This window comes from Gordonia sp. LMA167, from assembly GCF_058130025.1.
Genome location: NZ_CM176708.1, coordinates 4938696 through 4995714 on the forward strand (window position 1 = coordinate 4938696; position 57019 = coordinate 4995714).

At 66.8% G+C, this 57019-nt stretch carries 53 protein-coding genes, 2 tRNA genes and 2 pseudogenes (1 of these 57 running past the window's edge); 20 read left to right on the top strand and 37 right to left on the bottom strand.

The features are described from left to right. Window positions 1–133 precede the first annotated feature (133 nt). Both leuD and leuC read right to left on the bottom strand, forming a co-directional pair. Window positions 134–727 carry a 3-isopropylmalate dehydratase small subunit gene (leuD, locus tag ACVT6V_RS22460; protein ID WP_489896309.1) on the bottom strand — a complete coding sequence of 198 codons (594 nt, stop codon included), beginning with the start codon at window positions 725–727 and terminating at the stop codon, window positions 134–136. Between the two features lie 40 nt (window positions 728–767). Beyond that, window positions 768–2204, bottom strand: a complete 1437-nt coding sequence (leuC, locus tag ACVT6V_RS22465) for a 3-isopropylmalate dehydratase large subunit (RefSeq protein WP_489896310.1) — start codon at window positions 2202–2204, stop codon at window positions 768–770. 92 nt (window positions 2205–2296) lie between these two features. Here leuC and ACVT6V_RS22470 point away from each other — a divergent pair, with 92 nt between their 5' ends. Both ACVT6V_RS22470 and ACVT6V_RS22475 read left to right on the top strand, forming a co-directional pair. Beyond that, window positions 2297–3031 (top strand): IclR family transcriptional regulator, encoded by a 735-nt coding sequence (locus tag ACVT6V_RS22470; RefSeq protein ID WP_489896311.1) that lies wholly within the window; start codon window positions 2297–2299, stop codon window positions 3029–3031. A gap of 68 nt (window positions 3032–3099) precedes the next feature. After that, the gene (locus ACVT6V_RS22475; RefSeq protein WP_489896312.1) at window positions 3100–3603 is read left to right on the top strand and encodes a PPOX class F420-dependent oxidoreductase; all 504 of its coding nucleotides are present in this window, start codon (window positions 3100–3102) and stop codon (window positions 3601–3603) included. A gap of 74 nt (window positions 3604–3677) precedes the next feature. Here the strand turns inward: ACVT6V_RS22475 and ACVT6V_RS22480 are convergent. The 5 genes from ACVT6V_RS22480 to ACVT6V_RS22500 all read right to left on the bottom strand — a co-directional run bounded on the left by ACVT6V_RS22480 (window position 3678) and on the right by ACVT6V_RS22500 (window position 7194). Next, window positions 3678–3750 (bottom strand) — tRNA-Glu (locus tag ACVT6V_RS22480). Between the two features lie 50 nt (window positions 3751–3800). Beyond that, window positions 3801–3872, bottom strand: a tRNA-Gln gene (locus ACVT6V_RS22485). 156 nt (window positions 3873–4028) lie between these two features. After that, window positions 4029–5504, bottom strand: coding sequence for a glutamate--tRNA ligase (gene gltX / locus ACVT6V_RS22490; RefSeq protein WP_489896313.1), 1476 nt, complete (start codon window positions 5502–5504; stop codon window positions 4029–4031). A 62-nt stretch (window positions 5505–5566) separates the two neighbouring features. After that, on the bottom strand, window positions 5567–6388 hold the full coding sequence (locus ACVT6V_RS22495; protein ID WP_489896314.1) for an alpha/beta fold hydrolase: 822 nt from the start codon (window positions 6386–6388) through the stop codon (window positions 5567–5569). Further along, complete coding sequence (locus ACVT6V_RS22500) at window positions 6385–7194, bottom strand: fumarylacetoacetate hydrolase family protein (RefSeq protein ID WP_489896315.1); 810 nt, start codon at window positions 7192–7194, stop codon at window positions 6385–6387. The genes ACVT6V_RS22495 and ACVT6V_RS22500 overlap by 4 nt, the downstream gene beginning before the upstream one ends. Before the next feature lie 78 nt (window positions 7195–7272). Between ACVT6V_RS22500 and ACVT6V_RS22505 the strand changes: the two genes are divergently transcribed. The 5 genes from ACVT6V_RS22505 to ACVT6V_RS22525 all read left to right on the top strand — a co-directional run bounded on the left by ACVT6V_RS22505 (window position 7273) and on the right by ACVT6V_RS22525 (window position 13402). Continuing rightward, window positions 7273–10116 carry an ATP-binding protein gene (locus tag ACVT6V_RS22505; protein ID WP_489896316.1) on the top strand — a complete coding sequence of 948 codons (2844 nt, stop codon included), beginning with the start codon at window positions 7273–7275 and terminating at the stop codon, window positions 10114–10116. Between the two features lie 122 nt (window positions 10117–10238). Next, complete coding sequence (locus tag ACVT6V_RS22510; RefSeq protein ID WP_489896317.1) at window positions 10239–11060, top strand: oxygen-binding di-iron domain-containing protein; 822 nt, start codon at window positions 10239–10241, stop codon at window positions 11058–11060. A 41-nt stretch (window positions 11061–11101) separates the two neighbouring features. Continuing rightward, a complete protein-coding gene (locus tag ACVT6V_RS22515; protein ID WP_489896318.1) occupies window positions 11102–11593 on the top strand; it encodes a DUF3237 domain-containing protein in 492 nt (163 codons plus the stop codon). Window positions 11594–11690: 97 nt separating this feature from the next. Then, complete coding sequence (locus ACVT6V_RS22520) at window positions 11691–12107, top strand: VOC family protein (protein ID WP_489896319.1); 417 nt, start codon at window positions 11691–11693, stop codon at window positions 12105–12107. Window positions 12108–12178: 71 nt separating this feature from the next. Next, window positions 12179–13402 (top strand): MFS transporter, encoded by a 1224-nt coding sequence (locus ACVT6V_RS22525; protein WP_489896320.1) that lies wholly within the window; start codon window positions 12179–12181, stop codon window positions 13400–13402. A 3-nt stretch (window positions 13403–13405) separates the two neighbouring features. On the opposite strand, the gene ACVT6V_RS22530 is transcribed toward ACVT6V_RS22525, so the two are convergent. The 4 genes from ACVT6V_RS22530 to serA all read right to left on the bottom strand — a co-directional run bounded on the left by ACVT6V_RS22530 (window position 13406) and on the right by serA (window position 17526). After that, window positions 13406–14395 carry a DUF1648 domain-containing protein gene (locus tag ACVT6V_RS22530; RefSeq protein WP_489896321.1) on the bottom strand — a complete coding sequence of 330 codons (990 nt, stop codon included), beginning with the start codon at window positions 14393–14395 and terminating at the stop codon, window positions 13406–13408. Between the two features lie 65 nt (window positions 14396–14460). Further along, window positions 14461–14814: a GntR family transcriptional regulator gene (locus ACVT6V_RS22535; protein ID WP_489896322.1), complete on the bottom strand. Its 354-nt coding sequence runs from the start codon at window positions 14812–14814 to the stop codon at window positions 14461–14463. 109 nt (window positions 14815–14923) lie between these two features. Continuing rightward, window positions 14924–15934: a 3-isopropylmalate dehydrogenase gene (locus ACVT6V_RS22540; RefSeq protein ID WP_489896323.1), complete on the bottom strand. Its 1011-nt coding sequence runs from the start codon at window positions 15932–15934 to the stop codon at window positions 14924–14926. Next, window positions 15931–17526: a phosphoglycerate dehydrogenase gene (serA, locus tag ACVT6V_RS22545; protein WP_489896324.1), complete on the bottom strand. Its 1596-nt coding sequence runs from the start codon at window positions 17524–17526 to the stop codon at window positions 15931–15933. The genes ACVT6V_RS22540 and serA overlap by 4 nt, the downstream gene beginning before the upstream one ends. A gap of 314 nt (window positions 17527–17840) precedes the next feature. Here serA and ACVT6V_RS22550 point away from each other — a divergent pair, with 314 nt between their 5' ends. After that, window positions 17841–18506: a chymotrypsin family serine protease gene (locus tag ACVT6V_RS22550; protein WP_489896325.1), complete on the top strand. Its 666-nt coding sequence runs from the start codon at window positions 17841–17843 to the stop codon at window positions 18504–18506. An 82-nt stretch (window positions 18507–18588) separates the two neighbouring features. On the opposite strand, the gene ACVT6V_RS22555 is transcribed toward ACVT6V_RS22550, so the two are convergent. The 3 genes and pseudogenes from ACVT6V_RS22555 to ACVT6V_RS22565 all read right to left on the bottom strand — a co-directional run. Continuing rightward, complete coding sequence (locus tag ACVT6V_RS22555; protein ID WP_489896326.1) at window positions 18589–18921, bottom strand: hypothetical protein; 333 nt, start codon at window positions 18919–18921, stop codon at window positions 18589–18591. A 43-nt stretch (window positions 18922–18964) separates the two neighbouring features. Further along, window positions 18965–19156: a hypothetical protein gene (locus ACVT6V_RS22560; RefSeq protein WP_489896327.1), complete on the bottom strand. Its 192-nt coding sequence runs from the start codon at window positions 19154–19156 to the stop codon at window positions 18965–18967. A gap of 272 nt (window positions 19157–19428) precedes the next feature. Further along, a pseudogene (locus ACVT6V_RS22565) lies at window positions 19429–20511 on the bottom strand (IS1634 family transposase); the annotation flags it as partial. A gap of 217 nt (window positions 20512–20728) precedes the next feature. On the opposite strand from ACVT6V_RS22565, the gene istA reads away from it, so the two are divergent. Together istA and istB are read left to right on the top strand one after the other, a co-directional pair. Beyond that, window positions 20729–22255, top strand: coding sequence for an IS21 family transposase (gene istA, locus ACVT6V_RS22570; RefSeq protein ID WP_308191738.1), 1527 nt, complete (start codon window positions 20729–20731; stop codon window positions 22253–22255). Further along, window positions 22252–23034, top strand: coding sequence for an IS21-like element helper ATPase IstB (gene istB, locus ACVT6V_RS22575; protein WP_489896328.1), 783 nt, complete (start codon window positions 22252–22254; stop codon window positions 23032–23034). The genes istA and istB overlap by 4 nt, the downstream gene beginning before the upstream one ends. Window positions 23035–23151: 117 nt before the next feature. On the opposite strand, the pseudogene ACVT6V_RS22580 reads toward istB, so the two are convergent. The 5 genes and pseudogenes from ACVT6V_RS22580 to ACVT6V_RS22600 all read right to left on the bottom strand — a co-directional run. Then, window positions 23152–23568, bottom strand: a pseudogene (locus ACVT6V_RS22580) (IS1634 family transposase); the annotation flags it as partial. A gap of 602 nt (window positions 23569–24170) precedes the next feature. Then, window positions 24171–25022 (bottom strand): hypothetical protein, encoded by an 852-nt coding sequence (locus ACVT6V_RS22585; protein ID WP_489896329.1) that lies wholly within the window; start codon window positions 25020–25022, stop codon window positions 24171–24173. Window positions 25023–25471: 449 nt separating this feature from the next. Further along, complete coding sequence (ilvC, locus tag ACVT6V_RS22590; RefSeq protein ID WP_489896330.1) at window positions 25472–26485, bottom strand: ketol-acid reductoisomerase; 1014 nt, start codon at window positions 26483–26485, stop codon at window positions 25472–25474. Window positions 26486–26577: 92 nt separating this feature from the next. Beyond that, window positions 26578–27081, bottom strand: a complete 504-nt coding sequence (gene ilvN / locus ACVT6V_RS22595; RefSeq protein WP_489896331.1) for an acetolactate synthase small subunit — start codon at window positions 27079–27081, stop codon at window positions 26578–26580. Next, window positions 27078–29057 (bottom strand): acetolactate synthase large subunit, encoded by a 1980-nt coding sequence (locus ACVT6V_RS22600; RefSeq protein ID WP_489896332.1) that lies wholly within the window; start codon window positions 29055–29057, stop codon window positions 27078–27080. The genes ilvN and ACVT6V_RS22600 overlap by 4 nt, the downstream gene beginning before the upstream one ends. A 273-nt stretch (window positions 29058–29330) precedes the next feature. Here ACVT6V_RS22600 and ACVT6V_RS22605 point away from each other — a divergent pair, with 273 nt between their 5' ends. Together ACVT6V_RS22605 and ilvD are read left to right on the top strand one after the other, a co-directional pair. Then, complete coding sequence (locus ACVT6V_RS22605) at window positions 29331–29765, top strand: PH domain-containing protein (RefSeq protein ID WP_489896333.1); 435 nt, start codon at window positions 29331–29333, stop codon at window positions 29763–29765. Between the two features lie 176 nt (window positions 29766–29941). After that, on the top strand, window positions 29942–31786 hold the full coding sequence (gene ilvD, locus ACVT6V_RS22610) for a dihydroxy-acid dehydratase (RefSeq protein ID WP_489896334.1): 1845 nt from the start codon (window positions 29942–29944) through the stop codon (window positions 31784–31786). Window positions 31787–31964: 178 nt separating this feature from the next. Here ilvD and ACVT6V_RS22615 read toward each other — a convergent pair whose 3' ends face one another. Continuing rightward, on the bottom strand, window positions 31965–33104 hold the full coding sequence (locus ACVT6V_RS22615; RefSeq protein WP_489896335.1) for a DoxX family protein: 1140 nt from the start codon (window positions 33102–33104) through the stop codon (window positions 31965–31967). Window positions 33105–33186: 82 nt separating this feature from the next. On the opposite strand from ACVT6V_RS22615, the gene ACVT6V_RS22620 reads away from it, so the two are divergent. The 3 genes from ACVT6V_RS22620 to ACVT6V_RS22630 all read left to right on the top strand — a co-directional run bounded on the left by ACVT6V_RS22620 (window position 33187) and on the right by ACVT6V_RS22630 (window position 35658). After that, window positions 33187–34368 carry a PQQ-dependent sugar dehydrogenase gene (locus tag ACVT6V_RS22620; RefSeq protein ID WP_489896336.1) on the top strand — a complete coding sequence of 394 codons (1182 nt, stop codon included), beginning with the start codon at window positions 33187–33189 and terminating at the stop codon, window positions 34366–34368. Window positions 34369–34495: 127 nt separating this feature from the next. Continuing rightward, on the top strand, window positions 34496–35230 hold the full coding sequence (locus tag ACVT6V_RS22625; protein ID WP_489896337.1) for a TNT domain-containing protein: 735 nt from the start codon (window positions 34496–34498) through the stop codon (window positions 35228–35230). Next, entirely contained in the window at window positions 35230–35658 is a 429-nt protein-coding gene (locus tag ACVT6V_RS22630; protein WP_489896338.1) for an Imm63 family immunity protein, read from the top strand. The genes ACVT6V_RS22625 and ACVT6V_RS22630 overlap by 1 nt, the downstream gene beginning before the upstream one ends. 52 nt (window positions 35659–35710) lie before the next feature. Here ACVT6V_RS22630 and gatB read toward each other — a convergent pair whose 3' ends face one another. Next, window positions 35711–37213 (bottom strand): Asp-tRNA(Asn)/Glu-tRNA(Gln) amidotransferase subunit GatB, encoded by a 1503-nt coding sequence (gene gatB, locus ACVT6V_RS22635; RefSeq protein ID WP_489896339.1) that lies wholly within the window; start codon window positions 37211–37213, stop codon window positions 35711–35713. Between the two features lie 143 nt (window positions 37214–37356). Here gatB and ACVT6V_RS22640 point away from each other — a divergent pair, with 143 nt between their 5' ends. Continuing rightward, entirely contained in the window at window positions 37357–37611 is a 255-nt protein-coding gene (locus ACVT6V_RS22640) for a PspC domain-containing protein (RefSeq protein WP_489896340.1), read from the top strand. Window position 37612: 1 nt separating this feature from the next. Here ACVT6V_RS22640 and ACVT6V_RS22645 read toward each other — a convergent pair whose 3' ends face one another. From ACVT6V_RS22645 to ACVT6V_RS22655, 3 genes are all read right to left on the bottom strand, one after another. Then, window positions 37613–38647 carry a 6-phosphofructokinase gene (locus ACVT6V_RS22645; protein WP_489896341.1) on the bottom strand — a complete coding sequence of 345 codons (1035 nt, stop codon included), beginning with the start codon at window positions 38645–38647 and terminating at the stop codon, window positions 37613–37615. A 122-nt stretch (window positions 38648–38769) separates the two neighbouring features. Beyond that, entirely contained in the window at window positions 38770–39441 is a 672-nt protein-coding gene (locus ACVT6V_RS22650) for a response regulator (protein WP_489896342.1), read from the bottom strand. Between the two features lie 9 nt (window positions 39442–39450). After that, window positions 39451–40719: a sensor histidine kinase gene (locus tag ACVT6V_RS22655; RefSeq protein WP_489896343.1), complete on the bottom strand. Its 1269-nt coding sequence runs from the start codon at window positions 40717–40719 to the stop codon at window positions 39451–39453. A gap of 179 nt (window positions 40720–40898) precedes the next feature. Between ACVT6V_RS22655 and ACVT6V_RS22660 the strand changes: the two genes are divergently transcribed. After that, the gene (locus tag ACVT6V_RS22660; protein ID WP_489896344.1) at window positions 40899–41558 is read left to right on the top strand and encodes a hypothetical protein; all 660 of its coding nucleotides are present in this window, start codon (window positions 40899–40901) and stop codon (window positions 41556–41558) included. Continuing rightward, window positions 41555–42805: an alpha/beta-hydrolase family protein gene (locus tag ACVT6V_RS22665; RefSeq protein WP_489896345.1), complete on the top strand. Its 1251-nt coding sequence runs from the start codon at window positions 41555–41557 to the stop codon at window positions 42803–42805. Before ACVT6V_RS22660 ends, ACVT6V_RS22665 begins: the two co-directional genes overlap by 4 nt. 10 nt (window positions 42806–42815) lie before the next feature. Here ACVT6V_RS22665 and gatA read toward each other — a convergent pair whose 3' ends face one another. The 4 genes from gatA to ACVT6V_RS22685 form a co-directional block, all read right to left on the bottom strand. Beyond that, window positions 42816–44297: an Asp-tRNA(Asn)/Glu-tRNA(Gln) amidotransferase subunit GatA gene (gene gatA, locus ACVT6V_RS22670; RefSeq protein WP_489896346.1), complete on the bottom strand. Its 1482-nt coding sequence runs from the start codon at window positions 44295–44297 to the stop codon at window positions 42816–42818. Between the two features lie 17 nt (window positions 44298–44314). Further along, a complete protein-coding gene (gene gatC / locus ACVT6V_RS22675; RefSeq protein ID WP_489896347.1) occupies window positions 44315–44629 on the bottom strand; it encodes an Asp-tRNA(Asn)/Glu-tRNA(Gln) amidotransferase subunit GatC in 315 nt (104 codons plus the stop codon). A gap of 78 nt (window positions 44630–44707) precedes the next feature. Further along, window positions 44708–45295, bottom strand: a complete 588-nt coding sequence (locus ACVT6V_RS22680) for an antibiotic biosynthesis monooxygenase (protein WP_489896348.1) — start codon at window positions 45293–45295, stop codon at window positions 44708–44710. A 51-nt stretch (window positions 45296–45346) separates the two neighbouring features. Continuing rightward, the gene (locus ACVT6V_RS22685) at window positions 45347–45748 is read right to left on the bottom strand and encodes a VOC family protein (RefSeq protein WP_489896349.1); all 402 of its coding nucleotides are present in this window, start codon (window positions 45746–45748) and stop codon (window positions 45347–45349) included. 112 nt (window positions 45749–45860) lie between these two features. Here ACVT6V_RS22685 and ACVT6V_RS22690 point away from each other — a divergent pair, with 112 nt between their 5' ends. Next, a complete protein-coding gene (locus tag ACVT6V_RS22690; RefSeq protein WP_489896350.1) occupies window positions 45861–46529 on the top strand; it encodes an ACT domain-containing protein in 669 nt (222 codons plus the stop codon). A 3-nt stretch (window positions 46530–46532) separates the two neighbouring features. Here the strand turns inward: ACVT6V_RS22690 and ligA are convergent, their stop codons facing one another. Then, the gene (gene ligA / locus ACVT6V_RS22695; protein ID WP_489896351.1) at window positions 46533–48611 is read right to left on the bottom strand and encodes an NAD-dependent DNA ligase LigA; all 2079 of its coding nucleotides are present in this window, start codon (window positions 48609–48611) and stop codon (window positions 46533–46535) included. A 79-nt stretch (window positions 48612–48690) separates the two neighbouring features. Between ligA and ACVT6V_RS22700 the strand changes: the two genes are divergently transcribed. Beyond that, window positions 48691–49080: an MmcQ/YjbR family DNA-binding protein gene (locus ACVT6V_RS22700; RefSeq protein ID WP_489896352.1), complete on the top strand. Its 390-nt coding sequence runs from the start codon at window positions 48691–48693 to the stop codon at window positions 49078–49080. A 194-nt stretch (window positions 49081–49274) separates the two neighbouring features. On the opposite strand, the gene ACVT6V_RS22705 is transcribed toward ACVT6V_RS22700, so the two are convergent. The 8 genes from ACVT6V_RS22705 to ACVT6V_RS22740 form a co-directional block, all read right to left on the bottom strand. After that, on the bottom strand, window positions 49275–50297 hold the full coding sequence (locus tag ACVT6V_RS22705; RefSeq protein ID WP_489896353.1) for a uroporphyrinogen decarboxylase/cobalamine-independent methonine synthase family protein: 1023 nt from the start codon (window positions 50295–50297) through the stop codon (window positions 49275–49277). Continuing rightward, window positions 50294–51439 carry a tRNA 2-thiouridine(34) synthase MnmA gene (gene mnmA / locus ACVT6V_RS22710; protein ID WP_489896354.1) on the bottom strand — a complete coding sequence of 382 codons (1146 nt, stop codon included), beginning with the start codon at window positions 51437–51439 and terminating at the stop codon, window positions 50294–50296. Before mnmA ends, ACVT6V_RS22705 begins: the two co-directional genes overlap by 4 nt. Continuing rightward, on the bottom strand, window positions 51439–52647 hold the full coding sequence (locus ACVT6V_RS22715) for a cysteine desulfurase family protein (RefSeq protein ID WP_489896355.1): 1209 nt from the start codon (window positions 52645–52647) through the stop codon (window positions 51439–51441). Before ACVT6V_RS22715 ends, mnmA begins: the two co-directional genes overlap by 1 nt. Window positions 52648–52728: 81 nt before the next feature. Next, on the bottom strand, window positions 52729–53814 hold the full coding sequence (locus tag ACVT6V_RS22720; protein ID WP_489896356.1) for an NAD(P)-dependent alcohol dehydrogenase: 1086 nt from the start codon (window positions 53812–53814) through the stop codon (window positions 52729–52731). A 5-nt stretch (window positions 53815–53819) separates the two neighbouring features. After that, window positions 53820–54305: a DUF4334 domain-containing protein gene (locus tag ACVT6V_RS22725; protein WP_489896357.1), complete on the bottom strand. Its 486-nt coding sequence runs from the start codon at window positions 54303–54305 to the stop codon at window positions 53820–53822. Next, window positions 54223–55290, bottom strand: a complete 1068-nt coding sequence (locus tag ACVT6V_RS22730; protein ID WP_489896358.1) for a lysophospholipid acyltransferase family protein — start codon at window positions 55288–55290, stop codon at window positions 54223–54225. Before ACVT6V_RS22730 ends, ACVT6V_RS22725 begins: the two co-directional genes overlap by 83 nt. A gap of 225 nt (window positions 55291–55515) precedes the next feature. After that, window positions 55516–56472 carry an electron transfer flavoprotein subunit alpha/FixB family protein gene (locus ACVT6V_RS22735; RefSeq protein WP_489896359.1) on the bottom strand — a complete coding sequence of 319 codons (957 nt, stop codon included), beginning with the start codon at window positions 56470–56472 and terminating at the stop codon, window positions 55516–55518. 57 nt (window positions 56473–56529) lie between these two features. Further along, window positions 56530–57019, bottom strand: the 3' portion of a protein-coding gene (locus ACVT6V_RS22740; RefSeq protein WP_489896360.1) for an electron transfer flavoprotein subunit beta/FixA family protein. Its footprint extends 296 nt past the window's final position; only the last 490 of its 786 coding nucleotides appear in the window; its start codon lies off the right edge, out of view — the gene reads right to left on this strand; it ends in the stop codon at window positions 56530–56532.

Genomic DNA, 57019 nt, shown 5'->3' on the forward strand with positions numbered 1-57019 from the left:
CTAACTCCACACGGTAAACGTCCAATTCGAAAACGTCCATCTTCCACGCCAATTAACCAGGCATGTTGCGAAATCGAAAGCAGGAATCGCCTTCCGGCGATGGGCCCGAACAGCCCGCGAAGGGGGCTTCAGATCATCGATTCAGGGTCACCGGCTTGAAGCCGGGACGCGCTCCCTCGAACTCAGAAATCGCCTCTACCTGCCGTAATGTCAGTCCGATGTCGTCGAGACCCTCCATCAGACGCCACCGCGTGTAGTCATCAATTGCCAACGGCACCACAAGGTCTCCGGCGGTGACCGTCCGATCGGCAAGACTGACCGTCAGTTCCAGCCCGGGCTGCTCTTCGAGGCGCTTCCAGAGCAATTCGACGTCGGATTGCTCCACCTGAGCGGCCACCAACCCGGCTTTGCCGGCGTTGCCGCGGAAGATGTCTGCGAAGCGCGACGAGATGACCACCCGAAAGCCGAAGTCCGACAGAGCCCAGACCGCGTGCTCGCGAGACGACCCGGTGCCGAAGTCGGGCCCGGCGACGAGAACCGACCCGCGGTTCCAGGGCTCGTTGTTGAGGATGAAGTCGGGATCGTTGCGCCACGCGGCGAACAATCCGTCCTCAAAGCCCGTGCGGGTCACCCGCTTCAGGTAGACCGCGGGGATGATCTGGTCGGTGTCGACATTGCCGCGCCGCAACGGCACACCGATGCCGGTGTGGGTGATGAAAGGTTCCATGATGTGTCCGATCGTCTGATGGGGGTGTTGTGCTCTGAAGTCAGGCGAGATCCGTAGGTGCGGACAGCGTGCCGCGGATCGCAGTGGCCGCCGCGACCGCCGGCGACACCAGGTGGGTCCGGCCGCCTTTGCCCTGCCGCCCTTCGAAGTTTCGGTTGGAGGTCGAGGCACAGCGCTCGCCGGGCGCGAGTTGATCGGGATTCATTCCCAGGCACATCGAACATCCCGCCTGCCGCCATTCGGCGCCGGCGGCCACGAAGATCTCGCCGAGCCCCTCCTCTTCGGCCTGGGCTCGCACCCGCATCGACCCCGGCACGATGAGCATGCGCATGCCGTCGGCGATCTTGCGGTCCTTGAGAACGTCCGCGACAGCCCGGAGATCCTCGATCCGCCCGTTGGTGCACGAGCCGACGAAAACGGTGTCGACCTTCACATCCCGCAGCGGTGTGCCGGGCACGAGGTCCATGTACTCGAGCGCACGACGCGCGGAACTCGCCGCGTTCTCGTCGCCGATCTCCGCGGGGTCCGGGACGCTGGCGCCCAACGGCGCCCCCTGCCCCGGATTGGTGCCCCACGTGACGAACGGGGTCAGCTCGGTGGCATCGATGTGGACCTCGGCATCGAACTCGGCGCCGGGATCGGTTCGCAGACTGTCCCAGTACTCGACTGCGGCATCCCAATCGGCACCCGTGGGGGCGTGCGGACGACCCTTCAGGAAGTCGTAGGTCACCTGATCCGGAGCGATCATCCCGGCCCGGGCGCCCGCCTCGATCGACATGTTGCAGATCGTCATCCGGCCCTCCATCGAGAGTTTCTCGATGGCCGATCCCCGATACTCGAGGATGTAACCCTGCCCGCCACCCGTGCCGATCTTCGCGATCACGGCCAGGATCAGGTCCTTGCTCGTGACCCCCGGCGGCAATTCGCCGTCCACGGTGATCGCCATCGTCTTGAAGGGACGCAGGGAAAGCGTCTGGGTGGCCAGGACATGCTCGACCTCCGAGGTGCCGATTCCCATCGCGATCGACCCGAAGGCGCCGTGCGTGGAGGTGTGGCTGTCCCCACACACCACGGTCATACCCGGCTGGGTCAGCCCCAGTTGCGGACCGATGATGTGCACGATGCCCTGCTCGAGGTCGCCCATCGGATGCAGACGGATCCCGAACTCTTCGCAGTTGCGGCGCAACGTCTCCACCTGCGTGCGCGAGACCTCGTCCGCGATGGGCTTGAAGATGTCGACCGTCGGCACGTTGTGGTCCTCGGTCGCGATGGTCAGGTCCGGCCGACGCACCGGACGGCCGGCCAGCCGGAGACCATCGAATGCCTGCGGACTCGTCACCTCGTGAACGAGATGGAGATCGATGTAGATCAGATCGGGATTACGATTCCCGGCGGCATCCTCTTCGCCGCGCGCGACGACGTGGTCGTCCCACACCTTTTCGGCGAGAGTACGCGGTGCGTTTGGGCTGGAACTCATGGCAGTACTCGCATCTGTTGGTCGTGTCGCAGCACTCCCGCATCTTCCGCAACGGGGGTGCATCTCATTATCTGGGACGCTAGTATCGTCCTATGGGACAGGATAGCGCATCGACTGCCACCAGCGGAATCGGTGTTCTCGACAAAACGGTGGTGGTTCTGCGGGCGATCGCCGACGCCCCCTGCAATCTCACCGAACTCTGTGAGCGGACGGGACTGCCCCGGGCGACGGCACACCGCCTCGCCGTCGGCCTCCAGACCCATCGACTCCTGGCCCGCAACGCCTCCGGGCGTTGGTATCCCGGCCCGGCCTTGAGCGAACTCGCCGCCTCGGCACACGATCCGGTCCGGGAGGCCGCGCTGATGGTGCTCCCACGGCTGCGCGAGATCACCGGCGAATCTGTCCAGGTCTATCGCCGCGAGGGCGCCGAACGCGTCTGTATCGCCGCGATGGAGCCCCCGACCGGGCTGCGCGACACCGTGCCCGTGGGCACACGCTTTCCCATGAGCGCCGGCTCGGCCGCCAAGGTCCTGCTCGCATGGGCTGAACCGAGCACCCAGCGCGCGCTGTTGCACGACAGCGTCTTCAGTGAACGCGCACTGCACGAGATCCGTCGGCGCGGTTGGGCCCAGAGCGCCGGCGAGCGCGCCGCCGGAGTCGCCAGTGTGTCGGCCCCGGTCCGCGACGGAACCGGCGAGGTGGTGGCCGCGATCTCGGTGTCCGGTCCGATCGACCGCATGGGTCGTCGTCCGGGCGCACGGTGGGCGGCCGATCTCCTTGCCGCGGCCGACGCCATCCACAAACGGCTGCAACCGCCGCGCAGCTGAGACACCCACGAGTTCAGATCTTCACACCTTTCCAAGACCCGAACGCACCGGTCGGCTAGCTTCGGAGAATGGGAGTCAATCAACGCAGCCAGATCGTCATGTCCGAGACCGAGATCGGCGACTTCGTCGCGAACAGTCGAACCGCGACGCTGGCGACGACCGGTCCCGACGGCGGGATTCACCTCGTCGCGATGTGGTACGGGGTCGTCAACGGCGAGATCTGGTTCGAGACCAAGGCCAAGTCACAGAAGGCGGTCAACCTCCGGCGCAACAGCCGATGCTCGGTGATGATCGAGGACGGCGACACCTACGACACGCTCCGCGGCGTGGCGTTCGAGGGCACCGCGGAGATCCTCGAGGACCCCGACTCCTGCCTGATGGTCGGCATCAGCGTCTGGGAGCGGTACACCGGCCCCTACACCGATGAGATGCGGCCGTTCGTGGACCAGATGATGCACAAGCGGGTCGCGGTCCGTCTGGTACCGGATCGGGTGCGTTCGTGGGATCACCGCAAGCTCGGCCTCGACCCGATGCCCGTCGGCGGGAGCACCGCGCCCGGCGTCGGCGACTGACGCGGGCTCCGCTGACCGCGCTCGCCACCGACGACGAACGCCTCCCCCGGAGACCGGAGGAGGCGTTCGCTTTGTAGCCCCGACGGGATTCGAACCCGCGCTACCGCCTTGAGAGGGCGGCGTCCTAGGCCGCTAGACGACGGGGCCATGGACACGCTATTCAGTTGAAACTCCCGGAGTGGGTAACCGGCAGTTCGCTGGGGTACCAGGACTCGAACCTAGAATGGCGGTACCAGAAACCGCTGTGTTGCCAATTACACCATACCCCAAGGGATTCCCTCGCCGACCTGGTGAACCCGTTTGCTCGGCTCCCGCGCCCGAACAATCGGGCCCGTTCGCTTCGCTCCCGGCATCCGGTCGGAATTGAACCGAGAAGAAGACTACCAAAGGGATACCCGGTGACCACAAATCAGCAGGTCAAAGCCCTAAATCGGGACGATTTCACGTGCTGACGCCAGGCGCGCGAGGCTCTTTTCACGCCCGAGCAGTTCCATCGACTCATACAGCGGAGGGCTCACCTGTGAGCCGGTGACCGCAACCCGTACCGGACCGAACGCCTTGCGCGGTTTGAGGCCGAGGTTGTCCACCAGAGCGGACTTGAGAGCCTCCTCGATCGCGGGACCCGTCCACGTGTCCAGGGCGGACACCGCACTGATCGCGGCATCGAGTACCGGCCCGGCGTCGGCACCGAGATTCTTGGCCGCCGACTTCTCGTCGATGACGAACTCCTCGTCGGACACATAGAGGAACGACATGAGCGGCCACGCGTCGGCGAGCACCTGAATGCGCGTCTGCACCAGTTCGGCCAACGCGCTGAATGCGGGCTCGGCCACGGGCTCGGTCAGATGACCGGCGGACACCAGGTAGCCCTTGAGCCGAGCGGCGAAATCCCCGGCATCGAGTCGACGGATGTGCTCGGCATTGATCGCGTCGGCCTTCTTCTGATCGAAGCGCGCAGGATTGGAGTTGACCTGGCGGACATCGAACGCACCGATCATCTCGTCGAGCGTGAACACGTCGGACTCCCCGGAATAGCCCCACCCGAGCAGCGCCAGATAGTTCAGCAGGCCTTCGGGGATGAACCCACGGTCACGATGGTGGAACAGATTCGACTGCGGATCACGCTTGGAGAGCTTCTTGTTGCCCTCCCCCATCACGAACGGGAGATGCCCGAACTCCGGCACCCGCTCGGCGATCCCGAGGCGGATCAGGGCGTCGTACAACGCAATCTGGCGCGGTGTCGATGAGAACAGGTCCTCACCGCGCAGCACATGGGTGATCTTCATCATCGCGTCGTCGACCGGGTTGACCAGGGTGTAGAGCGGCTCACCGTTGGCGCGGGTGAGCGCGAAGTCCGGAACGGTGCCCGCCTTGATCGTCGTCGTACCGCGAACCAGGTCATCCCAGGTGATGTCGTGGTCCGGCATCCGTAGGCGCACAACGGGTTTACGCCCTTGCGCGGCATACTCCGCCCGCTGGGGGTCGGTCAGGCCACGATCGAAGTTGTCGTAGCCGAGCTTGGGGTCACGGCCCGCGGCCCGATGACGGGTCTCGACCTCCTCGGGTGTGGAGTACGCCTCGTAGGCCTCGCCCGCGGCGAGGAGCTTGTCGACGACGTCGAGATGGATCTCACGCCGCTGCGACTGCCGGTAGGGACCGTAGGGTCCGCCGACCTCGGGCCCCTCGTCCCAGTCGAGCCCGAGCCACCGCAGGGCATCGAGAATCGCCGCGTAGGACTCCTCACTGTCACGTGCGGCGTCGGTGTCCTCGATCCGGAAGACGAAGGTGCCCTTGTCGTGGCGTGCCTGGACGAAGTTGAACAACGCGGTCCGGGCCAGGCCGACATGCGGGGTACCGGTCGGGGACGGACAGAATCGGACGCGCACATCGGAGCCACTCATAGAGGTCAGCGTATCGAATCACCGGTCGCGGCCTGCCTGCCGTCCGGCTCCGACATCATGACTCAGCGATGCGCGGCGAGGAACTCGACCAGGAGCCGATTGACCTCGGCCGGCTGTTCGAGGTACCCGAAGTGGCCTGCCTTCGCGATCTCCTCGTACCGCGCTCCGGGGATCGCCTCGGCGACCTCGCGTGCGAGTTTGGGGGGCAGCGTGCGATCGTCGGCGAACCCGATGACCATCGCCGGCCGGCCGATGGCCCGGTAGGCGGCGAGACGGTCCGCCTCGCGATCATGCAGTCCGAGTTGGGCCCGCACCCCCGCCGTGACCGTCTGCGGCGAGAACCCGATGACGTCGAGCCAGTCCTTCGCGGAGCGATCGTCGTCCAGGGTGTGCGGCGAGAGATTGAGATGCGCGGTGATCGCCGCCGCATAGTCCGCGGGCAAGGTGATCTTGTTGTCGTACAACGCACGTTCGCCGGCCGAGATCGCCTGCTGCAGTGGGGTGTTGCGCCCGTAGGTGGCGATCATCACCGCTGCCTTCACCACATCCGGCCGCGACAGCGCCAACTCCTGGGTGATCCGCGCTCCCAGGGAGGTCCCGACGACGAACGCCGGTCCCCCACCGAGATGTTCGATGAGCGCCGCGGTGTCGGCGACCATGTCATCGTGGGTGAAGCCGTCGACACATTCGGACGACGGTGAGATACCGCGATTGTCGAACGTCACGACTCGGTAGCCGGCCTTGGTCAACGCGGGTTGCTGATGGGCCTGCCACACCCGGCCCGGGCTACCCGTGCCCATCACCATCACGACCAGGGGGCCGTCGCCGAACTCCTCATAGGCGAGATCGATCCCGTTGACCCGTGCGATGGTGGGTGCCTTCACGATTTGTCCACCACGGGATTGCCGAGGGTTCCGATGCCTTCCACGGTCACCTCGACCCGTTGCCCGGCGACCATCGGGCCGACACCTTCCGGCGTACCGGTGAGGATGACGTCACCCGGCAGAAGTGTCATGACCCGCGAGATCCATTCCACGATCGCACCGACGTCATGGAGCATCAGCGACGTCCGGGACCGCTGCTTGACCTCTCCGTCGAGTTCGGTGACGACCTCGACGTCGGCCGGATCGAATTCCGTCTCGATCCACGGGCCGAGCGGGCAGAAACTGTCATAGCCCTTGCCGCGGGTCCACTGTCCGTCTGCCTGCTGCTGATCACGGGCGGTCACATCGTTGGCCACCGTGTACCCGAGGATCACATCGTTGGCCTTCGCGGCAGGTACGTCCTTGCACGGTTGCCCGATCACGACGGCGAGCTCGCCCTCGAAGTCGACCCGATCGGAGGACGGTGGCCGCACGATCGGCACCTCGGGTCCGATGATCGAGGTGTTGGGCTTCAAGAAGATCACCGGATCGGCCGGGACGTGGCCCGCTCGCTCCGCTCCCGGCGCCGGCGGCGCTTCCCCACCCATCTCGGCCACGTGGGCGGCGTAGTTCTTGCCGATGCAGATGACCTTCGACGCGAGAATCGGGGCCAGCAACCGCACATCCGGCAGTGCCCACGATCGGCCCGTGAATGTGGGGGTACCGAAAGGATGTTCGGCGATCTCCCGTGCCCGCGGACCGTCCTCGGCCTCCTCGATTGCGACAAAAGCTACCCCGTCGGGGCTGGCGACCCGTCCTAAACGCATGGTCCCGACACTATCGCACCCACGCGGAGCCGCCCGCGTCGTCTTGTGAGGCGCTCGGGTATGCGAGACAGTGATCACATGCCGACGGGCACTGAGCTCCTCGCCGAACGCCTGATCGGACGTGACGACCTTCGTGCGGCATTGCGGGTCGATCCGCCGGCCACGGGCTCGGCGCGACGTCCGGTCCTCGTGACCGGGGTCGCGGGCATCGGCAAGTCGCGTCTGCTCCGTGATCTGGCCGAGGAAGCCCGGGCGCGCCAGGAGTGGGTGCTGCAGGGTCGCGCGATCGACGGTGACGGCGATGCGTTTCGATGTCTGGTCGAGGCACTCTCGCGCTTCGACCTCGCCTCCGGCTGCCGGCCCGGCGACCACCTCTGGGTCGCGTGGCAGACGATGGTCCGCGCCCTCGCCAACGCCGGCGCCCGCCCCATCGTGCAGGCCGAGGAACTGGTCAGGTTCTTCCGTGTCGCCGGTCGCCGCACACCGCTCGTGGTCATCCTCGACGACGTGCACTGGGCGGATCCGCAAACGTTGACCGCGCTGACGTACCTGTGCGACAACCTCGAGGCGCACGGTGCGTTCGTCGTGATGGCCGCGCGGCCGGCGGACCTGCCTGCGGAATTGACCCGGCTGATGCAACGGCGGGTGATCGACCTGCTGGAGGTCGGCCCCCTCTCACCCGGTGCGGTCGAGGAACTGGTGCTGGAGTGCCTGCAGGTGGATGCCGTCGATCCGGCGCTGACGGACTTCATCGTGACCCGTGCCGGCGGCAACCCCTTCGCGGTCGAGGAACTGATCGCCGGACTCGTCCGATCGGCGACCCTCACCCGGGAGGGCACTGTCTGGCGGGTCGACGCCCCGTTGCTGCACACCGTCGCGCCACCCACCGTCGCGTCGTCGGTGGCCAGGCGCATCTCCGACCTGCCGTCCACCACCCGCAGTGCTCTGCATGCCGCCGCAGTGATCGGTCACGACGTGGACTGGACGATGATCCCGGCCATGACCGGGCTCACCGACACTGCCGTCGCCGAGGCGTTCCGGACCGCGCAGGATGCCGGTCTGCTGTCCGTGTCCCCGTCGGGGGTGTCGTTCCGGCACGCGCTCACGCGCGATGAGGTGCGGCGCAACATCCTGCCACCCGAACGGCATCAACTGGCGCGCAAGGCACTTGAATCCATCGTCGGCACCGACGGTGAACCGCGTGACGGACGGGCCGACCTCGCACTCGAACTCGCCGAGGACGCCGGTGACCAAATGTTGTGGCGAAACATCATGTTGCGCACTGGTCTCGACGCGGCCGCGCGCGGCGCTCTGGCACAGGCGATGAACCGACTACGCCCGCTGGTTTCCGAACCCGATTCGGTACACGACGACGTCTGGACCGCGGCAGCCGTGGAGCTCACCGAAATCCTGGGCGCCATGGGTGATCACGTCGCGGCGCGGGATCTGGGCGAACTGGTCCTCACGACGCTGCCCGCACACCGTGCCGAGACGAGGCGTGTCGGCGAGGCGCTCACCCGCGCGGCGCTGGTCGCGGGGGACCACGAGGCCGCCGCTGACCAGATCGCCACGCTGCTGGCCGCCAACGACCCCGGCCCCGGTCTGCGTGGGCTCCAGGCGCAAGTTCTTCTCGAGCAGGGAAGGCTCGACGCGGCGTCTGCTCTCGCGACCGAACTCGCCGACGAACACGGCATCGACCACCGTCTCCGATGCGAGGCGATGGAGACGGCCGGCCGCGCAGAGCGTGTCGCCGACGTGGCCGCGGGCACCGCGTGGTTCGAACGGGAACTGGCCGAGGCGCAGGCGGCCGGCGACCTCCATTGGCAGGCTCGTGCGTTTCATGAGCTGGGCACCATCGACCTGTTCGACAACCTGCGGACCGACCGGCTGGATCACGCGCGCCGACTCTCCATCGAGATCGGCGACCCGCACATCATCGCCCACGCCGACTTCCACCTCGCCGAAGCGCGTGTCGCTCGCGGCGAGACGCTGTCCGGACGGATCGCCGCCGAACGTGCCGCCGACGTGGCGGGCCGGATCGGTTCGCCGGTCCAGAACTGGGCCTGGCTCACCACGGCCCGGTCCTACGCGTACGACCGCGACGACCCGGCGATGGAGACGGCCATCGCCCGCGCCCGCACCGGCGCGGGGGGCGAACTCGACGCTATCGAGGCCGGGGTCAGTGGTCGCGTGCGTGCTCTACGCGCACTCTTCGGCGCCGATATGGCAACCACCGCAGAGCATCTCGACGATGCGGCCGATCGGCTCGAGTCACTTCCCGGGCACCATTTCCCACACTGGGGACTCTGGGCGCTCGTGCGCGCGGCGCAGGGTGTGCTGCGGTCCGGGGATGTCGAGCGGGTCCGCAGGGCGTCCGGCGCGGACACGCGATTCAACCGGGCCCTGCTCGATGCCGCCCTCGCCGTCCGCGCCGGCACGGACGGCGACCGAGAGTCGGCTACGCGGCTCTTCGGCGCAGCCGAGGACGCTTTGCGCGGATACCAGGGTGTCGAATGGGTTGTCCACGTCACCCGGTGGATCTCTGTTCGTGCTGCGCGGCAGTCCGGATGGGGCGAGCCGGCGACGTGGGCAACCGAAGGGGTCCGCTGGTTCTCCTCCCATCATCATGAACCCCTCGCCGCGGACAGCCGGCAGATCCTGCGCGAGATGGGCGTGAGTATCCCGCGCCGGGGCCGTGGGCACAGCCAGGTGCCCCCGGCACTCCTCGAACGCGGCGTGAGCAGCCGCGAGGTCGACGTGCTGTCCCTGATCGCGCTCCGGATTCCCAATGCCGAGATCGCATCGAGGCTCGTTCTCTCGCCCCGCACGGTGGAACGGCATGTGGGTAGCCTGCTCGCCAAGCTCTCGGCGCGCGACCGCGGGGAACTCGCCGAGCTCGCCGAGGAACTTCGCCTGGTCTGAGGTGGTCGATCGCCATCGCGCCTTAAATGGGTACCCACGATCACTAACGACGTGCTCGCACTGCGGAAGTCTCGATGTCGCACCGGGGAAATCCTCCGGGCAGACGACGAAAGCAGACAATCATGCAGACTCCATGGGTGGGCGACACCTTCTCGGTGTCCGCCGACACTCACGTCATCCCGACCTACTGGCCGGTACCCGGACTGGGCACCATCCCGATGAACGCCTTCGTGATCACCGCCGACGAACCCGTCCTCGTCGACGCCGGCGTCGAGATCCTCGACCACGACTTCCTCGACGCACTCGGAGATCTCGTGGATCCGGCCGACCTGCGCTGGATCTGGCTCACCCACGAGGATCGCGACCACACCGGAGCACTTCCGCGGCTACTCGAAATGGCACCGCGGGCAACAGTTCTCGGTACGTTCATGGCGTTCGGTCGTGCGGCGCCGGACGGTCTGATCCCACCAGAGCGCACGCGCATCGTCAACGCGGGCGACGTCGTCGACGTGGGCGACCGAGTGCTCCGTGCCGTACGCCCGCCGTTGTTCGACAGCCCGGGCACGCTGGGCTTCCTCGACGGAAAGACCGGGGCCTACGTGAGTTCCGACTGTTTCGGCGCACCGCTGCCCGACGACCTGGTGACCGTCGAATCCGCCGACGACGTGGCATCCGATGTTCTCCGGGAGGCCCAGGTGACATGGTCGACAGTGGACAGCCCCTGGGTCCTCGACATGGATCGCGGACGGCTCGTCGACCAGGTCGAGGCCGTAGGGCGACTCGCCCCGAGTTCTCTCCTGTCCTCACATCTACCGCCGGTACGCCGCGTGCAGGACAGCCTCGATTCCGTTGTCGCGGCGCAGGCAACGCAGCCCGCCCCGGCGATGACGCAATCCCAACTGGAATCGCTTCTGGCGGGATTCGCACCCGCCGGGGCCGCATGACCCCGACCCATCCGATCGACACGACATCACGGAGAACCATCATGACCACAACCATCGACCGCGGACCGAAGCAGGGCTACGAGGTCCTCTACCGGTTCGAGGGCAACTTCAATCAGATCATCCCGGTCGGCCCCGTCGCCGACGGGTTCCGCCTCGACGGCCACTTCGGTGGCAGCCTCACGTACGGCGACCTGACCGGAGCGGAACTCGTCGGCGTCGACTATTTCCGCATCCGCGGCGACGGCGTCGGCATCGTGACGGCCAACGAGGTGATCCGGCTCGGCGACACGGTGATCACGGCAGAACTCCACGGATACCTGCTCCCACCGACCGGCATCGACGCCCCGGTGCCGTCGGACATCGTCGCGCCCGGATTCACCTGGCCGACACAGCCCTACACGATCCATGTCGCCGCGACGTTCGAGACGGCCGCTCCCGAGCACACCGAGCTCAACCGGACGATCGTCGCGCATACGGGAACCGTGAACTTCGCGAATGGGACACTGTCCGTGGAAGCACGAAGGATCGGCTGAGTCAGATGACCAGCGCCACAGTGGGCCGCGGTGAACACCGCGGCCCACCGCGGCGCCGACACACCGAAACGACGAGAACCCGAGAAGAGGGATGAGCATGACCTCACCGTCGTCACCACCACCGCTGCACAGCATCGCCCATGTCGCACTCACGGTCGTCGACATCGACCGTTCACGCGCCTGGTACCAGCGGGTGCTGGGTTTCGAGCACGTCATCACCGTGGACCACGAGGGGGGCGAGGGCGCAGTTCTCGCGGACCCGGATCGTCGGGTCTGGTGGGCTGTGCACCGCCACGACGGACAGGACGGCGCGACCTTCTCCGAGAAGCGGACCGGCCTCGACCACGTCGGACTTCTCGTGGATTCGACCGACACACTGGACGAATGGGTGACGTGGTTGGACGTCAACGACGTCGAGCACGACCCCGTCCGGGATCTCCCCGACTTCGGGATGCGCGCCCTGGTGTTCCGCGACCCGGACGGCATCCCGCTTGAACTGCTCACCTACCTCTGAACCGATCTCTCGATCGGACCGGCAACGCGTGTCGCCGACCCACGGACGGGCTGGACGGAGGTGCGAGGTCCATGGCCACGATCACCACGGCGCGGCGCTGGAGCATCCTCGGCTGCTCACTCACCGCCGCGCTCGCGACCGCATGCATCGCCGGCGGCGTCGCCTTCCTCATCCCGCAATTGCACACCGCGGGCGGGATGACGTTGCCGCAGGCGTCGCTTCTTGCTGTCGCCGCAGGCGTCGGATTGATGCTCACCACCGTGCCGTGGGGGTGGGCTCTGGACCGACGCGGTGAACGGGAGATCCTGCTGATCTCGTTGAGCGCCACGGCCGTCGTCACCGCGACGGCGGTCCTCGCCGCGGCAACACATCAGGGCTTCCGGGTCATCGGCTTGTTGCTGGTCCTCGCGGGTGCGGCGTCGGCGTCCACAAACGGAGCGAGCGGACGAATCGTGGTGGGGTGGTTCCCTCCGGATCAGCGCGGTACCGCCATGGGTATCCGCCAGATGGCACAGCCGTTGGGCATCGGGGTCTGCGCACTCACCGTGCCGTTGCTCGCCGAGCGATTCGGTGTGGCCGGTGGACTCGCGGTGTTCTTCGTGGTGACCGTCATTGCGCTGGTCGGTACCGCGGTCGGCATCATCGACCCGCCGCCCGCGCCACAAGCCATCCCGGCCACCGACGACGGCGATGCCCCGTCGTCGGTCCTCGTGGAGAATCCGTACCGCCGCAGCTCGTTCCTGACCCGAGTCCACCTGGTGAGTGTGCTACTGGTGATCCCCCAAATGGCACTGTGGACCTTCGTGCCGGTATGGCTGATCAGCGACCACAACTGGGCCGCGGCGACCGCCGGCGTTCTGGTTACCGTCACCCAGATCATCGGCGCCCTAGGGCGTATCGCGGCCGGCCGCTGGTCTGATGTCTGGGGTTCGCGGATGCGTCCGGTGCGGCTGATCGCCGTCGCGGCCGCGGCATTCACCGGCGGGCTGGCGCTCCTGGACTGGATCGACAGCCCGGTGGCGGTGGTCTTCATGGTCGCCGCATCGATTGTCGCCGTGGCCGACAACGGACTCGCGTTCACGTCCATCGCCGAGTACGCCGGACCGAGATGGAGCGGCCGCGGTCTCGCGATCCAGAACACCGGACAATATCTGGCCGCCTCGGCCGCAGTGCCCCTGATCGGGGCCGTCATCGCCTCCACGGGATACCCCGCTGCATTCGGAATCGTCGCCGTGGCACCGCTGATCGCGATCGGGCTGGTCCCGGTCGGGTTGGAAGCACGACCGGGCGGCTGACGCCTACGCGTCGAGGCGAGTGCGGTGCGGACCGCCGGGGTTCGCGAAGCTGTTGATCAGCCCGGCTGCGGTCCGTGCGTCGTCGACGACCACGACCTCACGCCTGCCGTCGCGCCGGGTCACGCTGATCGCCTCGCCGGATCGAAACACGAATCCTTTGGCGCCCTTGAGATCACCTCGCATCGCGATGCGGTAGCCGTAGCCCCCGAAGTCACGAAGCGCGCGGACCCTGACGAGTTCGGCATGGTCGATCTCCGCCACCGTGATGACGGTGCGCGGCCACCCGAGGAATCCGCGCACAGCGATGCCCGAGCGATCGACGGTGATCCGAACACTCCACATCGCCGCGATCACGACGACGAGGACGACCACGACCACGACGGCAGGCCAAGACCGGGTGACGATGGCGACCATCGCCACCGTCAGGAGTGACACGGCCAGGACGGCAGCCGCGGGAGCCGACATCGACACCACGCGGGTCCAGACAATCCGTTCGTTGTCCCCGACGCTGAGCCGGGGACGCTCCCCCGCGTCGTCGCCCGGCTGGTGGGTTCGCCACTTCGGCATGACCGCAGCGGTGGCGCAGCCCACCAGCACTCCGACGAACCACGAGCCGAGAATCTGCCACCCGGGGGTGCCCACTGCCCGCGCATCGTCGGCGCCGCGTTGCATCGCGGCCGTCCACACGATCAGGCTGATGGTCGATACCGCCACGCCCGCAACGAGTCCGACGGCGGTTCTGACCAGCGTGCGATCATGCAGGAGGATGCACAGCGCGCCGATGACGGCACAACCGACGCCCACGACGAGCGGCACGGCGACGATGAAGGTCTGACTCGAGAACCCGTCGGCCCCGTGCGACGACCAGTGTGTCGCAACGGGATCGGGTAACTCGCCACGCCACGAGGCGATCAGGAGAGTGCCGACGATACCGGCGACCAGTGACGGCGCGATGGCCAGCACCAGGACCAGTCGACGTGCGCCTACCGTCATCCCCTGTTCCGTGCCAATGCTTCCAGGGACATTGCTTCCAGGGCCATTCCCTCGAGACCGCTCCGTCATCGGGCCCACCTCTCCAGCATCTGGGTCGTCGTATCCTCGCGCGTCACCCCGAGTCGCCGGGCAACCTGTATCAGTTCGTCGATCGCGCCCACGAGATCGGCACGATCGCGAGCGGCATCGGTGATCAGGGCCCCGCGCCCACGACGCAGTTCCACAAGCCCTTCGTCCCGCAGCATCTGATAGGCACGCAGCACGGTGTGAATGTTGATGTCGAGGGAGTGTGACAATTCACGCGCGGGCGGGAGCCGATCACCGCGGACGAGGTCGCCACGCATGATCTCGCCACGGATCGAGGAGGCCACCTGCTCGAACAGCGGTGTCCGCGAGGTCGGATCGATCCGGATCAACACACAAACACCATATAGTTCTATTTCAAATAGAACAATGGGGGCTCAGATCCGAGATGCAGATGACCCCGCCCGGTATGCGCCGGGCGGGGTCATCTCGTCGCTTCGCGGATCAGACGCGTTCGCGAATTCGCTTTCCGATCTCGGACGTGCTGAGTTCCTCCGAGCCGCGCTCGGCGAGGTCGTCGGCGACGGCCTTCTCGACTCGCTGGGCGGCGTCGGTCTCGCCGAGGTGATCGAGCAGCAGTGCCACCGACAGGATGGCTGCGGTCGGGTCTGCCTTGCCCTGTCCGGCGATGTCGGGGGCACTGCCGTGTACCGGTTCGAACATCGACGGATTCGTACGGGTGGCATCGATATTGCCGGACGCCGCAAGCCCGATGCCGCCGGTAACCGCGGCCGCGATGTCGGTGATGATGTCGCCGAACAGATTGTCGGTGACGATCACGTCGAACCGGCCGGGGTCGGTGACGAGGTAGATCGTCGCCGCGTCCACGTGGCAGTAGTCGGTGGTGACATCCGGGTACTCCGCCCCGACCTCGGCGACGGTTCGGCTCCACATCGAACCGGCGAAGGTGAGCACATTCGTCTTGTGCACCAGGGTGAGCTTCTTGCGACGCGCCTGCGCACGCTCGAACGCGTTGCGCACCACACGCTCCACACCGAAGCGGGTGTTGACGCTGACCTCGGTCGCGACCTCGTGCGGAGTGCCGGTGCGGATCGCGCCGCCGTTGCCGGTGTAGGGACCCTCGGTCCCCTCCCGGACGACCACGAAATCGATGTCCGGGTCACCGGCCAGCGGCGACGTGACGCCGGGGAGCTTGCGGGAGGGCCGGAGATTCACGTGGTGGTCCAGCGCGAACCGCATGTTCAGCAGAAGTCCACGCTCGAGCACACCGGACGGGACCGACGGGTCACCGATCGCGCCCAACAGGATCGCGTCGTGACGACGCAACGAGTCCAGGTCGTCCTCGGTCAGAAGTTCACCGTTGCGGTGGTAACGACGTGCACCGAGATCGAACTCGGTGGTCGAGACATCGGGAACGACGGATTCGAGAACGCCGATGGCCTCACCGATGACCTCGGGACCGATGCCGTCGCCGGCGATGACAGCGAGTTTCATGTCAGATCCACCTGTTCGATCAGGGTCGCACCGACCGCTTCGCCGACCGAGGCGACGAGGTCGTCACCGAGCGGCTCACTCACCCGCAACACGACCGTCGCACCGGGCCCTTCGGCATCCTGGGACAGGCCTGCCGCGCGGATGTCGACCCCTGCGTTGCCGAGCAGGGTGCCGATCTTGCCGAGCGAGCCGGGCTGGTCGGCATAGCTGACGATCAGGTTGTGCCCCTCGGCACGGAGATCGAAGTTGCGGCCGTTGATGTTCACGATCTTCTCGACCAGCCGGGGCTCGGTCAGCGTGCCCGAGACGTTGTGCACCGTGCCGTCGGGGAAGACCGCCTTCACGTCGACGACGCTTCGATGATTCGGGCTGTCCGGCGCCGTGGTGACCTCGCTGGTGACGCCGCGCTCGGCGGCCGCTGCCGGGGCGTTGACGAAGGTGATCGGTTCGTCGAGCACTGCGGAGAACAGCCCGCGCAGTGCCGAGAGCCCGAGCACCTCGACGTTGTTGGACGCGATCTCACCGCGCACATCGACGACCAGCGAGGTGGGCGGCTCATTGCTGATGGCGCCCACCAGGACACCGAGCTTGCGGGCGACCTCGAGCCAGGGCGCGACCTCTTCGTCGACGGCACCGCCGGTGATGTTGACCGCGTCGGGAACGAAATGCCCCGCCAGCGCCAACCGCACGCTCTTGGCGACGTCGGTACCGGCACGATCCTGTGCCTCGCCGGTCGACGCACCGAGGTGCGGGGTGACGACCACCTGCGGCAGATCGAAAAGTGGTGAATCGGTGCACGGCTCGGTGGCGTAGACGTCCAGCCCGGCTCCGCGGACGTGGCCGGAGGTGATCGCATCGGCGAGTGCTTGTTCGTCGACCAGACCGCCGCGGGCCGCGTTGACGATGACGACACCCTTCTTGGTACGGGCCAGCTGATCCTTGCCGATCAGGCCGAGCGTCTCAGGTGTCTTGGGCAGGTGCACCGTGATGAAGTCGGCGCGCTCCAGCAGTTCATCGAGGGTCACGAGTTCGATGCCGAGCTGAGCGGCGCGCGCCGCGGAGACGTACGGGTCGTAGGCGATGATCGACGTCTCGAACGCGGCCATCCGGGCAGCGACCAGCTGACCGATCCGGCCGAGCCCGACGACGCCGACGGTCTTGTCGAAGATCTCGACACCGTTGAACGCCGAGCGCTTCCAGGTGTGCTCCCGCAGCGTCGCGTCGGCGGCGGGGATCTGGCGTGCGGCGGACATCAACAGCGCGACGGCGTGTTCGGCGGCGGTGTGGATGTTGGACGTCGGCGCGTTCACGACCATCACACCGCGCGCCGTGGCGGCGGGGACGTCGACGTTGTCGAGACCGACGCCGGCGCGGGCGATGATCTTCAGCTTGGGGCCTGCATCGAGCACGTCGCCGTCCACCGTCGTCGCGGACCGCACGAGGAGTGCATCCGCGTCGGCGACGGCCTCGAGCAGCTTGGGCCGATCGGGCCCGTCCACCCAGCGCACCTCGACGTCGTCGCCCAGCGCTTCGACGGTCGAGGGTGCCAGTTTGTCGGCGATCAGAACGACCGGACGGCCAGCTGAGGTCACGATAATCTCCATGGTCGGGGGCCTGCGTAGGTGTGGTGGAGATCGTCGCGGCCGGTCGCAATCGACCGCGAGGACTTCCGCGCACAGCTTAGTCGTCGGCATTTGTCCGATTCGCAGGCGGTGTATGCCAGTCAGCTCGGCATACTCCGAAATGCGGGTAGATTGTGATCGGCATTACGGATAGGTTGCAAACCGACCCCGGGACGATTCCGCGCCGCGCCGTATGCGGGCGCAGCCCGGTACCGTGTGCTTGGCCCCGAGCACGCCTCGGGTCCACAGGGGTTTCTTGTGCGCGTCGAATGAGCGGAGTTTGGATGATGAGGAAGCTGACAGCACTGTTGGCTGTTTTGGCGGCAACGGTGCTGGCCGGCTGGGGGGCTGGCTCTGCTGTGGCCGCACCGGCAAAGATCTATCTCGGCGGCGGCTCGGGAATCCTGGTCCTCAAGGGCGGGAACTCTGCGGCCGCGTGCACGCTGACGACGATCGGAAAATCGAAGACCGGCAAGCTGATCGGCATCACCGCCGGCCACTGCGGCGATCCCGGCCAGAAGGTGTATTCCGAGACCTTCCAGGATCGCGGTCAGGCCGGCACGATCAAGTATTCGGCCAGTGACCTCGACATCGCGATCATCGAGTTCAACGCGGCGAAGGTCGTTCCGCTGCGAACTGTTCGCGGCCTGACCATCCGGTCCGTCGACACCAGGCCACTCTCCTTCCCCACCGTCGCGTGTAAGGAGGGCCGCACGACCGGCAGTACGTGCGGCATGAGCTGGTTCTCCGACGGCGACGTGCACTTCAGCCAGATGTGCGTCATCGAAGGCGATTCCGGCAGCCCCGTGGTCGTCGGCGACCGCCTCGTCGGCATGGTGAACGCCTACTACTTCCTGGCCTGCCTCGGCCCCGAGACCGGCACCAACATCGGACCGGTCCTCAAGCGGGTCAGTTCGCTGCCACAATACGGCGGCTTCCGCCCGATCTGATCGACCTGCGCGAACGACAAGGTCCCCCGAGCGCTCGTGGCGCGCGGGGGACCTTGTCGTTCGTCCGCCGGAGTGACCGGGATCAGCGCTCGTAGGTGACAGTCGGATTGACGCGCAGCCAGGCACCCAGCTCTCGCTCGAATTGGTCGCGCGTCCACTCTTCGACGGCGTCGCGATCAGTGTCGCTGACTCCAGACAGACCAGTTCGCAAGCTGTGGTCCATCAATTCGTCAACCGCATGATGGATTTGTCGTGCCAATTCCGCCGCGCGAACCCGACGATCCTCACAGAACAGCCTGTAGTCATCCGAACGCCAGGAACTCGGCATCGGCATCACCAGGTCGGTGAGTGGCGCGAGGTCCAACTCGAGGACGGTTTCGCGAACGGCGGCCCTGGTTGCGGGGTCGAGGGCCATATCGCGGAGCACATCGATGTACTCACCGGGTATACCGCTCAATTCAGACATATCGCGATTCATCCTCGACGATTGAGGCATTTCGCAGCCGTTTGACCGGTGTTGTGGACGACAGTTCCCCTCGGAGTTCCGGGTGGCGGAGGTAGAAGTCAAACAGCCACAATGTTGCGGTCGGGCCGATTGCAGTTTCGTCGACCCGCAATTCATCACGTCGATCAACGGGTTCGAGCGCCACCCAAGCACCTAACCTCTTGTCCCCTGCGATCGCCGCCGGGGCGGCGCGCTGGATCGTCTCCCATAGGCGCGTGACCCCTCTATGACCGTGGCGGATCCCGCTTGGCGAGATCTCGTACTCTCCCGCCCGGGAGCGCGAAACCCGAACTGCACGAACGACGTACAAGCCCCCGAGAACAAGTGCGACAGGTGGGTAGAGGCCCAACTGGCCCATACCGGCCGCCGGTAGTGACCAATTCTCGTTCGAGACACTGTAACCTGACTTGGCTCAAGTTAGTGTCCACCGCGAATGTCGATGATCGCTTTTTGCAGGTCGTCGGGGATCGGGTCGGCGGCGTTGATGGTGTGTTCGCCGGCCTGAATGGTGATCGCGCGGTAACGGCGGGCGGTGGTAACGAACTTCTTGATCGACCAGCCTGAGCGGGCCTCGATGACCCGGGTGATCGCCAGGGTGGCGAACACGATCGACAGGTGCGCATCGATCGAATCGCGCAGGCGGTGGTAGATAGGACGCGCGGCCAGATCATGTTTGGACATCCGGAAGCTCTTCTCGATCTTCCACAGGTTGTGGTAGGTGCCGATCACGAAATCCGCTGTCGGAGAACTGATATTGGTGGCATACGCCTTCCACCCGGCCAACGTGCGGGCGCGGGTCTCCAAATCTCGGTTGACCGTCTTATCGGCGCCCTTGAGGGTGACGAACCGGTTGCGTTTGACCGGAATCTTGCCGGCCACAGCCTTTTCCGCTTTGGCGATCTGTTCGTCGATACCGCGGATCGACCGGCGCGCCCGATCGGCTTTGTACTGGTAGTAGACCACCTGGTTACGGCGATACCTTGTTTTGGAGGTCGCCGGCCACGGCTGGGTCAGCACCAACCCATCCGGTGGCGCCTGATCGGGATTATCGTTGTGCCACTTACTGATGACGTACGGGATCGTGGGGATCTTCTCGCCCAGGATGAACGACAACCCGGCCACCTCGATGGCCTCCTTGTTGGCTGCCGAGATCATCCCGGCATCGGCGACCACGGTGACGTCCTCAAGGCTGTAGGCGGCCATGAACGCCCGCAGGGTGGGCATCATCGTGGCTGTCTCGGCTCTATTGCCCTCGAACGCCTGGATCATCAGCGGGAACCCCGACGCGTCGGTCAACAACCCCACGGTGATCTGCGGCTCGAGCCGGCGTTCTTTCGAGAAGCCGGGCTCGCGAAATCCGTCGGCCTTGTCGGTCTCGAAGTACAAGGTCGTGACGTCGTAGAGGCAGAAGGTTGCCGGTCCCACCCGCGCGTGATCGGCGCACGCCGCGGCCAGATCACGGCGAAACTGCGCGGCCGCGTACATCGGCAGACGACGTTTGTCAGCGGACATGAAAAACTGCCCATGGGCGGTCACGAAAGTGCCCGCTGACGGCCAATAAGGACTGCCCACTGGCGGTCACGAAATTGCCCGTTGGCGGACACGATTTTGCCTGCACCTGTCTCATCCGACGGCGCGTCTGCGCTGTGCGGGCCTCTCCCGTGGTTTCGATGGCGATGCCTAGTCGTATCGAACTCACGCACGGGAGAGACCCTTCTTGAAGTCTGACGGAGAACTCATGGACATACTCAATGCCTACGACCTGACGGGGTCGTATCGGGCTGCTGCGCAGTTGTGCGGGTGCAGCCATCACACGGTCAAGCGGGCGGTGGACGATCGTGCTGCTGGGCTGGCGCCGGCGGTGCGTCGCGCCCGGTTGATCGACGATTTCCTGCCGCATATCGAGGGGTGGGTGCAGGACACGAACGGAAAGATCCGCGCCGACAAGGCGCACGAAAAGCTTGTCACTCTGGGCTATAGCGGCACTGAACGTACCACACGTCGTGCGGTGGCAGAAGTGAAAGCTTCATGGCGACTGGGTAATACGCGGGTACACCGTCCGTGGATCACCGAACCCGGGTTGTGGCTGCAGTACGACTTCGGTGACGGGCCGGTTGTTGATGGCCGCAAGGTCGTGTTGTTGGTGGCGTGGCTGGCGTGGTGCCGCTACCGGGTGGTCATCGCGCTGCGAGACCGCACCGCGCCGAGTGTGTTCGCCGGCCTGGACCGGGCGTTCCGCATCATCGGTGGCGCACCGACCTATGTGTTGACCGACAACGAGAAGACCGTCACCACCGGCCATATCGCCGGGGTCCCGGTCCGCAACCGCGACGCGGTGTCGTTCAGCCGCTACTACGGCACCACCGTGCTCACCTGCGAGCCGGCGGACCCGGCGACCAAGGGCGGGGTGGAAAACGCGGTCAAGCTGGCCAAGGCCGATATCGTGCCGACCGACACCAATCTGCTCGAGGCCTACGACTCGTTCGCGCAGGTCGTGGCGGCGTGTGAGCAGTTCATGGTCGAGGTCAACGACCGCGAGCACCGCACCACCGGTCGGCGGCCGGTGGAGATGCTCGCCGCCGAACGGATGCGGTTGCATCCGATTCCGCAGCTGCCGCATACCGCCGGGTTGGGGGTGACCCGTCAGGTTCCCAAGAACACGCCGATAATCGCCTTCGAACATTGCCAATACTCTGTTCCGGCAACACTGTTGGGTCAATCGGTGTGGGTGCGTCATCATCCGACCACCGACGAGGTGATCGTGTGTGCTCTCGATGCCGGCGGCCCGGTCGAGGTCGCCCGGCATGCCCGCGCCACTCGCGGGACCCCCGCGATCGACGACGCACATTTCCCCGGACATCAGCCGAAAACACCAGGCGACTATCGGATTCGGGCCCGCACCGCCGAAGAACAGGCATTCCTGGCGATCGGCGAGGGCGCCGGGTTGTGGCTGAAAGAAGCCGCCTCCGTCGGTACCGAACGGATGCGGGAGAAGATGCGCCACGCCGTCTCCCTGGCCGCGCTGCACGGGGCGGCAGATGTGGACTGGGCACTGGGCAATGCCGCGGTGCATGGCCGCTTCGCCACCGGTGACCTCGACTCGGTCCTCGCCGCCAAAGGGCTCGACCAGACGCGGCATCACGCCTCAGAAACCACGTCCCTGGCCCAGGGAACGAAGGGATGGAACATGTTGGGCACCAACACTATCGATGAGAATGAGGCCACCGAGGAGGAAACACGATGACCGCCGCCACAACCGCACCCCACACCGTGCTGCCCCCAGAGGTCGAGGCATTGATGCGGCAACTGCGGCTCCCGCACGCCCGCGCCATCGCCGGCGATGTGCTCGCCACCGCCCGCTCTCAGCGCTGGGACCCCGCCGAAGTCGTCAAAGCATTGCTCGCCGAGGAATCGGCCGGCCGGGCCCGCTCCATGCTCGCCTCACGGCGCAAATCGGCGAACTTCCCCACCGGCAAGACCTTCGACGTGTGGGACGAGACCGCCTCATCGATCCCGGTACCCACCCAGCACGCCCTGCAAACCCTCGAATGGGTCCAGCGACGGGAGAACCTCGTCGTCTGCGGGCCCGCCGGCACCGGCAAAACATTCTTCCTCGAAGCGCTCGGGCAGAAAGTGATCGAAGCCGGCATGCCCGTGGCGTGGTTCAGCCTCGAGCAACTCGGCACCCTGGTGCGCGCGCACCGCGCCGACGACACCCTGGGCAAGGCCATCGCCAAGATCGTGCGTGCCGAGCTCGTCGTAATTGATGACGTTGGCCTGCTCCCCGTGGGTAGCGATGCTGCCGAGGGCCTGTATCGGGTCGTAGAAGCCGCCTACGAACGTAAATCCGTCGCGGTGTCCTCCAACCTGCACCCGTCGGGTTTTGACGAGCTGATGCCCAAAACCCTGGCCACCGCCACAGTGGATCGGCTGCTGCACCATGCCCACCTGTGCCAGACCAGTGGTGACTCCGTGCGCCTGGCCCAAGCACTCGCCGGGCAGGGGGTCACCGCCCTGAACTGACCATCCCCGGTGGCCGACCTGTGGGCAGATTCGTGTCCGCCACCGGGCACCCCTTCATGACCGTCTACGGGCAGTTTCCATGTCCACCTATGGGCACTTCCCGCTGTCCCTTGACAGACGTTTGATCGTCGCGTACGACATCGGCTCGACACCGACCTCGCTCAACACTCGCAGGGAGTCGAGTTTGCTGGTGGGTTCGATGATCCTGGCGAACACGAGATCACGAAACACAGTGTCCCCATTGACCTTCTCAGAGAAACCGAGAGTGTCGTAGACCTCGGTGAGGGTGTCCCACAGCACCGCCATGCGCGAGGACGTGATCGGCAAGGCTCCTGGCCCCGCCATCAGCCCGAGATCCAGCTGCTGCTGACCGGCTTGCAGCCGCTCGGTCGCCGCCGCCTTCAATGCCGCCAGTTCCTGGTCGCTGTGTGCCGAACCGATGTGCTCGATCGTGCGCGATCCGCGGCGATTGGAGTGCACGATCTGGACCGCCGTCGCCCCCGACTTGGTCTTCACCGTGCGCACAAATGCCACGCCCGCCAGCCTACGAGGCACCGGTTAGTGTCCACCCCGCGACCCATCACCCCAGATCAGACCCCATCCGAGTCTGAAAATCTGGGAAAATGAGCCAAGTCAGGTCGTACTCTCCCGCCCGGGAGCGCGAAACCCGAACTGCACGAACGACGTACAAGCCCCCGAGAACAAGTGCGACAGGTGGGTAGAGGCCCAACTGGCCCATACCGGCCGCCGGTAGTGACCAATTCTCGTTCGAGACACTGTAAGCGAACATCAGGAATCCCAGCCCGGTCGAACCGGCTGCCACGATCTCATAGCCGCGGATCCTCGTATCGCGATGTAGGACTAGGGCGCCGTTCCGTACGTGCACACCGAACTCGAAGTCGAGATGGTCGTTGTGACACCGACGCCGTACCGATCGAATGATGGCGATTCGCAGGCATAACCAACACATACCAACGCAGCACAAGCAAACCCGAATAGTTGGCTGGAGACGACCACGGCGATGCCAAGCCCTCCGATCACGGCTGACAACACAATGAATACGCAGAGAGTGCCCTTGTCGCCCCTGGAAAAGCCCTTGGCCCAGAGGCTCGGGACCGGGAGCGATGCTTGGGCACTCACTTGCACACCGCCTGCCCGGCCAGGTTCCCGATCATCCCGAAAGCCAAACCGCTCACTGCGCCCGCGCCAAACAGTCTTGCCGCACCTGCGGTTTCGGACACCATCGCGCTGACAGCAAGGTCCCCCATCAGAGTCACCGCCCCCGTCGTTCCCGCGACACATCGGTCGTATCCTGATTTCGCCTCCACAACGGCAACCGCGGTACCAAGGACATTCAACGCCGGACCGGCCGCCTTCGCGCCGACCTGCAGTTTCTCAGCCTGGGCTGCTGAGATAAAAGGGAGGCCATCGGTGACATGAGGTTCGAGGGCTGCCATTCCGCCGCCGGCCAGCGCTTGAGCAACGTGGTCCGAATTCGGGACCTGCACCTGAACGCCATCCACCTCCGCAGAGGCTTTCCCGTCACGACTCTCGGTTACGACGACAGGGCTTTTGCCCCCTCGCATCAACGTTGTCGTCATCGATCCGTCGGGATTCTTCACTCTCGACGAAATGAGCGGCCCTTTCTCGTTATACAGGTCGAACGTATCGCCGATACCTCCGTGATGGGCGTCGGTATAAACCTGTCGACCACCATCGAGCATTCTCAGCGTCGTCACCGTCGTACCGTTCACGGCAACTGTTTCCTTGTCGACAACGGTGCCCAACATGTGCTCTGCGAGCTTCTTCCGCTGATTCTCGCGACCGATGGTCGGGTCCTCGGCTCGACTCTCGTCGGAATACGGATCGGTCGTGAAGTCCTTGGGTGCGTGTACGTCGCTCGGCAGCTCGGGCAATTCGGGTTTCGCTAGCTGAATCTGCCGACGAATGTAATTGCCGAGATCGTAGTCGGCATGTCCCAGATCCATGAGACGAGGATTCAACGTCGGTGCCTTCGAACTCACCGGCCGCGTTTCTGACCGCGGACGACAGCCCGGAGTAGAAATTGGCAAGTTCATCCAGTGCACTGCGGATCGCGGGCGACGCAGTATTCGAGGAGTACGCCGTCGAGGAGCCCGGCATGCACGCAGCAAGATCGTGGAAGCGATCAGGCAAGCGGCAGCCGGACACCTCACCAGATACGTCCTCCACGGCCGCCGAATAGTCGCGCAGCGCGCACGGATCTACGCAAACACCGGTCATCGAAATCCCCCCCGTGTCTTCGGTGCCCAGTTTGCGAGATACTAGCGGACGAGCGCGCCCTCCTCGTCTTCCCAACTGGCGGCAGCCAGTAAAGTACGCCACCCGAACGACAAGGTCCCCCGCGCGCAGCGAGCGCTCGGGGGACCTTGCGGTTCTTCCGCCGGGACGAACGGAATCAGGCGGTCTCGGTGATCGGTCGATCCACCCAGCTCATCAGATCGCGCAGCTTCTTACCGGTGACCTCGATCGGGTGCTCGGCATTCTTCTTACGGAGATCCTCGAGTTCCTTGTTGCCGCCCTCGACGTTGGCGACCAGGCGCTTGACGAAGGTGCCGTCCTGGATGTCGCGCAGGATGCCGCGCATACGCTCCTTGGTGTCGGAGTCGATGACCCGCGGGCCGGAAAGGTAGCCGCCGAACTCCGCGGTGTCACTGACCGAGTAGTTCATGCGGGCGATGCCGCCCTCGTACATGAGGTCGACGATCAGCTTGAGCTCGTGCAGCACCTCGAAGTAGGCCATCTCCGGTGCGTAACCGGCCTCGACCATGACCTCGAAACCGGTCTTGACCAGTTCCTCGGTGCCACCGCAGAGCACGGCCTGCTCACCGAAGAGGTCGGTCTCGGTCTCTTCCTTGAAGGTGGTCTTGATGATGCCGGCGCGGCCACCACCGATCGCGCTGGCGTACGACAGCGCGAGAGCCTGACCCTCGCCCTTGGGGTCCTGGTCGATCGCGATCAGGCAGGGCACGCCCTTGCCGTCGACGAACTGACGACGCACCAGGTGACCCGGTCCCTTCGGCGCGACCATGCCGACGGTGATGTCGGCGGAGGGCTTGATCAGGTCGAAGTGGATGTTGAGGCCGTGACCGAAGAAGATCGCGTCGCCATCCTTGAGGTTCGGCTCGATCTCCTCGCTGAAGATCTTGGCCTGGCTGGTGTCCGGCGCCAGGATCATGATGACGTCGGCCCACGCTGCCGCCTCGGCGGCGGTCATCACCTTCAGACCCTGCTCGGCGGCTTTCTCGCGCGACTTGCTGCCCTCGCGCAGACCGACCGCGACGTCGACCCCGGAGTCACGCAGCGACAGCGAATGCGCATGTCCCTGGCTGCCATAGCCGATGACCGCGACCTTACGACCCTGGATGATCGACAGATCGGCGTCGTCGTCGTAGAACAGTTCGATCGCCACAGTTGGATTCCCTTCGATTTCTGTTGTCCCTCTGGATGTTCGGTTATCCGAAAGGGCTCTGGTACTTCGTGTGTCGGCTGTGCGCCGAGGTGTCAGCGGTTGGCCGACATGCTCTTTGGCCCCCGTCCGAGTGTGACCGCGCCGGACTGTGCGATCTCGCGGATGCCGTATGGGTCGAGCATCCGCAGCAGCGCCTCGAGTTTCTCCGAGGTTCCGGTCGCCTCGACCGTCAGCGACTCGGGTGAGACGTCGATGACCTTCGCGCGGAACAGGTTCACGACCTCGATGACCTCACTGCGCACTGCGGAGTCCGAACGGACCTTGATCATCATCAACTCGCGCGACACCGAGCTCGCCGGGTCCTGCTCGACGATCTTGATCACGTTGATCAGCTTGTTGAGCTGCTTGGTGACCTGCTCAAGCGGGAAGTCGTCGACGGTGACCATGATCGTCATCCGCGAGATCCCCTTGAGCTCGGTGGGTCCCACCGCAAGGGACTCGATGTTGAAGCCGCGACGCGAGAACAGTCCCGAGACGCGCGCGAGAACACCTGGCCGGTCTTCGACGAGGACGCTGAGGGTGTGGGTGGTGCTCACTTCTGGTCCTTCTGTGCAGATGTGGCGGCCAACACGGCCGCGTCCGTCCGATTCATCGTCTCGTGGATCTCCGGTGTGTCCGACGCCGACTCGTCTTCGTCGAACAGCGGCCGGATGTCCCGTGCGGCCATGATCTCGTCGTTGCCGGTTCCGGCAGCGACCATCGGCCACACCTGTGCGTCCGCGCCGACGATGAAGTCGATCACCACCGGACGGTCGTTGATCGCACGGGCCTGCGCGATGACGTCATCGACGTCGGCCTCGTTCTCGACGCGGAACGCCGCGCAGCCCAGCGCTTCTGCGAGCTTCACGAAGTCCGGGATGCGTCGCGAATGGGTGGCGAGGTCGGTGTTGGAGTAGCGCTCCTCATAGAAGAGGGTCTGCCACTGACGCACCATGCCGAGGTTGCCGTTGTTGATCAGCGCGACCTTGATCGGGATCCCTTCGATGGCACACGTCGCCAGTTCCTGATTGGTCATCTGGAAACAGCCGTCACCGTCGATGGCCCAGACCTCGGTGTCCGGGGCCGCCATCTTGGCGCCCATCGCGGCCGGCACCGCATAACCCATCGTGCCGAGTCCGCCTGAGTTGAGCCAGGTTCGCGGCTTCTCATAGGAGATGAACTGAGCGGCCCACATCTGGTGCTGACCGACACCGGCGCAGTACACCGCATCCGGACCGGCAGCCTTGCCGATGGACGAGATGACGAACTCCGGCGACATCGAGCCGTCGGCCTGGCGGTCGTAGCTCAGGGGGTAGGTCCGGCGCACACCGTCGAGGTAGCTCCACCATTCCGACAGATCCGGCGCCGCCGTGGTGGTCGCACGCTCGTTGCGGATGGTCTCGATGAGGTCGGCGATGACCGCCTTGCAGTCTCCGACGATCGGCACGTCGGCATGACGATTCTTGCCGATCTCGGCCGGATCGATGTCCGCGTGGATGACCTTCGCGTTGGTGGCGAACGACGACAGCTGACCCGTGACGCGGTCGTCGAACCGTGCGCCGAGGGTGATCAGCAGGTCGCTGCGCTGCAGGGCCGCGACGGCGGCGACGGTGCCGTGCATCCCGGGCATGCCGAGGTGCTGCTGGTGGCTGTCCGGGAATGCGCCGCGCGCCATCAGGGTGGTGACCACGGGGATGCCGGTCAGCTCGGCGAGTTCCCTCAGTTCTGCGGACGCGTTCGCCTTGATCACGCCACCGCCGACATAGAGGACAGGTGCCTTCGCGGCCTGGATGAGCCGCGCGGCCTCGCGGACCTGCTTGCCGTGCGGTTTGGTCACCGGGCGGTAGCCGGGCAGATCGAACTGCGGTGGCCAGCTGAACGTGGTCTGCGACTGGAGGATGTCCTTCGGGATGTCGACGAGGACAGCACCCGGCCGTCCGCTCTCGGCGATGTGGAAGGCCTCGGCGATGACGCGCGGGATGTCGGCGGCGTTGCTCACCAGGAAGTTGTGCTTGGTGACGGGCATCGTGATGCCCGAGATGTCGGCCTCCTGGAACCCGTCGGTACCGATGAGCGCGCGACCGACCTGGCCGGTGATCGCGACGACCGGCACGGAGTCCATCTGAGCGTCGGCCAACGGGGTGACCAGGTTGGTCGCACCCGGACCCGACGTCGCCATGCAGACCCCGGCGCGGCCGGTCACCTGCGCGTAGCCGGTGGCCGCGTGCCCTGCACCCTGCTCGTGTCGGACCAGGACGTGACGGACCTTCTCCGAGTCCAGCAGCGGATCGTAAACAGGCAGCACTGCACCACCGGGAATGCCGAATACCACCTCGACGCCGAGTTCTTCGAGCGACCGGACGACGGACTTCGCTCCGCTGACCCGCTCCGGTGCAACAGTGTGTTGTCCTACCGCCCGCAGGTTCCCGCCGGCCGGTGACTCTTGGCGCGGCGCCGATTCATGCGAGGTGGCCGTCAAACTCGGCCCACTCGCTCCGCTGCCGGCGCCGGTACGTGCTGTTGGTGCGCTCACTGCACGGTCCTTCATGCTCTGGTGTTCGTTTAGTTGACAAGAAAAAACCCCCGACAGCTGAGCTGTGCGAGGGTGGCGCGTCGATGCCGAGGGTCTACGATGTGACCGGTCAGGCGACGACGCGCCGGCCGATTACTACGAGATTCTCGTGCTGCTTCACGCCTTCACGGTAGGACCGGCGCGTGTCAAGAGTCAAACCACATCCGACCCCGTCTCACATCGTGGGAAAACACTGGTGGACCAGCGGGATGACGGAGGTGAGACAATGGAGTGGTGTCAACGTCAACACCCGCCTCCTCTGATGCACCCGCCGTCGAACTGCCGCAGACGTTCCGGATCGCGAAGATCGCATACTTCGCGATCCCGATGATGTTCGTGGTCGCGGTGATCCTCGCGGGCGCCTCGCTGGTGTGGTTGGGATGGACCCTGATCGTCCCGGTGCTGCTCGGCTGGTGGATCGTCCGGATTCGCACGGTGGTCACCGATGAAGGACTGTGTGCGGTACACACCTTCTCCTCCCGGGAGATCGCCTGGAACGAGATCGACGGGTTGCAGTTCCCCCGCTGGGGTTCGGTGCGCGCAGTCCTCGTCAACGGTGCGCGCGTGAGGCTGCCCGCGATCACCTTTGCCGATCTGCCACGATTGTCGGCCGCGAGCCGCGGACGCATCCCCGATCCGTACGCCGCTGCCGCGCAAGACGAGAGCTGACCACTCCCGGTCCCTGGTCTACGCACCGACCGTCCACACCGACCATCCAAACCGCTTTGTTGTGCCAGATCACAGCGGAGTAACCTCGGCAGGCGGTGACGCGCATGAGGTGTCGCGGTCGCCTGCCACACCCTGATCCGCCTCTTCAGGCGCAACGACCACCGAGGATTGATTCGATGCCAGCTCTGAGGTCCCGCACCACCACCGTCGGACGCGAAGCCGCGGGCGCCCGCTCGCTGTGGCGCGCCACCGGCATGACCGACGACGACTTCGGCAAACCGATTGTGGCAATCGCCAATTCGTACACCCAGTTCGTTCCCGGGCATGTACACCTCAAGGATGTCGGCGAGATCGTCGCCGACGCGGTTCGGGCCGCCGGCGGCGTGCCGCGCGAGTTCCACACGATCGCCGTCGACGACGGCATCGCGATGGGCCACGGCGGCATGCTCTATTCGCTCCCGAGCCGGGAGATCATCGCCGATTCGGTCGAGTACATGGTCAACGCCCACACCGCCGACGCCTTGGTCTGTATCTCCAACTGCGACAAGATCACTCCGGGCATGCTCAATGCCGCGATGCGCCTGAACATCCCGACGGTGTTCGTGTCGGGCGGCCCGATGGAGGCCGGTAAGGCAGTCGTCGTCGGCGATGTCGCCCACCCGTCGTCGGACCTCATCACCACGATCTCGGCGTCGGCGAACAGCGACGTCGACGACGAGGGCCTGTCGGCGGTCGAGCGTTCGGCGTGCCCGACCTGTGGTTCGTGCTCGGGCATGTTCACCGCCAACTCGATGAACTGTCTCACCGAGGCGCTCGGTCTGGCCCTGCCCGGCAACGGTTCCACCCTCGCCACGCACGAGGCCCGCCGCGCTCTGTTCGAGCGTGCCGGACGCGTCGTCGTCGACGCGGCGACCCGCTGGTACCGCGATGACGACGATTCGGTGCTGCCTCGTAACGTCGCCACGCCCACGGCGTTCCGCAACGCGATGGCGCTCGACGTCGCGATGGGCGGGTCCACCAACACCGTCCTGCACATCCTCGCCGCCGCTCAGGAAGGTGAGGTCGCCGACTTCGACCTGTCGGTGATCGACCAGATCAGCCGCAATGTGCCCTGCCTGTCGAAGGTGTCACCCAACTCCGACTACCACATGGAAGACGTCCATCGGGCCGGCGGCATCCCCGCCATCCTCGGCGAGCTGCGTCGTGCCGGGCTCATCGACGACACCGCTTCGACCGTGCACAGCCCGACCATCGCGAGCTTCCTCGACGACTGGGACATCCGTGGCGGCTCCGCAATCGACGAGGCACTCGAGCTGTTCCATGCCGCGCCGGGCGGGGTCCGCACCACCACCCCGTTCTCGACCGCCAACCGGTGGAGTTCGCTGGACACCGATGCCGCCGGCGGATGTATTCGCGACCTCGCCCACGCCTACACCGTCGAGGGCGGACTATGCGTGCTGCGCGGCAACCTCGCCCCCGACGGCGCGGTCCTCAAGACCGCCGGTATCGACGAAGACCTCTGGCACTTCGAGGGCCCGGCCCGCGTCGTCGAGAGCCAGGAGGAAGCCGTCCAGGTCATCCTGTCCAAGACGATCCAGGCCGGCGAGGTCCTCGTCGTCCGATATGAAGGACCCGCCGGGGGGCCCGGCATGCAGGAGATGCTGCACCCGACCGCCTTCATGAAGGGCACCGGCATGGGCAAGAAATGCGCGTTGATCACCGACGGACGGTTCTCCGGCGGATCGTCGGGGCTGTCGGTCGGTCACATGTCCCCCGAGGCCGCATCCGGCGGCGCGATCGGCCTGGTCGAGAACGGCGACCCGATCCTCATCGACGTCGCGACCCGGCGCCTCGAGGTGCTGGTCGACGACGATGTCCTGGCCGAGCGCCGCGCGAAGATGGAGGCATCCGAACGCCCCTGGCAACCGAAGGATCGTCAGCGCACGGTCACCACGGCGCTGCGGGCCTACGCGAAACTGGCGACATCGGCTGACCGCGGAGCAGTGCGCCAGGTCGACTGAGGTCGGCAGCATCCGTCGGCCGCGAAAAGCGCCCCAGAGAAGCGCCCGGCAGAGCGGCGCCATCGACATCATGTCGATGAGCGCTCTCGACCGGGTGCTTGTGTGGGGCGCTCTTCGTGGAGGTGGCCGCTGCAAACGACCCTCCTGCGAGCGACCCTCCCGTCAGGCGACGCTCCCCTCAGGTGGGGTTACCCGGAGAGTGGAACGGGTTGGTCCCGTTGAACAACAGCCAGATGGCGACCGCAGCACCGATCCCCACGACGAGTAGTGCCAGCGAACCCCACGCGGGGCGCCGTGCCCAGCCCCGGGGCGCATCGATCGAGAGGCGGCCGGGTCCGGTGAGAATGATCACCGCTGCGCATACCACCAGCAGCAACTCGTATTCGATGCCCGCTCCGCCGCCCCCGCTCACGAAGAACCAGACGCCCCCGGCCAGGGTGGCCTTGTAGGCTGCGGCGATCAACATCACGCCGAGTACTGCGGACGCAGCCAGGGGCGTGAACAGACCGACGACCAACATCAGTCCGCCGAGCGTCTCGGAGAGCGCGCCGACGATCGCGAGTGGCCGGGCGGCGTCGGGCTGGAAACCGATCGCCGTGTTCGGCGCGTTGATGAGCATGTCCTCGAACCCCGACAGTCGCGGACCGTTCCACCACCCGAAGAGCTTCTGCGCGCCGTGCGCCATGGCGATGACGCCCACCGCACATCGGAGTAACAACAGCCCCAGATCAAGGGTGCCCCGACGCGCGTGACGTTCCATGTCCGCGAGGTCCGCCTCGGTGGCACGAAGTCGGTCGTCGGCGGTCGGCGATACGTCGTGATCATCGGCCATGTCCGGGTCGATCGCGGGGGCCGGGACCGCCGGCGTGTGCACCTCGGTGTAGGCAGCCCGGGTCGAGGGGACGTCGGACGGGTCGGCGGCGTCGAATGCCGTGGTCGGCGCCGACCGAGCGGATGCACTCGACGCGGTGAACGGTTCGGTCGCCGCCTCACCGGTGTCGGAAGCCCCCTCACGGGTGTCGGGTTTTTCACCAGTATGGGACACCTTCTCCTGCGGTGGGATCGCCTGCGTCGCCGGCGTCCGATCAGGCGCACGCATCGACGTCGTCTCCAACTCGTCCGGCTCGATGTCGTCGAGGTCGTCGACCCGCGACATCGGCGGCCGGGGCGGCATCGCGTGCTTCGCGTAGAACGAATCCCGCTCCTCGCTCGGAACCCGACGCCGACGCATCGGCGCACCCTGCCCGAGATCGATCTCACCGGTCGGCTCGTCGTACGGACTGGACCCGCCTCCAGCGGGCATGTCACGTTCGCTCACACGTCCGACTGTAAGCGCAGTTGCCGATGTGTGCGCCCAGCAGCACGCGGTGAGTCGGAATCGATCGCCTACTCTGGGTGGCATGCGCAAGGGGTGGCCGTCGGCAACGCGCAACCGTGAGCGGTTGGCATCGGGGAGTCATCGGTCACACTCGGTCCGATTCGTCGCCGTGACCGTCCTCGGCGCGCTTCTCCTGGTGCTGAGCGGCTGCGCCGACTTCACCGACCAGGATCGGGCCAAGGACGCCGGGGCGTTCAGCGCCAACAACCAGTCCGCGGCGCAGAAGCCACCGCCGCGCCCCTCCCCCACCGAACCGCCGATACCCCCGCCGCCCGGACCCTGCGTCGACCCTGATCCCGCGGTCATCGCGACGTGCCTACAGTCGACTGCCGCGGTGATGCCCGGTGATGACAAGGGTGATGTCACCGTGGTGGCCGAACGCACCACCGGCAAGATCATCACAACCAAACGCTATGGGCCACAACGAATTCTGGCCGAGACTCCCGTGGACGCGTCCGGCGACGGCGGTCTGATCGACTTCGCCTTCTCGCCAACCTATGCACAGGATCGTCTGATCTACGCGCTGGTCACCACCGCGTCCGACAATCGGATCGTGCGCCTCGCGCCGGGAGACGTGCCCAAACCCATCCTGGTCGGTATCCCCAAGGGTGCCACCGGGAACATGGGTGCGATGTACTTCCGCTCGCCGACGGAACTGGTGGTGGCGACCGGCAACGCCGGCGACCCCTCCGCTGCCGCGAATCCGTCGTCGCTGGCCGGAAAGATCCTGCTGGTGACCTCGTTCCGGTCGGGAACAAACCCACCGCCACGCATCCTGGCGTCAGGTCTCGGTTCCAATGTCTCACTGTGTCCCAGCGTCGCCTCCGGCACTCTGTACCTCGCCGATCAGACGGCGAGCGAGGACCGGCTGCAGGTGCTCGAGGCCTCGGGTCCGAAGGTGTTGTGGACATGGCCGGACCGGCCGCAGATCGCCGGATGCGCCGTCGCCTCAGGCGCAATCTTCGTCTCCACCACCCGAACCCAGCACATCGAGGCACTCAACGAACCGACTCGGGAGAAGCCCGCGATCACCCCTCCGGTGGTGGTGCTGGACAAGCGATACGGCGCCCTCGGGCGAATGGTGGCCCTGCAGAACGGAATACTGCAGTTCGCCACCGTCAACCGCACTTCGGGCAAACCGGTCAGCACCGACGACCGGGTGATCCGGTGGTTGCCACCGTCGTCGACGGAGGACCGCACCTGACCTGCGGTGATCCGCACCTGTTCACCGCCCTTTCCGGGTTTGTCGAACTCGCAGCCGACGATCGGCGTCGTCCATTACAGTTCGGTCAAACTCATCCCGCGATCACCGAACGCGAAAGGCGCGGCACATGAACCGTCGCAGTCTCCTCGTCGTCCTTGCCTCCGTCTTCTTCCTCTGCCTGTCGTCCGGCGCCGTCGCGACGGCCGCGCCGAATCCGCTCGGGTCCCTCGATCTCGGCTCCCTCGGCGGCCCCGCCACGCACGGTTGCTCGGTGGCGTCCTACGAGCAGAAGAGCGAGCTCGGGCCGCAGACCCTGTCGAACGAGCCCCCGACGGGGCCACAGTTGGCCGGCTACCAACGGTTCGGCTCTCTGCCGGGTAGTACCGAATTCCTTGCAAAGTACTGGGACACCGAGAAGAAGTGGTGGAAGTACCCCGATGGGCAGGGCTACGTCCTCGATCGCAACCACCAACCGATCAAGCACAAGGCGACGATGAAGGTCGGGCGCCGGTTGGATCGCTACGGCGGCGAGCGCGGCAACTTCCTCGCGCCCGCGGGAACGAAATACGCCGCGCGTTCACTGCCCCCGTCGAATCTCAGTGGCCCGCAGGGCCAGGAAGAATACTGCAACTATCACGTGTACGAGGTGATCAAGGATCTCCCCGTCGACACCGGTCGTATCGCGCCCTGGTTCGAACAGCGTGGCGGCGGAATCCAATACGAGGTGGTGCGCAGCTATCTGACGACGGAGGTCACCAAGAACCCGCAGTGCGACAGCTTCATCAACGACGACGACACGCTCGGCGTCGCCTGGCTGCGGTGTGCAGGGTATGTGCAACAGGTCTTCCCCGCCGTGCACTGATGCCGGGAGACCAGCTCGATGACGAGATGCGTACCCGGATCATGGATCTGGGTACGCGGATGCGGGCGAATCCGGAAGATCTGCCGGTGCTCGGCGAGATCCGCGGAGACGCGACACCGTTCTGCGTGAACGATTCGGACGGCTGGCATATCACCAGTCGCGAACGCGACCGCATCCTGTCGGACCGGAGTTCCACGGACCCGGACAAATACCTGTCGCTCGTCGCCGAAGTGATTGCCGAACGCATCGCGTGGCGCCTGCATCCACCCGAATCCGGCGACTTCCCCCGGGCCGCGTGGCAGGCACAGTACGACGCGCTGGCCTGCGCCGATCAGTCGTGGGCCGAGACCTGGCTCGCGACGCTGCGGGCACGGATGATCGATGCCGGTGCGGACGAGGGCATCATCGACTCACTGCCGTCGCCGTGACCTCGGCGGCCCGCGCTCCCGGTGGCGGGGCGAGGGCGCCCGATGTGACAACTCACTGACAGGCTGCGAGCACCAATTCCTTGACTCGTGCCGGATCTGCCTGGCCACGCGTGGCCTTCATGACGTCACCGACGATCTTGCCTGCGGCCGCGACCTTGCCGCCGCGAATCTTGTCGGCGATGTCGGGGTTGTTGGCGAGGGCGTCGTCGACCGCCTTCTGCAGCGCGGAGTCGTCACGGACGACCTCGAGGCCACGGTCGGCGACGACCTGCTCCGGCTCGCCCTCGCCGTCGAGAACCGCCACAGCCACCTGCTGCGCGAGCTTGGTGGTGAGTTTGCCCTCGTCGACGAGACCGATGATGGTCGCCACCTGGGTGGGAGTGATCGGCAGGTCGGCCAGGTCGGTGCCCCGACTGTTCGCCTGTTGGGCCAGGAACGACACCCACCACCCGCGGGCGGCCTCCACCCCGGCGCCGGCATCCACCGTGGCGATCACGAGGTCCACGGCACCCACGTTGACCAGGTCACGCATCACCTCGTCGGAGACGCCCCACTCGTCCTGGATACGCGCGCGACGCACCCACGGCATCTCCGGCAGGGTCGTGGACAGCTCGTCGATCCACGACGGATCGGGTTGCACGGGCGGCAGGTCGGGTTCCGGGAAGTACCGGTAGTCCTCCGCCGTCTCCTTGCGGCGTCCCGGCGAGGTGGTGCCGTCGCTCTCGTGGAAGTGACGGGTCTCCTGCACGATCTCGCCACCGGCCTCCAGGATGGCGGCCTGCCGGCGCATCTCGTAACGCACGGCGATCTCGACGCTCTTCAGCGAGTTGACGTTCTTGGTCTCGGTCCGCGTGCCGAATTCCGTTGCGCCCTTACGCATCAACGACACGTTGGCATCGCACCGCAACGAACCCTGGTCCATCCGCACGTCCGACACGTCAAGGGCCTTGAGTAGGTCTCGCAGTGCGGTGACGTAGGCGCGGGCCACCTCGGGGGCACGCTCGCCCGCCCCTTCGATCGGCTTGGTCACGATCTCCACCAACGGAACCCCGGCCCGGTTGTAGTCCAGCAACGAGTGACTCGCACCGTGGATGCGACCCGAACCGCCGATGTGCAGCGACTTGCCGGTGTCCTCCTCCATGTGGGCACGTTCGATCTCGACCCGCCAGGGGGTGCCGTCGGGCAGGAGCACCTCGAGGTAGCCGTCGTAGGCGATCGGCTCGTCGTACTGCGAGATCTGATAGTTCTTCGGCTGATCGGGATAGAAATAGTTCTTGCGTGCGAACACGCTCGACGGACGGATCGAGCAGTTCAGCGCCAGTCCGATCCGGATCGCGGACTCGATCGCCTTCACGTTGGCCACCGGCAGCGATCCCGGCAGGCCGATGCACACCGGACACACCTGGGTGTTGGGCTCGGCCCCGAATGCGGTCGGGCAGCCGCAGAACATCTTCGTCTCGGTGCCGAGTTCGACGTGGACCTCGAGCCCGAGCACCGGATCGAAGTTCGCGATGACCTGGTCGTAGTCGAGCAGTTCCGTGGTGGCGGCAGTCATGGGTGACATCTTATTGCTCGCCGGATCATCGGGGCGCGTGGCCCGGTCACCCGGACATCGAAACCCGGGTCGGGGTCAGGGTCATCCCCGATGCCGACGCGGTTCGTCGTGCGTAGCGTCGAAGACATCAGAAAGGAAACATGATGACCACACCAGTTCCGACCACTCCCCGATTGATGCGCTCGCGCGACGATGCCTGGCTCGGCGGCGTCTGCGGCGGCATCGCCAAGCGCTTCGGCTGGGACCCGACGCTCATACGGGTGCTGTTCGTCGCGTCCGTGCTGCTGCCGGGACCTCAGGTGCTGCTGTACCTGGTGCTGTGGATCGTCATCCCACGGGAACCGGTTGCCGCGCCGCCGATCGTGGCCGCACCGCCCTATCCGCCGTACGCGAGTTGACTCACCCGAAGATGACGCGGACCTCCTGATACTGGTCCGCCGGCACCGACTTCTGGTTCGCGAGGGCGTCGGCGAAGTCGACGCGCACGATGTCCGTGCCGCTCAGCGCGACCATCTTGCCCCAGCCCTTGTCCGCGCAGAGGTCGGTGACCGCCATGCCGAGTCGGGTGGCGAGAACGCGGTCGAAGGCGGTGGGTACGCCGCCGCGCTGGATGTGCCCGAGCACAGTGGCGCGGGTCTCGATACCGGTCCGTTCCTCGATCAGCGGGGCGAGCACCTCGGCGATCCCGCCCAGACGCGGCCGATTGAAGCCGTCGAGACCCTTGTCCGAGTAGGCCTCCTCCATCTCGGGAAGCTTGAAGCCCTCGGCCACGACCACCATCGGCGCACGGCCGCGGTTCTTGACGCTGGTCGCCCAGGCACAGATCTGGTTGAGGCTCTCCGGCTGCTCCGGGATGAGGATCGCGTGCGCACCCCCGGCGATGCCCGAATACAGCGCGATCCAGCCCGCGTGTCGGCCCATGACCTCCAGGACCATGCAGCGCTTGTGCGAGTTGCCGGTCGTGCGGAGTCGGTCGATGGCCTCGGTGGCGATCTCCACCGCGGTGTTGAAACCGAAGGTGTAGTCGGTGGCGTCCAGGTCGTTGTCGATCGTCTTCGGCACCCCGACGATGTTGATGCCGTCCTCGTAGAGGCGCTTGGATGCCGACGCCGTGCCCTCGCCGCCGATCGCGATGACACCGTCGATGCCGAGGTTCTTGAGCACCTTCTTGATGTTCTCGGCGCCGCCGTCCGGTTCGTGATAGGGCCCGAATCGGCTGGTCCCGAGAATGGTTCCACCCTCGTGGGACAGACCACGAACCCGGGTGCGGTCGAGTTCGATGATGTCTCCGTAGACAAGGCCGTACCAACCGTCCTTGAAGCCGACGAACTCGTGTCCGTAGACGGTTTCACCCTTGAGCACCGCGCCACGGATCACCGCGTTCAGTCCAGGGCAGTCACCGCCGCTGGTGAGAATGCCGAACCTCTTGGCCATTACCGTGAGACCTCTCTGCCGACCACCGCTGACACGTTCCCCACACAATCTAGTGGGCGACGGCCTCCGCCGCCGGATGTCACCCAGAGAGAATCATCCGGTGGTGAGGACGCCGTCTCCGGTCACTTGAGTCCGTTCTCGTAGGCGAAGACGACAGCCTGCGCGCGGTCACGGAGTCCGAGTTTGGACAACACACTGCTGACATGCGTCTTCACCGTCTGCTCGGACACGAACAGTTCGGTTGCGATCTCGCCGTTGGACTTGCCGTCCGCGACGTGGTCGAGCACTTCGCGTTCACGCGGAGTGAGCACATCGGCCGCGCGGCTGCGAGGTGACCGCGATCGCCGCGCCGTCACCTCCGCGATCAGGCGACGTGTGATCGACGGCGCCAGCAGCGCCTCCCCCGCCGCGACCACCCGTACGGCTCGGACCAGTTCGTCCGCCGGGGCGTCCTTGAGCAGGAATCCCGAGGCACCGATCCGCAACGCCTCGTACACGTAGTCGTCGATGTCGAAGGTGGTCAGCATGAGGATCCGGGTTGGGGCCCCGGTCGGCGATCCGTCGCGACCGGAAGCCGAGCGCAGGATCTCCTCGGCGGCGCGCAGACCGTCCTTGCGGGGCATCCGCACATCCATCAGGACGACATCCGGCCGTACGCGCGCACAGAGCTCGATCGCGGCGACGCCGTCAGCGGCATCGCCGAGGACCGAGATGTCGGGCTGGGCGCCGAGCAGGGCCGAGAAGCCCTGACGCACCATTGCCTGATCGTCGACGACAACCACGGTAACGGCCACCGGCATACCCTATTCGCCCGGCCGCGACGCCGATTCGGCGGCCGATCCGACCGCGTGCGCGCCCTGTCCCGGGATGGTCGCACGGACCACGAATCCGCCGTCGCCGGTCGGTTCGGTCGTCAACACACCGCCGACCGCTGCGGCCCGCTCGCGCATGCCCGGGATGCCGCTGCCAGGTCCGGCGATCCGCACCGGCTCGGCGGTGGCCGCCGAATTCCTGATCTCGAGCTCGACGACGCCGGCGACGCGGGGTGCGATCTGGATCTCGATGCGTGACCCCGGAGCATGCCGGGTGGCGTTCGCGAGGCTTTCCTGCACGATGCGGTAGATGACCAATCCGCAAGCCTCGCCGACCATGTCATGAGGCACGGAGTCCGCCAGGTCCACCACGGCGCCGGTCATCCGGGTCTGCCTGACCAACGTCTCCACGTCACCGACACCGGGATTCGGTGATGCGGTCGGCTCGCCATCGGTCCGCAGCACGCCGAGAAGTTGGCGCACCTCGTCCAGCGATGCCCGCGCGGCGACCGCGATGGCCTCGAACTCCGCCGCCGCGTGCTCGCTCACGTCGTCGACTCGGTAACGAGCGGTCTGGGCCATCACCACCACCACGGACATCCGATGTGCCACAACGTCGTGCAGATCGCGGGCGATGCGCGCACGCTCCTGCAGGATCGTCTTCTGCGACTGCGCGAGCTGCGTCTGCTCCGCGCTCTGCGCCAACTGGCGGCGTGATCGGACCAGGAAGCGCACCAACGCCACCACCACCGCGACGAACGTCAGTCCGAACACCCATCCGCCACGGGCGTCGGCAGGTGCGGCCAGCCACATCACGATCGCCGTGCTGATCCACACAACCGGAATCCACTGCAGGGCGCAGCGGAGATAGGCGCAGACGGTGAGGACGAGCAGCACGATCAGATGGGTCACCTGGATCGACCAGGGCCATCCGTTGACCGTCGGCACCACCAGTCCGATCATCTGAGCGGAGACGACCGAGATGGCCCACGCCACCAACGGGGCGGACCAGGCCAGCGCGATCGGCCACGCCGCGAAAGCGGCCACCACCGGCAACGCATACGCCGGCATCGAATGGGTGAGGGTCAACGTCGGCCAGGAGACCGCATACATGATCGCGGCGACCACCAGGAAGAACCAGTTGGCCCTCGACCCGAAATAGTGCCGTACGGCCGGGTCCTGCACGGCGGGCAGCGCACGCACCTCACGGACCGCGGCCGCGCCTGCCGACCCGATCATCCCTCTGGTTCTCCGGAACATCACCATCACCTCGTTCACCCACGGTAGGCGGCGCACCACCCCGCGTCCTCATACTTTCGAGGGAGAAGGCCATCCCCCGCCAGGGGCATATCGGGCAGCCCGATCCCACGCGATGGCGCCCCGCCAATCACCATCGCGTGCGATGTGACCCGGTGCCGGCGATTCCTAGCGTCGGTGCCATGACATCTGCGCACCGGAACACACGCCGGCACCGACCCCGGGTGACCACGGCGATTCTTCTGCTCATCGCCTCGGCGACAACAACACTCGCCCCGGTGTGGCCGGCCGCGGCAGCAGAGACCGGACCCCGGGTCAATCAGACGCGTCCGAATCCCGTTGCCGCAGGTGCAGATCTCGTGACGCCCTCCGGGCGGGTCATCCGCGATCTCACTGCCGGGCGTACCGCGCAGGCACTCGATGAACTGCCCACCGGCTTCGTCGCGGACTTCGGGTATCGACCGACAGTCGTCGACGGCCATCCGGTCGACCCCGACGGCAGCTGCTCGTCGCCCATCCCGTTGCCCCGACGCTTCGACAACGCCTGCCGCACGCACGACTTCGGCTATGACGTCTTGCGATTCGCCGCCCACACCGGGCACCCGCTCGGTCGCTGGGCCCGGCTCGATCTCGACCGCATGCTGGTCGATCGGATGCGCGAATCCTGCAGTTCGCCGATGTGTCTCGTCGCGGTGGGCCTCGTGCGAACCGGTCTCGGTCTCAACACGTGGCGTCAGTACGACGGGCCACCCACCGCCGTCGAGTCCGCCGGGCAGATCGTGTCCTCCGGAATCGGGCGCGGGTGGGCGGAGCTCGTCGATCGGCGCTCGGGGACCCGATGAGCACCTCGGCCACCCTCACCCCGCCGACATCGACCACCGATCAGCTCCGGTATCCGCGGCGGCTCGCCGTGTCGTTGCCGCATCCGCTTGTCTCGCTGTGTGCCGTGATCGGGGCGCTGGTGGCGTTGTGGCCGGCCGGACTGCCCCGCCCCGTGGCCATCTCGGGACCTCTCACCGCCGCGTGCGTCGGAATCATGACGATCGTCGGGTCTGTCGCCGCACGCCGCCGCTCGAGCCGGCCGCCGGCCGACGTCGCGGCCCTCGCCGCCGCGGCGGGCACACTGTTGTGCTTGGGATTGCTGAGCATGGCGTGGCAGAACGGCGTGCGAACCGATCTGGCGCTGCCACACGTCGGCATCGTATGGCCGGTCGCAACCGTCGTGCCCGCGATGGTCGTGTTCGGCGCGATCGTCTTCACTCCTCGGGCCACGGCCCTGATCGGCGCCACCGCCATCGCGCTGCTGGCCGGTCTGCTTCCGGCCGCACACGCCGATGACTCGCCGTCGGCGCCACGGGAGGCTCCCGCGGGAGTGCTGTATGCACCCGCGGATAGCTCGACCATCGAGCGTCGGAGCGGTGAGTTGGCGCGCCGGTGGGCCAGCGACGGCGGCCTGGACCGTTCCGCGGTGGTGATCGCGGTGCCGACCGGATCCGGGTGGGTGGACGATGCCGCGGTGACCGGTTTCGTCGGCCGCTTCGCCGGCGATGTCACGGTCCTCGCAGTGCAATACGCGAACAGTCCGTCGTGGCAGGCGTTCGTCGGTGATCGCTCCGCCGCGGGGCGCAGCGCGATCGCGCTCCTCGACCACGTCGTCGACCTCGTGGACGGTCGGCCCGTCGGGCGACGTCCCCGGATCTATCTCTACGGTCAGAGCCTGGGCGCGGTCGGCGCCGAAGACGCCCGCGCGTGGGCGAAGCGTCACCATCCCGGGGCCGTCGACGGTACCGTGCTGGCGGGCGTGCCCGACGGCACCATCGGCCGTGGCGATTCCGCCGGGCCGCCCCGGTCCATCGTCGCCAACCCGTCGGATCCCGTTCCGCGCTGGTCACTCTCACTGCTCTGGCGACCGGCACGCATGCCGGCCGGAACGGTCGTCACCGGCCGCGCCGTCCGGCAACCGCCCTGGTTCCCGGTGGCGAGCTTCGTCCAGACCAGCGCCGATCTGCTGACGTCACTCGACGGACCGATCGGAGTGGGCCACCGATATGGCACCGAACAAGCAGGCACGTGGGACCCGCACCGATGAGTGTCAGCGCCTATTCGATCGGGCCGCGAGCCGCCTCGTAGGCCGCGCCGACCCGGTAGAGCCGGTCATCGGCGAGTGCGGGTGCCATGATCTGCAGTCCGACCGGCATCCCGTCGTCGCCGGACAGACCCGATGGCACCGACATCGCGCCGACACCGGCAAGGTTCACCGGCAGGGTGCACAGGTCGAACAGGTACATCGCGAGCGGATCATCGACCTTCTCGCCGAGCGCGAACGCGGTCGTCGGCGTGGTCGGCGACACGAGCACGTCGACCTTCTCGAACGCCGCGGCGAAGTCGCGGGCGATGAGAGTACGCACCTTCTGCGCCTGCCCGTAGTAGGCGTCGTAGTAACCCGACGACAACGCATACGTGCCGATCATGATGCGTCGCTTCACCTCTGGACCGAAGCCGGCGTCTCGCGTCAGCGCCATCACTTCTTCGGCGCTGCGCGTTCCGTCGTCGCCGACCCGCAGGCCGTATCGCATCGCGTCGAAACGAGCGAGGTTCGACGACACCTCCGACGGCAGGATCAGGTAGTAGGCGCCCAATGCATAGGTGAAGTGCGGGCACGACACCTCGACGACCTCCGCACCGCGATCGGTCAGCACCTTCAGCGCCGCGCGGAACGAATCGAGGACGCCGGTCTGATATCCCTCGCCCTGCAACTCGGTGACCACACCGATTCGCACACCCGAGAGATCCTGCTGTGCACCGAATTTCGCGGCCGCGACGACGTCGGGAACAGGTGCGTCGATCGAGGTGGAGTCACGGTGGTCGTGCCCGGCGATCACAGCGTGCAGCAATGCGGTGTCGAGGACGGTGCGGCCGCACGGGCCGCCCTGGTCGAGGGAGGATGCGCAGGCCACCAGGCCATAGCGGGAGACGGTGCCGTAGGTCGGTTTCACCCCGACGGTGGCCGTCACCGCTGCCGGCTGACGGATCGAGCCACCGGTGTCGGTGCCGATGGCCAGCGGCGCCTCATACGACGCGAGCGCCGCTGCGCTGCCGCCGCCGGAGCCACCCGGGATCTTGGTGGTGTCCCATGGGTTCCGGGTCACCTGATAGGCCGAGTTCTCGGTGGAGCTGCCCATCGCGAACTCGTCCATGTTGGTCTTGCCGAGGATCGGCATGCCGGCCGCCCGCAACCGTTCGGTGACCGCCGCGTCATAGGGCGGAACCCAGCCTTCGAGGATCCTCGATCCGCAGGTGGTGGGCGCGTCGACGGTGGTGAAGACGTCCTTGAGAGCGATCGGCACCCCGGCGAGCGGCGACGGCGCCTCGCCGGCCGCGATCGCGTCGTCGGCGGCCTTGGCGGCGACGAGCGCCTCGGCCCCGCTGACGTGCAGGAAGGCGCCGAGCTGATCGTCGACCTCGGCGATGCGATCCAGGTGGGCCTGGGTGACCTCGACCGACGACAACTCGCGGGCGCCGATCTTCTCGGCGAGCTCGGCAGCGGACAGACCGGTGATCTCACCGGCCGCCCGGGTCACGGACCTGTCCTCGGACGTCACTGTTCCTCCCCCAGGATCTGCGGTACGGCGAATCGTTCCTGCTCCACGGCCGGAGCACCCGAGAGCGCTTCCGCATTGGTCAGGCCGGGAACCACCACATCCGGGCGCAGCACATTGGCGAGCTCGGCGGGATGCGCCGTGCCCGGCACGTCATCGGCGGCAACCTCCGACACCTGCGCGACGTGCGCCAGGATCGAGTCGAGTTGCTGCGCGTATTGATCGAGTTCGTCGTCGGTCAGCGCGAGCCGCGACAACCGAGCCAGGTGTGCGACCTCTTCGCGCGAGATCGCCGACTCTGATCCGCTGGACATGCCAGGTCCTTTCTCGCCGTGTCATGCGTGTTCCCCACCAGCCTATGGGAGGGTGTCCCGCCACCGGCCACGCGGTCGTCAGTCCAGCCAGCGTTTCAGCCGCGCGGTCAGCCAGGGCAGGATCAGGTAGACCATCAGCGGGGTGTTGATCACGGTCGCGATCAGCGTCTTGAGCACCACCGGTAGGCCATCGAGATGATTGATCACCAGCAGATTGATCAGCAGCGACATCGGGAAGAATCCGAGCCAGATGGTGATCGCCTGCTTCCACCGCGCCGGCGGCGCGCCCTGCACTCGCACCGCATTCGTCAGGTGCTGTTGCGGCTCGAACCACCCCTCGATCCCGGACAGACGATGCGTGGCGTACTCGACCGCGACCCCCTCGCCGCGCGACAGCCACGCCCGGCGCACCGGAGACGTCACCCAATCGTCCATGCACTGTTCGTCGGCGAATCGATACACCACGTAGTACTCGTCGTCGATCCGTGAGTTCCGCAGCCAGCCGCCGCCGAGAAAGCCCGGAAACGTCCGGGCCAAAGCGATCCCCGCGTCGGTCCAACTGATGAAATCGTGTTCGCGGCCGGGTTCGATACGACGGGCGACCGATGCGGTGACCTGGGTCGAGTCCCCGGGTTCGGCGGGTACGGAGGCGTCGTTGTCGGGCATGGCCCCATGGTGACGTCCCTGCGGCCCACGCGCACGCCCGCGAGTCGGGCGTCACACCAGGGTGTAGAACTCCAAGGCGATGTTGTCCGGGTCCCGGAACGAGACCACGAAACCCATGGTGCCCTGCACGATCTCACCGTGCGGCACCCCGTGTGCGTCGAGGACACCGAGCCACAACTCCAGTTCGGCGCGGTCAGCGAGCGCGAACGAGAGGTGGTCGAGACCGGCCCGCCGTTCGTCGAACTCACCATCCACGGTCGAATCATTGTGGGCGACAAAGCTGATCGGCGCGGTGTCGGGACGTTCGATCCGGGCCTTGTCCTTGCCGTCGACTGTGGCGCGCGCCACCTCGGTGAATCCGAGCACCCGAACGTACCAATCGACGGAGACGTCCAGGTCGGCAACCGACAGGGTGACGTGGTGTAGGCCGTGCAACGGCGGTGTTCCGGTCACCCTGATCACGTTAGTGGTGTGAGTCCCCCGCCACCACGCCCACCCGCGGTGAGCAGGGACATAGTGCGACAGGCACCGTCTCGTCACACGGCGGACACACCTCAGTGCGACAATGAGCCGCGTGTCGTACCTGCTGCGCGTCTACCTCGAGGATCGACCGGGCAGCCTGGGACTGCTCGCCGTCCAGCTCGGCTCGGTCGGAGCCGACATCCTGTCCCTGGAGGTCGTCGAGCGTGGCGAGGGCTACGCCGTCGACGACCTGGTCGTCGACATCGCGCCCGGTTCCCTGCCCGATGGGTTGATCACCGCCGCCGAGAAGCTCAAGGGCGTGCGGGTGGACTCGATCCGTCCGTACGCCGGCGTCCTCGATACGCACAGAGAGCTCGAACTCGTCGACCAGGTGGCCACCTCCGACGACGATCGACTGCAGGTTCTCGTCGACAACACGCCGCGCGTCCTGCGCGTCTCGTGGGCGATGGTCATCACCAGCGCGAGCGGCGGCGTACTGCAGCTCTTCGGCAGCTCCGGCGCCCCGGAGACGCCACTCACCCGAGCGGACTGGCTGCCGATCGAACGTGCGGCGCAACTCGACGCCACCGCCGACTGGGTGCCCGAGCCGTGGCAGGACATGGACACCCGCCTCGCGGCGGCACCGCTCGGCGACAGCCAGAAGGCCATCCTGCTCGGCCGGATCGGCGGTCCGGACTTCCGACCGTCGGAGATCGCCCGGCTCGGCTATCTGGCCGGCATCGTCGGCACGGTGTTGCGCGCGGACAGCTGAGCGCTACCCAGGCTCCGGCGCCTCGCCGGTCTCCAGCAACCGTTTGAAACCGTCTTCGTCGAGGATCGGTACACCCAGTTGCTCGGCCTTGGCCGCCTTGGTGCCGGGAGAATCGCCGACCACGACATAGTCGGTCTTCTTCGACACCGAACCCGACGCCTTTCCGCCGCGTACCAGGATCGCCTCCTTGGCACCGTCGCGCGAGAAGTCCTCCAGCGAGCCCGTCACCACGACCGTCTTGCCCTCCAGGGTCCGCGGCATGGACTCGTCGCGTTCGTCTTCCATGGAAACACCTGCGGCACGCCACTTCTCGATGACGTCGCGATGCCAGTCCACCTCGAACCAGTCGCGGATGGACTGTGCCAGAGTCATTCCCAGGCCCTCGACGTCGGCCAGTTCCTCGACGGTCGCGGCCTCGATCGCAGCGAGCGATCCGAATTCGGTGGCCAGTGCGCGCGCGGCGGTGGGGCCGACATGCCGGATGGACAGGCCGACCAATACACGCCACAGCGGAACCTGCTTGGCGCCGTCGAGGTTCGCCAGCAGGCGCTTCCCGTTGGCGGACAGTGCACCGGACTTGGTGGTGAAGAGATCGGTCTTCGCGAGGTCGTCGGCGGTCAGGGAGAAGAGGTCGCCCTCGTTGCCGATCACGCCCGAGGTGAGCAACGCGGTCGCGGCCTCGTAGCCGAGCGCCTCGATGTCGAACGATCCGCGGCCGGCGATGTGGAACAACCGCTCCCGCAGCTGTGCCGGACAGGATTCGGAGTTGGGACACCGGATGTCGGCGTCGCTCTCCTTCTCGGGGCGCAGAGGCGTCCCACATTCGGGGCAGTGCGTGGGCATCACGAACTCGCGTTCGCTGCCGTCGCGGACGTCGACGACGGGGCCGAGAACCTCGGGGATCACGTCGCCGGCCTTACGGATCGTGACCGTGTCGCCGATCAGGACGCCCTTGCGCCGGACCTCCGATTCGTTGTGCAGGGTGGCGCGGGAGACGGTCGATCCCGCCACCAGCACCGGTTCCATGAACGCGAAGGGGGTGACCCGACCCGTCCGGCCGACACCGACCTTGATGTCGAGGAGCTTGGTGGTGGCCTCCTCCGGCGGGTACTTGTAGGCGATCGCCCAGCGCGGCGCACGTGAGGTGGACCCGAGACGCCGCTGGAAGGTGACGTCGTCGACCTTGACGACGATCCCGTCGATCTCGTGTTCCACGTCGTGACGGTGCTCACCCCAATAGGCGATCTTGTCCAGGATCTGGCCGATGCCGTCGACCTTGGTGGTGTGATCGGACACCGGCAGCCCCCAGGCACCGAGCGCGAGGTAGGCGTCGTGCAGGGACTGTGGCCGCCAGCCCTCGGTGTGACCGATCCCGTGACAGATCATCCGCAGCTTGCGGCGGGCGGTCACCTGCGGGTTCTTCTGGCGCAGCGAGCCGGCGGCGGAGTTACGGGGATTGGCGAACGGGGCCTTGCCGTCGGCGACCAGCGACGCGTTGAGCACCTCGAAGTCCTCCCCGCGGAAGAAGACCTCGCCCCGGACCTCCAACACGTGTGGAATCGGGAAGTCGTCGGAGACACTCAGCCGCTGCGGGATGTCGTCGATGGTGCGGGCGTTGAGGGTCACGTCCTCACCGGTGCGACCGTCGCCGCGGGTGACGGCCCGCGTGAACCTGCCGTCGGTGTAGACCAGCGAGAGTGCGACGCCGTCGATCTTGAGTTCACAGAGGAAATCGACGCCCGCGCCGGTCTCCGCCTCGACGCGATCCACCCAGGTCCGCATCTCGTCGGAGTCGAAGACGTTGTCGAGCGACATCATCCGCTCGAGGTGATCGACGGGTGTGAACGCCGTCGAGAATCCACCGCCGACGAGTTTCGTCGGCGAATCGGGCGTGGCGAGCTCCGGATGGTCGTCCTCGAGTTCCTGCAATGTGCGCAGGAGCCGATCGAATTCGCCGTCGGTGATGATCGGCGCATCCTTGACGTAGTAGCGGAACTGGTGATCGCGGATCTCGTCCGCCAGCGCGGTCCACTTCTCTCGCAGGTCGCTGCTCACGTCCGTCGTGCCGCCTTCTTCTGCCACGTCAAAAGCCTATCTGTCACGTCAAAGAGACTATCCGGGCCCGCTGACAGGATCGGCCCGTCGTCCTAGTCTGAAACGCATGCCACACCCGATCATGTTCGACGACGACGATCCGTTCCTGATCCGCGTACGCGAACTGGCACTGGCATTTCCCGATGCGACCGAGGCGGTGTCGCACGGACGACCGACGTTCCGGTGCGGGAAGCTGTTCGGCAACTATGGCGGCAGCGTCAAAGGCGGCGCGCGCCACGATCAGTCACTGCTGTTCATCCCCGACCCGGCCGAGCGTGAGGCGCTGCTGGCAGACGACCGCTTCTACTTTCCCGCGTACGTGGGTGCGTACGGCTGGTTGGGGATCAAGCTCGACGCCGACACCGACTGGACCGAGGTGGGCGAACTGCTCGACGCCAGTTATCGCCAGATCGCACCCAAGAGCTCGATCGCGAAACTGGATTCGGCCCCGGGCTGATCGACCGTCGCGGGTTCTGTCGGCGCGATCCCGGGTTCTCTCGGCGGGATCCCGGGTTCTGTCGGCGCGATTGGGGGTTCTGTCGACGTGATTCCGGGTTCTGTCGACGTGATTCCGGGTTCTGTCGGCACGATTGGGGGTTCTGTCGGCGCGATCCCGGGTTCTGTCGGCGAGGTTGCGGGTTGCCTGCGATCTCAGATGGCGGCCGGGTCGGTGGCCAGCAGTTCACCGGCCTCTGCGCAGATGCCCAGCGCGGTGGTGGCCCACTCGGGTGTCGCACCCGCGAGCCCACACGTGGGACTGACGACGACGTTCTCCGACAGCACTTTTCGCTCGAGACCGATCCGATCGACGAGGCCGGCGAGGCGCTCGGCGACCGTCTCCGCACGTAGTCGTCCATCGCCACCGACGCTGGGCACGATCCCGGCGACGAGGATGTCGCCCCGGTCGATCAGCGCCCCGATTCCGTCGAGGTCGGACGCCGTCGGGTTGGTCACGTCCAAGGACCAGGCGACCGCGCGCAGACGTTCGATGAGGTCCCAGCGCGGCGCGGCACAGTTGTGCACGATCGCCGGCCGACCGACGTGGTCGATCATCTCGGTGAGCGACTCGACGACGTCGGCGACCGGGACCGCGGGGATGGTGTCGAAACGGGTGAGCGGCGTCACCGTGCCGTCGAGGACCTGCCCGATCAAGGGTTCGTCGTACTGGACCACGATCTCGGCACCCAGGCGCCGCGTGACATCGCCGACCAGTTCACGCACGCCTTCGGCCGTCGAGTCGACCACATCCCGCCAGGCGCCACGATCACGCAGGACCTTGTGACCCGCGGGAAGTTCCACCGAAGCCGACAGGGTGAACGGACCGCACACCTGGACCTTGAACCGCCGCCCGGTCCCGATGAACCCTGCGGTGTCCCAGATCTCTTCGACGGCGTCGAGGTCGGCCTGGAGATGATCTCGGGCGCGTCGTGAGACCGCCGAACCACGCGCTGCCAGCCGATAGCCCCAGGTACCGGCATCCATGGGCAGGTCGACGAGAACCGCCGCCATCCGGCCGACCATATCGGCTCCGAGGCCGCGGGCGGGAAGTTCGGCGAGGTGGGCGAAGTCGAGTTGCCCGTTGATCACCGCGGCGGCCTCACGGGCATCCGTGCCGGGCATCGATCCGATACCGGTGCCGGTACCGCCGGTGAATGCCTTGTCCGTCGAGTTCACCGGTCGACGCCGGCCGCGACCCGACTCGACCGCGCACCGGTGGCGGGATCGGAGGAGGTCGCCAGGATCCGCCCCGACCCGAGGACCAGGTCACCACGCTCCGGATCGGGCAGGTACAGCACCGCGGCCTGGCCTCTGGCCACCCCGGTGAGCGGTTCCGCGAGCGCGAGATCGATCATCGGCTGTCCGTCGCGCACCACCGGTGTGGCCCGAACCGGCGCCAGACCTCCGTGCGCCCGCACCTGGACCATCGCGTCGACGGGCCCATCGGGTGTCTCGCCCGAGGTCCACACCGCGCGGTGCGCGGTGATCGACCAGACATCCAGGTGGGACGCGGAACCGACTGTGACGGTTCCTGATTCGGGGTCGATCTCGGTGACGTAGCGCGGCTGACCATCGGCGGCGGGCGCCTCGATGCCCAATCCCTTGCGCTGACCGATGGTGAATCCGTGGACGCCGTCGTGCTCGGCCAGGCGGTCACCGGTGTCGGCGTCGACGACCGCGCCGGGCCGGATGCCGATACGCGCGCCGAGAAAGGCGCGGGTGTCGCCGGTGGGGATGAAGCAGATGTCATGTGAGTCGGGCTTCTCGGCCACGGCCAGCCCGCGTCGTGCCGCCTCCGCACGGATCTCGCTCTTCGGGGTGTCGCCGATCGGGAACATCGCCCGGTCGAGCTGCTCGGCGGTCAGAACCGCCAACACGTACGACTGGTCCTTGTCCTCGTCGACCGCGCGACGCAGCTGCCCGTCGGCCAGCTGCGCATAGTGGCCCGTCGCGAGGGCGTCGAAACCCAGCGCCACCGCCTTCTGTGCGAGCGCGGCGAACTTGATCTTCTCATTGCACGTCAGACACGGGTTCGGGGTCTGGCCCGCGGCGTAGGCGTCGACGAACTCGTCGATGACGTCGTCCTTGAAGCGATCGGCGAAATCCCAGATGTAGAACGGGATACCGAGAACATCGGCCACCCGGCGGGCATCGGAGGCATCCTCCCGGGAGCAACATCCCCGCGATCCGGTCCTCAGCGCGCCGGGAGCGGTCGACAGTGCCAGGTGGACCCCGACGACCTCGTGGCCCGCGTCGACCGCGCGGGCCGCGGCGACCGAGGAGTCCACACCTCCGCTCATGGCTGCGAGTACCCGCATCAGCGTCCCTTCCCGATCGGCGATGACACGAGGCCTGCGGCACGGGCCCGATCGACGACCTGGCCGATCACCTCCGCCACAGCCTCGACGTCGGCCGCTGTCGTCGTCGGCGCCAACGAGAACCGCAGCGATCCGCGCGCGGTGGGGACGTCGAGTCCCATCGCCAGCAGCACATGGCTCGCCTGGGCGACGCCGGCCGTGCAGGCGGACCCGGTCGAGCACTCGACGCCGTTGGCGTCGAGCAACATCAGCAGCGAGTCGCCTTCGCAGCCGTCGAAGGACACATGGACGTTGCCGGGGAGTCGGCGATCATCACGCGGACCGTTGGCGACGGTCCCCGGCAGGTCGAGCAGGGTCTCGAACAGCCGGTCACGCAGCACGGTGACCGCTCGCGTGTTCTCGGACATGCGATCGACCGCCACCCGCAGCGCCGTGGCCATCCCGACCGCGCCGGCGACATCCTGTGTGCCGGAACGCACATCGCGCTCATGGCCGCCTCCGTGCAGGAGCGGCACGCACTCGACGTCGCGCCGTAGCAGCAGCGCCCCGACGCCCTGCGGTCCGCCGAACTTGTGGGCGGCCAGACTGAGCGCGGACAGACCGCTGGCGCCGAAATCGACCGGGATGTGACCCACCGCCTGGATGGCGTCGGAATGCACCGGCACACCGAACTCGGCCCCCAACGCGGCGATTTCCGCGACCGGCTCGATGGTCCCGACCTCGTTGTTGGCCCACATCACGGAGATGACCGCGGTCTGTTCCGCGTGCGACTCGAGCTCGGCTCGCAGCCACGCCGGTGAGACGAACCCTTCTTCATCGACCGGGGCGATCACCAGTTCCGCATCGGCCACGTCGGCCAGCCACATCGCCGGGTCCAGGATGGCGTGGTGCTCGACGGCGGACACGATCAGGCGCCGACGTTCCGGCTGCTGACGTCGGCGCGCCCAGTAGATCCCCTTGAGCGCGAGGTTGTCGGCCTCGGTGCCTCCGCCGGTGAAGATGACCTCGGACGGGCGCGCACCCACCGAGGCCGCCACCGATTCGCGGGCCTCCTCCAGCCGACGACGGGCCCAGCGTCCGGAACCGTGCAGCGACGAGGCGTTCCCCGGCTGTGCGAACACAGCAGTCATCGCCTCGACGGCTTCGGGCATCATGACCGTCGAAGCGGCATGGTCGAGGTACACGGGGGCTCGGGAGGGCGTGGACATGTCTTTGCAAGGATAAACGCGTCGGCACTGCGGACCAATTCCCGTCGGTCGGGAATGGTGACCTGCATCCCATGCGAACTCTCAGCTGTCGAACACCAGGACCGGCTTGATCGTGGTCCCCGCGAGGGACTCGGCGGCCGCGCGTTCGATCTCGGCGAACGGATAGACCTCGATCATGTCGTCGAGCGGCAACTCGCCCGCGAGGTAGAGCCCGGCGAGTTCGGCGATGACCTCGGCCGGGATGACATCACCCTCGATCACGCCGCGGATCGAGAGTCCCTTGTAGAGCACCGTCATCACGTCGAACTCGAGCCGCCGACCGATCCCGACGAGCGCGATGTCACCGCGCGGCTCGGCGGCATCGACGGCCGCCGCGAAGACGTCCTGGCGTGCCGTCGTGTCGATACCGTGGTCGGTGCCGCGTCCGTGCGCGTCGCGGACCGCGGCCGCCGGGTCGTCGACCGTGACCGGATCGACGGTTGCGATCGCTCCGAACTTCTCGGCGAGGGCCCGTCGGCTCGCGATCGGATCGACGGCCACCACGTCGGCACCCGCGCGCACGGCGGCGATGACCGCGGACAGCCCCACGCTCCCGGCGCCGAAGACCGTGACGGCCGATCCACGTCTCGGACGAACGACCTTGGTGACCGTGCCGTAGCCGGTCTGCACCCCGCAGCCCAGCGGCGCCGCGACGGTGGGCGGTAGTTCGGCCGGGATCGCGATCGCATTGTCCTCGTGCGCGATCGCGTACGACGCGAAACTGGATTGGCCGAAGAATCCGCCGAAGACCTGCCGGCCGTCCCGGGTGATGGTCGGTGTCCCGTCGGCCCGGCCTGCCGTGTTGAGACCGGAGGTGCAGTACGCGGGATGCCCGTCGCCGCACTGCCGGCAGGCGCCACAGCTGCGGAAGGTCAGACACACCGTCTGCCCCTGCCGCAGGCGTGTCACGCCCGGACCGACCGCCTCGATGACACCCGCACCCTCATGCCCGAACACCTGCGGCAGACGCCGCGGTGACCAGGTCGCCTTCATCCCGAGATCGGTGTGACAGATCCCCACCGCACGCATGCGGACCAGAACCTCGCCGTCGCGCGGCCGGTCGATCTCGGCCGGCACGACCTCGAAGGGACCGCCCCGCTCGGTGACGACGGCGGCGTCGATACGCACCCGCCTCAGACCCGCTCGAGATAGAAGTAGAAATGGCGGCCGTCGACGACCCCACCCTTGCCGTTCATGATGCCCATGACCGTGGAGTCGTCGACCCGCTTGAAGTGATCGATCACCGCCTGCCCGTCGTAGACCATGGAGGCGGTCACCTCGCCCCGGAACTCGATGGCCCACAGGCTGGCCTCACCCTTGCCGAGCTTCGTGTTCGAGTACAAGGTGCCGTCGGCGTCACGACACATGAGCGGCTGCACATCGTTACGCGAGGTGAAGGTCTTGCCGTACCAGCCTGCCTTGTCCAGGCTCCCGTTGATCGGATGTCCGGTGGTGAACTCACCACCCTTCCACGCGCCGAACATCTCTTCTGGCCGCATGGTCGGCAGCGCCGCCCAGACGGCGTCCAGTTCGGCATCATCGACGAGGCCCGTGGCGGCCGTCATCTCGATGAATCGCGCCTGTGCCTCGGTACGGGACAGTGACGGTGCGGACGTCATGAATCGAGCTCCTCTGTGTCGGATCGGCATGCCGGCCGCAGGACCGGCGCTCGATACAACATATATGAGATATGTCCGGGCGGCTCCCTCTGAGGTGGGCGACGTCGGCGCCTGCGCCCAGGACCATCTCCTCGCAGCGGATCGCCAGTGCTCGCCGGTCGGCATCGGGGAGTTGGGCCTCGTAAACCGTGGCGTGCAGTGTCAGGCCGCGCCCGGAGATGACCCGGCGCAACGTGTCGATCGGCGAGTCGTCGCCGATGAGACTGGCTGCGGCCGTGGCCGATCCGTCGACTGCAGTGAACCCGAGACGAACCGGGATGATCGGTACGCCGGCATCGATCGCGGCCTGGAAGAAGGCCGGCCGGAACCGTCCGGCCTCGCGACCGCACCACGTGGTGCCCTCGGGGAAGACCGCGACCGTGTTGTCGCGGTGCAGCTGTTCGACCGCGGCTTCGACGGTGGACGGTAGACGCCGCAGTGCCGACCGGTCGATGGTGATCACGCCGAGCCTGCGCGCCAGGCCGGCGACCAGCGGCATCGCGGCCACATCGGATTTCGCCACGAAGTGCGCCGGGCTGATCGCGGCGAGCGCGAAGATGTCGAGGAACGATGTGTGGTTGGCCACCATCAGTCCACGCGTCTTGCCGACGAACGGCCGACGATCGTCGAGGTGGATGGTGACCCCGATCGCCCACAAAAGGCTGCGGGCGGCCCGTGCCAGGTAGCGCCTCCGGACCAGGCGTGGCGCCAGCGCGACGACGGGTCCCGTCAGCGCCAGGATCGCCGCGGTCAGCGCCAGGCTGACGATCCGGAGCGCGACCAGGACCGTACCGGCAGCGGCCACCGGATCGAATTGTCGACACCGGGTGCCGCACACGCTCGACGGGTACCACGAGTGCCGAACCGGCCCCACCTCGATCTGCGGCACGGGATCCGGTGGCGGCATGAGCGCATCCGAGGCCAAGAGGGGCGCGATGGTCGTCATGCCCTGATGACAACCGGGCCATACGACGCGACCGTCACGCCGACATGTCGTGTCGGTACTGCTGCGGTGAACTCACGGAACCGGGCCACTCGACCAGCAGGACGCCCGGACGCGGTGCCACGGGCGGAGCGTCGGGCCCGTGTCACGCGAATGGCCCCCTTGACCGTGCCGCGAGGCACGGCCAGGGGGCCACCGAGAATCGTCAGCGCTAGATGCGCTGGGCGATCACTTGCGCTTCTTGACCTCTTCGGTCAACTGCGGGGCGACGTTGAACAGGTCGCCGACGATGCCGAAGTCCGCGATCTCGAAGATCGGGGCCTCTTCGTCCTTGTTGACCGCGACGATGGTCTTCGAGGTCTGCATACCGGCACGGTGCTGGATCGCGCCCGAGATGCCGAGTGCCACGTACAGCTGCGGCGACACGGTCTTGCCGGTCTGACCGACCTGGAACTGACCCGGGTAGTAGCCGGAGTCGACCGCGGCACGCGAGGCACCGACAGCCGCGCCGAGCGAGTCGGCGAGTTCCTCGACCACCGAGAACTTGTCGGCACTGCCCACACCGCGACCACCGGAGACCACGATCGAGGCCTCGGTGAGTTCCGGACGATCGCCGCCGACATTCGGCTCGACCTTGGTGATCTTCACGACGCCCTCTTCCTGCGCCGGGACCTCCACGTCGACGCGCTCGCCGGCACCGGCCTGCGGAGCCGCCTCGACGCCACCCGGGCGCACCGAGAACACCGGGACGTCGCCCTTGGCCTGGGCATCGACGGTGAAGGCACCACCGAAGATGGAGTGGATGCCCACGCCACCCTCTTTGACGTCGACGACGTCGGCGAGCACACCCGAACCGAGGCGCACGGCCAACCGGCCGGCGATCTCCTTGCCGTCGGCGGTCGCCGCGACGACGATGCCGGCGGGCGATGCCTGCTCGGCGACCGACGACAACACGTCGACCTGCGGGGTGATCAGGTAGGACGCCGCATCGTCGGATTCGGCGACGTAGATCTTCTCGGCGCCGGCCTCCTTGAGACCGTCGATGATGCCGTCCGCCGAGCCGGGCGCGCCCACGACGACCGCGGACGGGCTGCCGAGCGAACGGGCAGCGGTGATCAGCTCGCTGGTGACCTTCTTCAGGGCGCCTTCGGCGTCCTGCTCCACGAGCACAAGTACTTCAGCCATGTTTCTTCTATCTCCTGAATGTCTCTTCTTCGCCAGTGATGTCTGTGCCCGTACGGACTAGATGATCTTCTGCGACACCAGGTACTCGGCGACCTTGGTGCCACCGTCGCCTTCGTCGGCAACGCGCTCGCCCGCGGTCTTCGGCGGCTTCGGAGCCGAGGCGGTCACCTGGCTGCCCGCATTCTCCAGGCCCACATCGCCGGCCTCGACGTCGATCTCGGCCAGGGTGAGAACCTGAACTTCCTTCTTCTTGGCGGCCATGATGCCCTTGAAGGACGGGAACCGCGGCTCGTTGATCTTCTCGTTGACACTCACGATCGCCGGCAGCTGCGCCTCGATGTGGAAGATGCCGTCGTCGGTCTCACGCTCGCCCTTGAGGGTCTCGCCCTCCAGCGTCAGCTTGCGCAGATGCGTGAGGTGCGGCAGCTCCAGGTATTCGGCGATCATCGCGGGGATCGCACCGACGCGGCCATCGGTGGCCTCGTTGCCGGCGATGACGAGTTCGACACCTTCGACAGTGCCGAGCGCGCGGGCGAGGACGTAGGCC

Excerpts from the sequence above, each read along its gene's own strand:
- leuD (WP_489896309.1), bottom strand. The coding sequence starts at position 727 with ATGGAACCTTTCATCACCCACACCGGCATCGGTGTGCCGTTGCGGCGC.
- leuC (WP_489896310.1), bottom strand. The coding sequence starts at position 2,204 with ATGAGTTCCAGCCCAAACGCACCGCGTACTCTCGCCGAAAAGGTGTGG.
- ACVT6V_RS22470 (WP_489896311.1), top strand. The coding sequence starts at position 2,297 with ATGGGACAGGATAGCGCATCGACTGCCACCAGCGGAATCGGTGTTCTC.
- ACVT6V_RS22475 (WP_489896312.1), top strand. The coding sequence starts at position 3,100 with ATGGGAGTCAATCAACGCAGCCAGATCGTCATGTCCGAGACCGAGATC.
- gltX (WP_489896313.1), bottom strand. The coding sequence starts at position 5,504 with ATGAGTGGCTCCGATGTGCGCGTCCGATTCTGTCCGTCCCCGACCGGT.
- ACVT6V_RS22500 (WP_489896315.1), bottom strand. The coding sequence starts at position 7,194 with ATGCGTTTAGGACGGGTCGCCAGCCCCGACGGGGTAGCTTTTGTCGCA.
- ACVT6V_RS22505 (WP_489896316.1), top strand. The coding sequence starts at position 7,273 with ATGCCGACGGGCACTGAGCTCCTCGCCGAACGCCTGATCGGACGTGAC.
- ACVT6V_RS22510 (WP_489896317.1), top strand. The coding sequence starts at position 10,239 with ATGCAGACTCCATGGGTGGGCGACACCTTCTCGGTGTCCGCCGACACT.
- ACVT6V_RS22515 (WP_489896318.1), top strand. The coding sequence starts at position 11,102 with ATGACCACAACCATCGACCGCGGACCGAAGCAGGGCTACGAGGTCCTC.
- ACVT6V_RS22520 (WP_489896319.1), top strand. The coding sequence starts at position 11,691 with ATGACCTCACCGTCGTCACCACCACCGCTGCACAGCATCGCCCATGTC.
- ACVT6V_RS22525 (WP_489896320.1), top strand. The coding sequence starts at position 12,179 with ATGGCCACGATCACCACGGCGCGGCGCTGGAGCATCCTCGGCTGCTCA.
- ACVT6V_RS22530 (WP_489896321.1), bottom strand. The coding sequence starts at position 14,395 with ATGACGGTAGGCGCACGTCGACTGGTCCTGGTGCTGGCCATCGCGCCG.
- ACVT6V_RS22540 (WP_489896323.1), bottom strand. The coding sequence starts at position 15,934 with ATGAAACTCGCTGTCATCGCCGGCGACGGCATCGGTCCCGAGGTCATC.
- ACVT6V_RS22550 (WP_489896325.1), top strand. The coding sequence starts at position 17,841 with ATGATGAGGAAGCTGACAGCACTGTTGGCTGTTTTGGCGGCAACGGTG.
- ACVT6V_RS22555 (WP_489896326.1), bottom strand. The coding sequence starts at position 18,921 with ATGGCCCTCGACCCCGCAACCAGGGCCGCCGTTCGCGAAACCGTCCTC.
- istB (WP_489896328.1), top strand. The coding sequence starts at position 22,252 with ATGACCGCCGCCACAACCGCACCCCACACCGTGCTGCCCCCAGAGGTC.
- ACVT6V_RS22585 (WP_489896329.1), bottom strand. The coding sequence starts at position 25,022 with ATGGATCTGGGACATGCCGACTACGATCTCGGCAATTACATTCGTCGG.
- ilvD (WP_489896334.1), top strand. The coding sequence starts at position 29,942 with ATGCCAGCTCTGAGGTCCCGCACCACCACCGTCGGACGCGAAGCCGCG.
- ACVT6V_RS22620 (WP_489896336.1), top strand. The coding sequence starts at position 33,187 with ATGCGCAAGGGGTGGCCGTCGGCAACGCGCAACCGTGAGCGGTTGGCA.
- ACVT6V_RS22625 (WP_489896337.1), top strand. The coding sequence starts at position 34,496 with ATGAACCGTCGCAGTCTCCTCGTCGTCCTTGCCTCCGTCTTCTTCCTC.
- ACVT6V_RS22630 (WP_489896338.1), top strand. The coding sequence starts at position 35,230 with ATGCCGGGAGACCAGCTCGATGACGAGATGCGTACCCGGATCATGGAT.
- gatB (WP_489896339.1), bottom strand. The coding sequence starts at position 37,213 with ATGACTGCCGCCACCACGGAACTGCTCGACTACGACCAGGTCATCGCG.
- ACVT6V_RS22640 (WP_489896340.1), top strand. The coding sequence starts at position 37,357 with ATGACCACACCAGTTCCGACCACTCCCCGATTGATGCGCTCGCGCGAC.
- ACVT6V_RS22645 (WP_489896341.1), bottom strand. The coding sequence starts at position 38,647 with ATGGCCAAGAGGTTCGGCATTCTCACCAGCGGCGGTGACTGCCCTGGA.
- ACVT6V_RS22655 (WP_489896343.1), bottom strand. The coding sequence starts at position 40,719 with ATGTTCCGGAGAACCAGAGGGATGATCGGGTCGGCAGGCGCGGCCGCG.
- ACVT6V_RS22660 (WP_489896344.1), top strand. The coding sequence starts at position 40,899 with ATGACATCTGCGCACCGGAACACACGCCGGCACCGACCCCGGGTGACC.
- ACVT6V_RS22665 (WP_489896345.1), top strand. The coding sequence starts at position 41,555 with ATGAGCACCTCGGCCACCCTCACCCCGCCGACATCGACCACCGATCAG.
- gatC (WP_489896347.1), bottom strand. The coding sequence starts at position 44,629 with ATGTCCAGCGGATCAGAGTCGGCGATCTCGCGCGAAGAGGTCGCACAC.
- ACVT6V_RS22680 (WP_489896348.1), bottom strand. The coding sequence starts at position 45,295 with ATGCCCGACAACGACGCCTCCGTACCCGCCGAACCCGGGGACTCGACC.
- ACVT6V_RS22690 (WP_489896350.1), top strand. The coding sequence starts at position 45,861 with ATGAGCCGCGTGTCGTACCTGCTGCGCGTCTACCTCGAGGATCGACCG.
- ACVT6V_RS22700 (WP_489896352.1), top strand. The coding sequence starts at position 48,691 with ATGCCACACCCGATCATGTTCGACGACGACGATCCGTTCCTGATCCGC.
- mnmA (WP_489896354.1), bottom strand. The coding sequence starts at position 51,439 with ATGCGGGTACTCGCAGCCATGAGCGGAGGTGTGGACTCCTCGGTCGCC.
- ACVT6V_RS22715 (WP_489896355.1), bottom strand. The coding sequence starts at position 52,647 with ATGTCCACGCCCTCCCGAGCCCCCGTGTACCTCGACCATGCCGCTTCG.
- ACVT6V_RS22725 (WP_489896357.1), bottom strand. The coding sequence starts at position 54,305 with ATGACGTCCGCACCGTCACTGTCCCGTACCGAGGCACAGGCGCGATTC.
- ACVT6V_RS22730 (WP_489896358.1), bottom strand. The coding sequence starts at position 55,290 with ATGACGACCATCGCGCCCCTCTTGGCCTCGGATGCGCTCATGCCGCCA.
- ACVT6V_RS22735 (WP_489896359.1), bottom strand. The coding sequence starts at position 56,472 with ATGGCTGAAGTACTTGTGCTCGTGGAGCAGGACGCCGAAGGCGCCCTG.